Here is a 57,671-nt window from a genome sequence, read left to right on the forward strand (position 1 = left end):
GTATTTCCGACGACCGGCTGAAAAAGCTGCTGCCCCGTCTATCCGTCTCAAGCCTGCACGTTCTGGACGTCATCTATGCGCATGACGGCATTAAAGGGATCGATATCGCCCGCGAGATGGGTTTAACAAAAGGCGCCGTCTCCAAAATCACCCGCAAATTGCTGGAGCAGGACCTGATACGTAAAAACCAGCTGCCGGACAATCTGAAAGAAATTTATTACTCTGTGACACCGCTTGGCGCCGAACTGGCTGAGCTGCACCGGGTTTTTCACGAGGAGAAGGATCATAAAGCGGTGGAACTGCTGGCTAGTTTTGACGAGGCATCGCTGGAAATCGTGGCAGACTTTCTGGAGAAGCTGGCCCGTCTGCGGTAGCTTAAACTCTACAGATCTATCGGTAAGAATCGGTAAGAAAAATTGAAAATCGCCGTCGTTGACGGCGATTTTGGACATATTTTTTGGAATGGGTTGGGACTCCCCTCAAACGTACGCCTTGAGAACGAACACCTTTTTTCAATCCACTTCCTCCCTATGGGATCCACCTTAATTTGGACCAAAGGCTTCGCTCCGATAGTGTTTCGGCGAGGCCCCCTTCACCTTTTTAAACATTTTGGAGAAAAGGAGCGGGTCGGCATAGCCGACCGAGCGGGCAATATCTCCGATTGAAAGGTCTGTGCTTCCCAGCATTTTAGCCGCCATATCCATTCTGTAGCGAATCAGGTAATCCTGAATGCTTATGTTCATTTGTTGTTTGAATAACGAGCACAAATAGCTTCGATTAAGCCCAATCAAATGCGCGATGTCCTCGATAGTAATTTTTTGGGAAAAGTTCATTTCGATAAAATCGATCACTTGCTCCACGTAAACCTCAGCCCGGCTTTCCCTTTGAACGGTGGGTGTTTCCGGACCGGATTCCACCAGCAAAGATAACATCAAATACAGCAGCCCCGTTAGTCTGGTTTCCCGGGCTTTATGGCTTTGTCTCGACTGGGCCATTAACTGCAAATACTTATGGATCATATCATCTCGATCATAATGCAGAATGGGAGATGAAGGGGTTAGCCCTGCTTGCATAAGGAGGGGTTCGGCCAGCGTGCCGTTAAAACCAACCCAGCCGTATGACCAAGGGTTAACTTCGTCGGCTTGATAATAGGTAACGACATGGGGACAAATCAGAAACCCCTGTCCTTTTCGAAGATGGTGCCTCACTCCCCCTACCTCAAAAATTCCCTCCCCTTTGAATATATAATGGAGCAAATAGTGAGTCCTGACGGCGGGCCCAAAATAATGACCGGATATACAATCCTCCATGCCGAATTGCGTCAAATGCAGCTCGGTGTGCTGTTTACTTCGCGGCAGATACTCTAACACAAGCAAATCCCATCCCCTTAAAAATAGAATGCCTGTCAATTATCAATCATAATAACATAATGAGTGAGCACCATGCCATGTACGACCTATCGTATGATCATATATGATTTTTGTATATAAGCCTGTATTTCTGGAATCGTAGATCAATCCTAAAGCCATGTTTCAAAGATAGATTGAATACAAAGATGCCGGAGCATGGCCCCGGATGGCGGAGATGTAATGGTTCATAGATACGGATGTGGCACAAGCCATTTTCTAGACCATGTTACGATGCATGAAGTACCGATAGGCAGGAAAGAAGGGATGTTTACCAATGAGCGTAATCGTTCAAGAGCAAGCAGGGTTGTTTCATCTACAGTCGTCCGGCATGAGCTATTTGATTCAGATCGTGGGCGGTTATCCTGTACATGGATATTGGGGAGGGAGACTGAAGCATCGGGAAACGATGGGCGACCTCCTGATACACACTCCCGCGAGGGCTGGGCTTGACCGGCTGCCGCAGGAATACCCGCAGTACGGCAGCGGAGACTTCCGCAATCCGGCGTACCAGGCCGAGCTGGAGGATGGGACGAGGATTACGGAGCTCAAATACGACGGATACCGGATCCTGAAGGGAAAGCCGCCATTAAGCGGACTTCCGGCCGTTTATACGGAGGACGAGTCCGAAGCAGAGACGCTCGAGCTGGTATTAAAAGATGCCTACTCGGGACTTAAGGTCGTCCTGCTTTATTCCATCTTCACGGATCGCAACGTGATTATTCGGTCAGCTCATTTGATCAACGAAGGGGACAAGAAGCTTCGGCTTCGCCGTGCCCTTAGTGCCAGCGTCGATTTCTCCGGTCATAGCGATTTGGAGATGGTGTACCTTTCCGGGGCGTGGGCCCGGGAAGGAACTATGAAGCGAAGACCGCTTGAGCAAGGCGAAACCCGGATCGACAGCAAAAGGGGCATGAGCAGCCACCAGTTTAACCCTTTTGCCGCTCTGGTCTCGCCGGAAACGACGGAACGACATGGGGAAGCCTTTGGCTTTAGCCTGGTGTACAGCGGTGGATTTGAAGCAGGGGCGGAAGTAGATTCCTTCGGCTCCACAAGGTTTAGCATTGGCGTGAACTCTTTTGATTTCGCGTGGCAGCTGAATCCGGGGGAGAGCTTCCAAACGCCGGAAGCGGTCATGGTGTACTCCGCGCAAGGATTGGGGGAGATGTCGCGGACGTATCACCGCCTGTACCGGACCCGGCTGTGCCGGGGGAAATACCGGGACGAAGAACGGCCGATTCTGGTCAATAACTGGGAGGCCACGTATTTCGACTTCAATGCGGACAAGCTGGTTTCGATTGCAGAAGAGGGGGCCAGGCTGGGCATTGAGCTGTTTGTCTTGGATGACGGCTGGTTTGGCAAACGGGATGCGGACAATTCGTCGCTGGGGGATTGGTACGAGGACCGCCGGAAGCTGCCGGACGGACTGGCGGATGTCGCGGAGCGCATCAATCAGCTGGGCCTGAAATTCGGGCTTTGGTTCGAGCCTGAGATGATATCGCCGGACAGCGAGCTGTACCGGAAGCATCCGGACTGGTGCCTTCACGTCCCGGGGCGGAGACGCAGCGAAGCCAGGTGGCAGCTGGTGCTGGACTACACGCGCCAGGAAGTGCGAGATTACATCTATGACTCGCTCTCTGCGATTTTCTCCACCGTGCCGGTTGCCTACGTGAAATGGGACATGAACCGCGCTTTGACGGAAATCGGGTCTGCCGCCCTGCCGCCGGAGCGCCAAGCTGAGACTGCTCACCGCTATGTTCTTGGGTTGTACGAGCTGCTTGAGCGAATCACCACCGATTTTCCGCATATTTTGTTCGAGAGCTGCTCCAGCGGCGGTGGACGCTTTGATCCCGGCATGCTGTATTACATGCCTCAAACCTGGACCAGCGATAATACCGATGCGGTGGAACGGCTGAAGATTCAGTACGGGACCAGCCTGGTCTACCCCGTAAGCGCCATCGGAGCGCATGTGTCGGCGGTTCCGAACCATCAGGTCGGACGGATCACACCGCTTGATTTTCGCGGCAATGTCGCCATGTCCGGAAATTTCGGGTATGAGCTGGATCTCACGAAATTTACTGATGACGAAAAGGAAACGGTCAAACGCCAAGTCGCCGCCTACAAGCAGATTCGCGGGTTGGTGCAGCAAGGCGACTTGTACCGTCTGAAAAGTCCGTTCGAGGGGAACGAGTCGGCGTGGATGTTTGTTTCGGAAGATCAAGAGGATGCCTTGGTCTACGCTTTTCAAGTGATGGCCGTGCCGAACGCACCCCAGCGGACCTTGCGCCTGGACGGACTTGACCCAGAACTGGAATACGAAGTGGAACCCGGAACAGGCGGGGAGATTTCGGTCTTTGGGGGAGACCGGCTGATGCAGCTCGGTTTGCCCCTTGCCTACGAGCATAAAGATTATCAAAGCCGATGGTTTAGACTGCGGGCCCTCAAGCCCGGCAAGGCGTAACCATTGATCTAAGCCCGAAAGAGCATCAATGGATGGAGTTTAAGCCCCTTTTTTAAGCGAAAAAGGGGCTTTTTGCGCGCAGCAGAACAGATCACACGGGAGGTAGCGCCATGTTTTTTATCCGGATGATGAATGATATGAAAATAAGGAAGAAGCTGGCCGTTACGTTTATATCGGTGGCCGTTCTTCCCTTGCTGCTGTGCGGCCTTTTTTTGACCGGAAAGCTGCGCGAAATCGTTATTGAAAACGCTTTTGTGCAGGTCTCTACCAATGTGGAGCGTGTTCGGAAACGTACGGAAGAGCTGATCAAGGTTCCGCTGGACATTTCGAACCGGCTGATGAATGACGGTCGAATGAAAAGGGTAGCCGGCCAGAAATACAACAGCTACGTTGAGGTCATTCAGGCTTACCGTGACTATACGGATATCCGCGACTACCTCCAGCTGTACAAGGAGATATCGGGGATCCGCGTCTATGCCGAGAATCCGGGGGCACTCGATAACTGGGAGTTTATCCAGCCGGACCGAACGGTCACGGCCCAGGATTGGTACAAAGAAGCCTTGGCGCAGAAGGGGCTGGTCGGTTGGAATCTGATTCAAGATGAACGAAAAGGCTCCGATGATCTAAGTTTGATTCGTTCGTTTCCTTTGGATGCTTCCGGGCGAAAAGGGGTACTGGTCATCAATGTGGACAAGCGGCGGTTAAGCTCCATTCTGGAGCAGGAGTCGTTCCCAACCCTGATCGTGGATAACCGGAACCGGGTCGTCGCGTCCAATGAAGCCGGAGTGTTAGGCAAGGCTCTTTCGGATATTTATGCCGATCCCAATATACTTTCTCTTCAGGAGGGAAGCTACAATGCGTCCATCAACGGGAAAGCGTCCAAGGTAGTCATCGCCAGTCTGCAACCGCAGGACAGTTGGAATGGCCTTCGCACGATTTCGATTTTTTCCATTGCCGGGATCACCCGTGATGCCAATCAAGTCATCCGTCTCGGTGTGGTCGTCATTACGGCCAGTCTGATTGCTGCCGCCCTGCTCATTTATGCCTCCGCATCGTTATTATCCAGAAGGCTCCTCCGGTTAAGCAGGCATATGTCCAAAGTCCGGTCGGGTTCCTGGGAAACCTTTCTGCATATCGACGGGAAAGATGAAATTGGCCTGCTGTCCAAGCAATTTAACGCGCTGGTCAGAGAGGTGAACCACTTGTTCAATGAAGTCCAGGAAACGAACCGGCAGAAAAGCCTGGTGGAGAAAAGGCAAAACGAGATGAAATTTAAAATGCTGGCCAGCCAGATCAATCCCCATTTTCTCTTTAACTCGCTCGAATCGATCCGGATGGAGGCCCATATTCGAAAACAAGACGGCATCGCGGAGGCGGTGTGGCTGCTCAGCACACTGCTGCGCAGCAGTTTGGAAACCGGCAGCGGCAGGATTCCGCTGGGCCAGGAGCTTGAGCGGGTACGCTGCTATCTCGATATTCAAAAGTTCAGATATGAAGAACGCTTGCAGTATCAATTGACGGTTGATGCAGGCCGGGAAGGGATGCTGGTACCTCCATTGATTATCCAGCCTTTGGTAGAGAACGCCGTCGTTCATGGCCTGGATCACCACGCGGAGGGAGTGTTTATCAGCGTGGAAGTGAAGGCATTTCAGAGGGGGGTTCAAGTCAAGGTGAGTGACAACGGTGCCGGCCTTTCGGCGGATCGTCTCCATCTCGTGCGGCAGGAGCTTGCATCACCGGCTGAGGACGAGGGGGAGCAGCGGATCGGCCTGCGCAACGTAAACGAACGGCTGGTCTTGCTGTACGGGGAATCCAGTGCTTTACAGATCGATAGCGAGCCTGGAGCCGGGACTTTGATCACATTTTTCATTCCAGGAGGTGATTCTCAATGATGAAGGTCGTCATTGTGGATGATGAACCGAAGCTGCGCCAAGGCCTGCAAACCTTGATTCCGTGGGACAGTCTGGGTCTTACCGTGACAGCCACGGCGGCCAATGGTCAAGAAGCACTGGCAGTGATTGATCAGGAACGGCCGGATATCGCCATCGTCGATATTCGCATGCCGCTTATGGATGGATTGCAGCTGATGCAGTCCGTATCATCCAGCGGACTTGAGCTGCAAGTGATCATACTCAGCGGTTATGCCGACTTCGAGTATGCCAAACAAGCGATTAAATACGGGGTAGCCGGGTATCTCCTCAAGCCGGTGGATATCAAAGAGATGATCCATACCTTAACGCGGGTACGAGAGCGGATCGAAGAGGAACGCCTGAAGAAGGGGCCGCGTTCAATCGAGGGTATAAACCAAGAATGGCTGATCCAGAGCCTTCTCGTACCGCAGGATACTACCGAAGATCCCGCCAAGCTGCGAAGCATGGCACAAGCAGCCAGACTGATATGGAGCAGCTATGAAGTCGTGGCTGTATTCCTGCGCGGACCTGAAGCGACCCACCCCGACGCGCTGCAGCAGCTTGCGGATGCGCTGAAGCCTGACATCGAGCGCAGGGGTACCGGAGCGGTCACGGTTATACCCCCTTACGTCATCCTTCTTCTCCAAGAGCCGCTGCGCGGCATGCAGCGGCGGGAGCAGCTGTACCGGCTGCTGCGGAACACTTTGGGGAATTTCCGGTTCGTCGCAGCCACCGGGGGAGCAGTGCCGGTGCCGGAAGAGCTGAACATTTCCTTTATAAAAGCCCAGGAAGCGTTAAAACAGGCTTTCTTCAGCGAGAAGGGACGGCTGCTGGGTCCCTATCCTTCGCGCTATCCTTTACCGGAATTGCCGCGTCTTCCCGGCGGCAGTCCGGAAGAGATGATGGAGGAATTCATCTCCCGCCTATATTACAGCCTGGAGGCAGGCAATCAGACGATGATCCGGCCATTGCTGGACGAGGCGGCGGCCTTTTTTGTCATGCAGGAGGCGAGTGAAGGCTTTGTCAAAGAATCGTTTTTCTTTTTATCCAATGCCGTCATTCATAAGCTGACCGCAGGTTCCCGCAAGGAATGGAAAGGGACGGAGGAGGCTTCGCGTTTTTTGAAGGGGATTTTCGAATATGAGCATCTGGCGGATCTTTTGGAAGAAACACACTCTTTTCTTCTAGCATTAGCAGAGGATGCGGAGCCAGAGGGAAAGGAAAGAGAGCTGAAGATCATGATCAACATTATTCAGCGGCATTATGCCGACAACTTGAAACTGGACACGCTGGCCGGGATGCTGAACTACAGTACGGCCTATTTAGGCCAGCTCTTTAAGAACAAAACAGGGGAGTACTTCAACACCTACCTCGACAAGGTCCGGATCCGCAAGGCAAAGGAGCTGCTGGAGCAGGGCATGAAGGTATACGAAGTGGCGGAACGCGTCGGCTACACGAGTGTGAACTACTTTCACAGCAAATTTAAAAAATACGAGGGCCGTTCACCTTCCGACTTTAAAAATCCATAATTTGTGGATGATTTTTACCGAAATCCGTTGTATTTGCCGTTTCTCCCCGCTGATTTATGATGGAAGCCAGGAGAGGGGAGGAAACATGAAAACGATAACATTAAAGACGGAAAACGCATACAAACAGACGACGCGGACCCGAAAAAATGCGTGGAAGGTGCTGAAAAACCAGAAATATCTTTATTACATGTCCATTCCGTTCGTTCTTTGGGTCTTTGTTTTCCAGTACCTGCCTTTATGGGGCTGGACAATGGCCTTCCAAAAATATAGACCTGGCGTAAGCTTTTTTGAACAGAAGTGGGTAGGCTTGGAGCATTTCCGTACCTTGTTCCAGGATGACCATTTCTACCAGGTGCTTCGAAATACGCTGGCCATGAGCTTTATGGGCCTGATTGCAGGCTTCATTGTACCGGTCGTCTTCGCCTTAATGCTTAACGAGGTTCGCCTTCAGGTGATGAAACGGTTCGTGCAGACGGTGTCTTATCTGCCGCACTTTGTTTCGTGGGTCGTTGCTGCAGGCATTGTCACCAAAATGCTGTCAACAGACGGGGGCGTCGTGAACAGTATACTCCTCAGCCTGAACATCATCGATCAGCCGATTCAGTTTATGGCTCAAGGGCATTGGTTTTGGTGGATCGTCACCAGCGCGGACATCTGGAAGGAAACCGGGTGGAACGCCATTATTTATCTGGCGGCCATTTCCGGCATCGGCCCTGAGCTCTATGAAGCTGCCCGTGTTGACGGTGCGAGCCGGCTAAGGCAAATGTGGCATATCACGCTGCCCGGGATCCGGCCGACAATCATCGTGCTTCTGATTATGTCCATCGGCCACCTGCTCGGCACAGGCTTCGAGAAACAGTTTCTGTTAGGCAATCACTTGGTCATCGATTACTCCGAAGTGCTTGACTTGTATGCGCTTAACTATGGTTTGGCCATGGGACGCTACTCCTTCGGGACGGCGATCAATATTTTCAACTCGGTGATCAGCCTGATCCTGTTGTTTGCGGCTAACGGTATTTTTAAGCGCTTCACCAACGAAAGCATTATGTAAGGAGGAAGACATGGGAACTGCCAATAGTACTGCGCCGGCCGGTCGCATGAAGAGCAAACTGAAGTCAAAATCACCGCAGGACCGAATTTTGGAAGCGATCGTGTATCTGTCCATGATCGTGGTGACCGTCCTGACGATTTACCCGTTCTTAAACGTGCTTGCGATCTCCTTCAACGATTCGGTGGATACCGTCAGAGGGGGGATTACGATCTGGCCAAGGCAATTTACGCTGAAAAATTACGACTTGATCTTTACTTACAGCGGCCTCATCACCGGATTCAAAGTTTCCGTCCTGAGGACGGTCATTGGAACCATAGCGGGCCTGTTCAGCGGTTCAATGCTGGCTTACGCGCTGGCCCGCAGCGATTTTCAAGCAAGACGATGGATCTCCATGTTTCTGGCCATCACCATGTATGTCTCAGGCGGGATGATTCCGGGCTTTATCCTGTTGAAGGAACTGCATTTAATTAATACGTTTGCCGTTTACATTTTGCCGGGGCTCGTGAGCGCCTTTAACGTCTTCGTCATTCGTTCCTTCATCGACGGACTGCCCTATGCGCTGCAGGAATCGGCGAAACTGGATGGCGCCAACGATTTTACGATTTACTGGCGTGTGATTCTTCCCCTTTGCAAGCCGGCGCTTGCGACCGTGGCACTCTTTCTGGCGGTAGGGCAGTGGAATTCATGGTTTGACACCTATTTGTTCAATGGGTCCAACGAATCGTTGACGACCTTGCAGTATGAGCTGATGAAAATTTTGCAAAGCACGACAACGGGTGCAACCAATTCCCAGGACGCTGCGAATATGGCTCAGCGCATGGCACAGGTATCGCCGGAATCCGTCAAAATGGCGATTACCATTATCGTGACGGTACCGATTCTGGTCGTCTATCCTTTCTTGCAGAAATATTTTGTGAAGGGCATGACGCTTGGAGCGGTCAAAAGTTAAAGACAGATGCTGGTGTGTCCAGGCCTCATCGCCTGTTCCATACATATTCATCATTATTCATTATGACTTGGGGGGTAAGCTTCATGAAGTCAGGTAAAAAGAGATGGGCGGCGTCTGTACTGGCGCTGACTTTGACGGCAACGCTCGCAGCGTGCGGTGGAAACGGCGGCTCGTCTGCAGCCGAGACAGAGGGAAGTGCTGCATCCGGAACGAAAAGTGATGACCTGAAGCCCATCACATTCACTTATTTTTCGGAAGATTCCAGCACGAACTGGAACAACATGAAAGACGAGGTCGGTAAGGTGATCACGGAGAAAACCGGGGTCACCCTGGATGCGGAGTTCGCTGTCGGCGACCCGGTACAGAAAATTTCATTGATTGCGGCCACTGGCAACTATCCGGATTTGATCGCAGCCAAAGCGGATGTCGGCAAACTTGTCGACGCCGGCGCCGTCATCGACCTCACCGATTTGATCGACAAGTACGCGCCGAACATCAAGAAAATGCTCGGAGACAAGCTTGTTCGGACGAAGTACAGCTTGGATGACCAGGCGATCTACGCGATCCCGACCTGGTCGGCTGTCGAGGAGAAGAAGTTTAAAGCCGACGGAGGCTTTGAGCTACAGCATCGCGTCGTCAAAGAAGCGGGATATCCGGAAATTCGCACAGTGAAGGATTTTGAAAAGGTCATTCAGGACTACATCACTAAGCATCCGACGGACGAAAACGGCAATAAGAATATCGGCTTGTCCCTGAACGCGGACGATTGGCATATGTACCAGGTGACCAACTTGGGATTCCAGACGACCGGAGGGCCGGATGACGGCGAGTATTACATCGATCAGGAAACACACCAGGCCACATACCATTTCCGCCGTCCGGAAGAAAAGGAGTTCTTTCGCTGGTTGAACCACATGAATTCCATTGGACTGCTTGATCCGGAAAGCTTCGTGCAGAAAACCGACCAATTTAAGGCGAAAGTGGCTTCAGGGCGGGTACTTGGCCTTGCCGATCCGGAATGGGATTATGGCGACGGACAAAATGCGCTGAAGGCGGCCGGCAAATTCGACCAGACTTACGGTCATTATCCGGTCACGATAAGCACGGAATACAAGGATACGAGCTTCTGGCCTGCCGGCTTTGACGGAGGATACGGCATCTCGATCTCCAGCAAATGCAAGGATCCGGTACGTGCGATCAAGTTCCTCGACTTTTTAGCATCGGAAGAAGGACAGATCCTGAATAACTGGGGCATCGAAGGCAAGCATTACACGATGGAAAACGGCAAACGCACGCTGATACCCGAGGTGCAGGAGCGGGCGAACAATGACGGTGCGGCGTTCCAGAAAGAGGCAGGCCTTGGACTATACTGGAACTTGATGGTCCATTATGGTGACGGCATCAAGGATTCTACCGGCAACTACTTCACCCGCAATTACCCGGAACTGCTGACCGCGAACTACAGCGAACCTGAGAAGGAGACCCTGAAGGCTTATAAAGCGGAGCATTGGAAGGACCTCTTCCCTAAGGAAGAAGACTTTAAGCCGAGAGCCTACGGAGCGGCATACACGATGTCGCTGCCTAACGACGATCCGGCCGTGATTCTGGGAGCCAAGATGAAGGACATTACGTGGAAACGCATCCCGGAAGCGGTCATGTCCAAACCTGAAGACTTCGACAACATTTGGGACGCCTATATGGCGGAGCTGGAGAAGGCCGGAGTTAAAGAAATGGAAGAGGCTTATACCAAGCATATCAATGACCGGATCGAGCTCTGGTCGACCAATGAGTAGAGTAAGGCAAAGAATCACCCCGAAAATCGGGGTGATTCTAAGTGTACGTAAAAGTAGCCAGTATGTTAGTCGTCTGTTTCTTTTTTATTTCTTCGGAATATCGAACGCGTCTACAAATTTGTCCTGGTCAAAGCCGATCACCGGGACCGGACCGTATCATAGCCTTTAGCGAGGGCGACAAGCATCAACTGCGTGGATACCGGTTTTCATAGGTATTATTTCGTAATGACCTGCCAAATTTAGAGGAGACAATCCTGATAATTTTCATAGGGTGATTGATTTTTTATCGCTTTGGGATTTAGATTAAAGCAATCGCGAGCAGCGTGAACAGGCTTAACGTCAAAATGGAGTTGCGAGCCCTGAATCCGTAGGGGAGGAAAGCGGAGGTCGTTACAGGGCCATCTCTTCGATCTGTCTCCAAGTACACATGATCACGATCCACTTTTACGATTCTTCCTTCGTGCACATAACCGCCTCTTGTTATAATGCGGACTCTCTGGCTCATGAATCGCGTGCAGCTATAATAGGCATCCATCTCATCATTCCTTTCTTTGACAAAGCATCATATGAACGCGTTGGACAAGAGGTCACGGCAGTTATACCAATGAAAGAGGCCGATTTCGCTAGTTTACTAAATTCTGAGAAACGAACTTTAAAGTGCGACTTTAAACCTTTAAAAAAAGATTCAGAAATAAATTAAACCCTGCAGCACAAAGCTGTCAGGGTTTGAAAATGTTATTTGTTTAGAAAAAGAAAGATCTAATGCTTTCAGATCACAACGGCGCGTCCGCCCTGTCAATAGGTAGCCAGCAGGGTTTTCGTCAATCCTGATATTTGGTTTACCAACAAAATGCTGCCAAAATAATTACCAACAGAATGAACAACACAAGGATAGCACCAACATTGTTATGCAAGCCGTAACCGTACCCTGCGCCAACTCCTCCTACAACTCCACTCATCCCTTACTACCTCCTTGAGTTTAACGTACAATGTATCTTATGATTTAATTAGGATTGGGTATGGGCAAAGCGGTAAATAGATCATCATATCTTATGGATTATGGACATTTGGGGAAGGGCAAACCTCTCAAGGGCAAACACCTGCATCAATTGAAATAAAGCCAAAGGAACGACTCCCGGGAATATATTTTGAGTACAGTAAGTCAGAGAAGCACCCCGAATTTCTTTTCGGGGTGCTTTTTAGTTCCTGAAGAAAGCTATGAATAAGGCCAATAAATTCATGAAAATCCCCGGTATAAACTTAAAAATGCCCCTTTGATTCACGGGCCGGGTTCAAGTATGCTTTCGTGTAATCATGAAATACCGCCATTCTCCTCCCAGGATCCTTCCATAGCTTCGATCCTTCACGGGTTGTACAATAGCTAAAAAAGAACGTAACAAGGAAGGGCTGGGTATGGAGCGTAAGCATTGGATGCGAAAGGCCATCACTATGATCAGAAATATGAGATTTCAAAACAAGCTAATGGCAGGCTACCTTCTGGCCTGTGTCATTCCCCTGATTTGTGTAAGCGTATTCATATTTCGTCAATCGGCAGCGGGGCTTGAGGATTCGTCACAAGAATTCGCTTCGCTGTATACGTCGCAAATCAGGACGTCTTTGGACGAATTTATGGAGGAATACGATAAGGTCACGAAGTCGGTGCTAGTCGACAACGAATTGATTTACAAGCTGGGCGAAGAGGCGAGCTTACCGATGGCCGAGGTGGTCAACCAAAGGGTTGCCGTGCAGCGGCTGCTCATGCGGGTCGCTCTGCTCAAACCGGAGATCGGTACCGTAATGCTGGTCAGCCGGGAGAACAGCGTGTATCAGTATACGACGACAACCAGCCGGGTGAATGATAACATGCTGTTGTCCCAACCGTGGTTCAAAGGGATCCGCGCCTTGGATGAAACGTTTTTTATTACCGGACTGCATGACCGTGCTTATTATGAGGATCAGGGGGCAGGAGCGATGGTGACGGTGGGAAGGGTGCTGTTCAGCTCCGACGGGGCGTATGCGGGCATCCTTCTGATCGATTTGGATCCGTTTGCGCTGCTGGAGCTCGATCATGAATTCGTATCGGCGCGGGACAAATACGGCATGAGCGTGATCATCAGCAACCGTCACCATCAGATTGTGTACGATTCGGATGCGGCCAGCGGACGGTTATCCTGGAACGAGGTGCTCCAATCCGGTTCGGAAGATTTGAATGGTCAGGGAGACAAAGACCGGATCGTTTTAACAGGAAGTACATCGCAGGGGGAGCTGCTCATCAAAACGGAGATCCCGCGCTCGAAGCTGCTGCACAAAATCAATCGGATCAAAGGCATGACCGTGATCGTGATCCTCACGAGCTGTCTGATTATTACGCTGATCTCCTATGGTTTGAGCTATACGATTACAAAGCCGATCAAGGCGCTCCGCAGAAGCATGAAGCAGGCGGAAGTAGGCCAGTATCTCCCTATTGAGAAGTCGCAGGCAGGCGACGAGATCGGCAGTCTGGTGCACAGCTACAACAAAATGATCATTACGATCCGAACCTTAATCGAAGACGTGTATATCGCAGAGATCAAGCAGCGTGAAGCCAAATTCACCGCGCTTCAGAATCAAATTAACCCCCACATGCTCTACAATACGCTGGAGTCCATCCGCATGAAGGCGTTGGTTAAGGATGACGATGAGACGGCCGACATGATCAAAATTTTGGCGCGGATGTTTCGGCTGGCCTTGGGCAAGGAAGGAAAACTCCATTCAGTGCGGCATGAATTGGAGTATACGGTCAACTATTTGCAGCTGCAAAACATTCGTTTTGATAATACGTTCCAACTGCATATTAACATCCCTGAGGAGATGATGAGCTGCAGCATCATTCCTCTGGTATTCCAGCCTATTGTCGAAAACAGCATAAACCACGGCTTTGTGGACTACGGACAGACGATGAATATCCGGATTGAGGGTGTTTGGACGGAAGAGGGGGACATCCGGATCCGGATTTCGGATGATGGAGTCGGAATGACCTCAGACAAGCTAGCGGAGCTGCAATCTCTCCTGGAGGAAGCGGGATCGGATAAATTCAAGCTGGATAAGAAGGATGAGCAGGCGGGCAAAGGGCTGGGCCTGAAAAATATCGCAGAGCGTATCAAACTTCAATATGGGGATCGGTTCTATTTGAAGATCCTTCCTGCAGTCGCAGGCGGAACGACGATTGAAGTTTTAATTCCTAAGGTTTGAAACTACAGGCGGTTACGTTAAACGGGAAGGGACGGTGCTTGGTATGAAGCTTATCGTGGTGGATGACGAGAAGGGTATTGTGGAAGGGCTGCAAAAAATGATAGGACGCTATCTTCCGGAATGTGAAGTCATCGGTACGGCCCACAATGGGTTGGAGGGGCGCAATCTCATTCAGAGGCGGCAGCCGGACATTGTCATTACAGACATTCGGATGCCGCAGGCCGATGGCCTGGATATGATCAGCATGCTGAAAGAGACGGACTGTGCTGCCAAATTTATTTTGTTAAGCGGATATGCCGACTTCGAATACGCCCGGCGGGGCATACAGCTCGGGGTAAAGTTCTATATCAACAAACCGGTTGAAGAAGAGGAGCTGAGCGGCTGCGTGAGGCAGGTCATGGAGGAGATCCGTGCGGACAGGGCCAAGCAGCAGGAAATGATTGAATTGAAGCAGGAGGTTCACAGCCGTAATCAGGAAGAGGCACTGCGGAGCATCCTCGAACTTGGCGTTGACCACACAGATCTAGTGGAAGAGCTGCTTCGGTCCGCCCACATTCCAACAACAAACACCCGGTTCGCGTCGATCATGATTGAACTCGAGGGTACGATGGATGCCTTGAAGGAAATCGGCTTTGAGCCGTTATTGCGACAGATCGACCTGGCTTTGAAGCCGTACCGGGGAGTATACCGGTTTCGGTATTCGGGTCCCCAGGTTGCGGTCCTCATTGCCCATGGCAGCACGATTGCTTATGGGGAACTCATCCGCGTAATACGCCGTCTCAAAGAAGCGGTATCCCGGGAACTGAATCTCTCCATAGCGGCCGGCATTGGGACCGTGCAGGAACAGGCAGCGGGAATCAGCCGGTCTTTTGAAGAAGCACGAATGGCATTAAGCTACAAAGTCGTGAAGGGAGCGGGCGCCGTGATCCCCTTTCCTGAGACTATGAATCGAGAGGGCCAAATTCGCCCCGTGTCAGAAGAGACCATAGCCAAGCTGGAATCGGCTCTCGATAATATGGATGAGGCGGAATGCGTGGGCATTATCCGCGGCATTTTTCGGGGGATGGAAACCGCACCCGGGATCAGCCCGGCAGATCTCCAGCAGCAGTGCTTAAACATTCTTTTATCCAGCATTCGAAATATGTCCTTTCAGCAGCTGCAGCAAAACGGATTTTTGGGCAGGCATATTTTGTCGTTGGAGGGCATTTCGCGGTTTCGGACACTGGAACATCTGGAGGAATGGATGGTTCAGGTTATCCGGGGGATGATCGCATTCAAGGTGGAGCATCATGTTCCCAAGAAGAAGGACATGATCACGGAGATCAAGGAATACGTAACGACGCATTACAACGAGCCTATCAGCCTTGCCGATCTGGCGTCCCGTTTTTTTATTAGTCCCTATTATTTAAGCCAGTTTTTCAAGCAAAAGACAGGAGACACCTATTTGAATTTCCTGACGCAGATTCGTATGAACAAAGCGAAGGAGCTGCTGGAGAGAACCGATTTGAAGGTGTATGAAGTTTGCCAAAGGGTCGGGTACTCCGATCCGCAGCATTTTGCCCGGATGTTCGAGAAGGTGGCCGGGTGTAAACCAAGGGACTACCGAAAAAATCTGCCGGACATGTGAACGTATCTTCGCCACTCCACAGCGGAGTGGTTTTTCATTTCACTTAAAAATGGCTTGTTTTCACTTAAAAATGCCCAATTGAGCGCGTGTTCCCCGGACTGTATAGTAACAATGAAAGCGAATACAACAACTGGGAACTGGGGGGAATACGTTGAAAGCTGTGGCATTTCATCGCATGAAGGTGTATTGGCCGCTGTATGTAATGGCGATTCCGGGAATCGTTTTTCTCATCGTTTTTAAATACATTCCGCTCGCCGGCGCTGTCATCGCCTTTAAGGACTATTCGGTATTTCAAGGATTCATCGACAGCCCCTGGGTAGGTCTCAAGCATTTTAAGACCCTGTTTCATCATCCGGACTTCATCCGGGTGTTCAGCAACACGCTGTTGCTGGGATTTCTGAAGCTCGTCGTCGTGTTCCCGGTGCCCGTTCTGCTGGCGCTAATGATCAACGAAATTCGCAAATCCCTGCTGAAAAAAGGCATCCAGACGGCGCTGTACATTCCGCACTTTTTGTCCTGGGTCATCGTAGGCGGCATCCTCTTTGATTTCTTTTCGTTAAGCGGACTGTTCAACATCATCCTCGGATGGTTTGGCAAGGAGCCTGTGCTGGCCATGCAGGAAAGCGCCTATTTCCGCCCGATTTATGTGCTTGCTTCCATATGGAAGGACGCCGGATGGGGGACCGTGGTATATATGGCCGCCATCAGCGCGATCGACCCACAGCTCTATGAAGCGGCGATGATCGACGGCGCAACGAGGTTCAGGCAAATCCGCCATGTTACGTTTCCGATCCTTTTGCCTACCGTGCTGGTTCTTTTCCTGCTGGAAATCGGCAACTTCCTGGACCTCGGGTTTGACCAGGTGTTTAATCTGCTCACCCCGATGACGTACAGCGTAGGGGACATTCTGGATACGTATGTATTCCGTACCGGCATTCAACAGGCGCAGTACAGCTTCGCGACGGCGGTTGGCCTGTTCCAGTCGGTGATTGGATTTATCCTCGTGTTCATCTTCAACAAGCTGTCGAAAAAAGTTTCGGATGGGGGGCTCTGGTAAACATGGCTGAATCGAGAGGGGAAAAAGTATTCACTACGGCCATCACGGTCTTTCTCATCCTGTTTTCGCTTATAGCGCTTATTCCGCTCCTGTCCGTGATATCCACATCGCTCAGTTCGAAAAGCGCTGTAGATATGAACCTGGTCACCTTATGGCCGAAGCAGGTTACATTGGATTCCTGGAAATACATCATCGACCGTCCCGATCTATGGAGATCGTTCTTCCTGACGCTGGGCACGACGGTCATCGGCACGGTATTGGCCCTGCTGATGACGGCTTTGATCGCCTATCCGCTCTCCAAACCCGAGTTTCGCTGGGGCCCAGTCATTATGGTGGGCGTAGTCATCGCGATGATCTTTAAGGCGCCGATTGTGCCTTACTTCCTGACGGTCCGCGGGATTGGCCTGTATGATAATCCGTTGGTGTTGATCATCCCGCATATTTTGAATCCGTTCAATCTGATCATCATGAGAACCTTCTTCAAGCAATTTTCCAAGGAGTTGGAGGAGGCGGCTTTTCTTGAGGGCTGCGGATACTTCCGCATGCTGTTCCAGTTCGTGCTGCCGTTATCCAAGGCGGTGCTTGCAACGCTTGCCCTGTTTTACGGCGTGGTGTTGTGGAATCAGTTTCAGCATCCGTTGTTCTTTCTGCAGGATCCCAATTGGTTTCCGCTGCAGATCAAAATCCGGCAGTTTATTACCGACGACAGCGTCATTATGGCGGGGGCCGCATCAACAGCGGATCTGAACTATAACGAGCGGACCTTAAGGGCAGCGACCGTGATCTTTGCGATCGTTCCGATCATCGTGGTGTATCCTTTCCTGCAGAAGTATTTCGTCAAAGGCGCCATGATCGGCTCCGTAAAAGGGTGAAGCGAACCGGCTTAATGCAAGGCCTGCCTAAATCTAATATGAATTAAAGGGGGAGCAAGCATGAAATTTAAAAAGATGAGCTTATTATTCGCGGCTGGCGTCCTTGCCATGACTACAGTGGCTGGCTGCGGCGGAAGCAAAAACGCTTCCGATGGTACTTCATCATCGACCCAAAACCAGGCTGCGAGCGGAGATGGCACCGTCGATATTGAAGTATGGGGAACGAACATCGGTTATAAACCGGTGACCAAAGGCAGCAAGCTGTACGAATTTTATAAGGAAAAGCTTGGCGTGGGCGTCATCAATCCGTATGTGGAATGGAACGGAGGCACTAACTACCTTAACCAGTTAAATTTGAAGATCGCCGCGAACGAAATGCCGGATCTGTTCGTGCCCCAGCAGGGCATCGAGGACAATTTGGCCAAAAACGGCGCGGTTGCCGACCTGACGGACCTGCTGCCTAAATATGCGCCGAATGTATTGAAGGCGATCCCGGAAGATATGTGGAATGTGGTCAAGGCGAACGATCCGACGGGTCAAGGGAGAATCTTCTATATCCCTAATGTCGTCGAATACGGAAGATACGCCAGCATGATCCGCCAGGACTGGCTTGACAAGCTGGGTCTGGCGATGCCGAAGACGCAGGACGAATACGTGAAGGTGCTGGAGGCATTCCGGGACAAGGATCCGAACGGCAACGGCCAGAAGGATGAGCTTCCGACCGGCGGCCGGGAACAGGCCCGTTGGATGGATCATTTGTTTGCCATGTACGGCGTAGCCATGTTTGAGGGATATCCGGAATGGGACATTTACGACGGCGAGCTGACCTATTCGGCCGTAACTCCAAACATGAAAGCAGCTTTGGAGTTCATCGCCAAGCTGTACAAGGAAGGCCTCATCGATAAGGAGTCTCTATTGAACACAAAGGATAAGTGGGAGGGCAAAATCCAGTCGGATAAGGTCGGGAACTATTTTCACTGGGTAGAGCAAGGAAACCTGGTATTTGAAAATCTATATAAGAACACCGGTGTGAAGGCTGAATATTCCGTACTTCCTTTACCGCAGGTCGAGGGCTATCAAGGCTTCTACACGATGAAAAAATTTGCAAACCCGGGTTGGGTCGTCAAAAACAATAAGGATGAGAAGAAGCTGATGGCCACCCTAAAGCTGCTTAACAATATGTACGATAAGAACAATTGGAAGGATCTGTACCTCGGTGTCGAAGGCATGCACTACACCATGAAGGACGGTAAAGCCGTCAAGCTTCCCGATGACAAGAGCACGCAGGAGAATCAAATTCTGAATCCAGCCACGGGTGTAGCGACTCTGGATATGACGACGGATCTTTTCAACAGCACGGCATCGGAGGACAATAAGTGGGCCATTGATCAGGTAACCCGGAATATGCAGGAGGCTCAGAAGTACGCCAAAGACATAGCTGGCGACGGGATGCCGACCAGTATCTATGACGGCTTCCCGGACATTAACAACCGCACACTGTACGTGGAATACGCGACGAAAATTATTCTTGGGCAGTACCCGATCAGCAAATTCGATGAGTTCGTGGACAAGTGGAATAAATCGGGCGGTGAAGAAGTGACGAAGCGCGCCAGGGAATGGTATGCAAAAGTGCAGAAACAAAATTAATGTGAATGATCATCCGCCCGGCATTCTTTTGAAGTCGGGCGGATATACAGGGGGCTATCATGGGAAATCGTCTTTTGGAAGTGCTTGAAGGCCGGGGGCAAAATTATATCCTTCCCTTTCTGTGGCAGCATGGCGAAGAGGAGAAGGTGATTCGGGAGGAAATGGCCCGCGTAGATGAAGCTGGCATCCGGGCAGTGTGCGTTGAGGCCAGGCCCCATCCCGATTTTCTTGGACCAAAGTGGTGGGCCGACATGGACATCATTATGGATGAAGCCCGAAAGCGCGGCATGAAGGTATGGCTGCTGGACGACGATCATTTTCCGACGGGGCATGCGGCAGGCGGGGTGAAGGAGGCTCCGGGAGAGCTTCATCGCTTGTTTTTGGGTGAACGGTATATCGACACCATCGGTCCGGCCCAAGGCGCATCTCTGCTGCTGGACACCTTATTAATGAGCGGGCTGCGGCCTACGATCTCAACACCCCAGAACGCGAGCGGCATGAATCAACTCGTTTCCGTGGTCGCGGTCCGACGAAATCCGTTCGATGGAGCATTGCTAAGTGACTGCGTTGACATCACCGATCGAGTGCATGACGGCATCCTTTATTGGGATATCCCTGAAGGGTATTGGCGGGTGTTTGTGATTTCAGAAAATAAGGATGGCGGCAGCAAGCCACAGGAAGATTACCTGAACCCGTTAGACCGGGATTCCGTCCGAATCCTGCTCGATACAGTGTATGAGGCTGTTTACGCAAGGTACAAGGCGGACTTCGGAAAGACGTTTGCCGGTTTTTTTTCGGATGAGCCCGGATTTTATAATGATCAGACAACCTTTGACTTTCAATCGAAGCCTGGGAAACCGGGCGTGCTGCTCCCTTGGAGCCGTGAAATGCCGGCTTTGCTTGAGCAGGCGCTCGGTGAGAATTACCGTAAGCAACTGTATCTTCTGTGGCAGGATGAAGGAGAGCAATCCCATACCGTGCAGTATGCGTACATGAATATCGTCAGCAAGCTCTATGCAGACAACTTTTGCAATCAAATCGGAGCATGGTGCAGAGCCCACGGCGTCGAGTATATCGGACACGTGCTCGAAGACAACAACGTGCATGCCAGACTCGGTCCCGGCGCGGGACACTTCTTCCGCTCCCTCTGGGGGCAGGACATGTCGGGGCTCGACGTGGTGTTATGGCAGATCGTCCCCGGCTTCGACGAATTAAGCTTCCGCAGCACTTCGGGAGAGACGGACAGTGAATTCTTCCACTATGGTTTGGCTAAGCTTGGCGTGTCGCTCGGGCACATCGATCCGAAGAAACAGGGCCGGACCATGTGCGAAGTATACGGAGCCTATGGCTGGACGGAAGGGTTAAAGCTGATGAAGTGGCTGACAGACCATATGCTGGTCCGGGGCGTGAACTATTATGTGCCGCATGCTTTTACGCAAAAGGCTTTCCCGGATCCGGACTGTCCGCCGCATATGTATGCCGATGGGAAAAACCCGCAGTACCGGTATTACAAACACTTGAATCACTATATCAATCGGATCAGCCACCTGATTTCAGGCGGCAGGCATATGGCATCGGCGGCTGTTCTATACCACGCAGAGGCGGAATGGTCCGGGGAATCAATGTATTTTCATAAGCCCGTGAAAACATTGATGCAGCATCAAATCGACTGCGATGTTCTTCCTATCGATGTTCTTGTGGAAAACGCCAGCGTGATTGACGGCAGGCTGCATGTTCATCAAGAGGATTACGGATGCCTGATTGTGCCTTATGCCGAGGCGCTTCCGGCCGCGATGATTCAGCGTTTGGTCCAGTTTGCGGATCAAGGATTACCTGTTCGATGGGTTGGGGGGCTTCCGCTGCGCTCGAGCGAAGGTACGGATGTGATGGCCGAACTGTCGTGTCTTGCCACTCATGGGAGCGTGAAGCTTACAGATCTGGACACACTGGCGCAGGACCTGATGGCAGAGGGGCATGTTGAGATTAGCGTCGACTCCTACGAACCGTATCTCCGAAGCTATCATTATGTTCATGACGATCTGGATGTATTTATGTTTTTTAACGAGGACCCTCATCGAACCATTTGCACGAATGCCGTTCTGCCCGTCCAAGGTGAGATTTATGCCTATGATGCCTTCCTTAATCGGTTGAGCCGTTATAAAGATCATAGTGCAGGGGCGGTGCAGCTTGTCCTTCATCCTTACGAATCTATCATTCTGCTTCAAGGGGCCGGTCTTAAAGGTTACGCCGCCGAGCCGCCGGCGCAAACGACAGGTTCGAGCTATGAGCTCAAAGGCGAATGGATGATATCCCTTGCGAAAGCCGAACAATACCCTCATTTTGAGGAATGGGGGAGCGTGACAGATTTAATAAATATGAGTGGTCCTGATGGCTTACCGCGATTTAGCGGTACGTTCCGTTATGAAATCGAATTTGAATGGAACGAGTCGACGAAACAAGTCCTGCTGGATCTTGGTGAAGTCTATGAAACGGCGGAAGTATGGCTGAATGGCGAGCAGGCAGGAGTGCGCATTTGCCCTCCCTACACCTTCGAGATCCATGGCATGATCAGAAAGGGTACGAATAAGCTTGTCGTTGAAGTGACCAATACGCTGGTGAAGGAACAGCGCGACTTCTTGTCGTCCTTTGCGCAGCAGGAGCCAAGCGGGCTGATCGGGCCGGTGCGGTTTTGCTATTAAACGGCGGGTCTTCAGATAAGTCTCCTTGATAGGAGGCTTTTTTGTTTTGTAAAAATATTTTTCACCCGTACAACTCTTTATGCCAAGTCATACTTTTTAGGGACACACAAAAACTGTTTCTCTGGACCCACACGGTATTTGTACGCTACTATTAAAACCTATCGTTTCAACACGGATGCTACTGAATGTGTAAGGAGTTAAAAACGTGAACCATGAAGACAGACAATCGACATTGGCCATTTGGCTCAGCTTCATAAGTAATATCGTGTTAACCGCTATTAAACTCGGTGTTGGATTCTTATCCAATAGTCCGGTACTCATTGCCGATGGCGTTCATAATGCAGGAGATGTCGTCGCTACAGGCGCAGCCCTCAGTTCTATGCGGATTTCCAAGCAGCCTCCGGATGAGGATCATCCCTATGGTCATGGGAAGGCAGAGGTGCTGGGGGCAGGGGGCGTGGCCATCATTTTAGCGCTGGCGGCTCTATATATGGCCTATCACTCCGTCATGGTGCTGTTCGAACCCCCGCACAAAACGACCGTCGTCGCGCTGGCAGCAGCGGCTTTTTCTTTGATTTTGAAGCAAGTTCTGTATGTTTATACCATGGCTATCGGAAAACGTCATCGCAGCAGCGGGCTCATTGCTACAGCTTATGATCATCTGGCAGATGTCTATGCTTCCATTGCCGCGGTCATCGGCATCGCATTGGGCATGCTCGGCGATCATTACGATATCGCGATTCTCTCCTATGGCGATCCCATTGCCGGAATCGTTGTCGCTTATTTGGTGTTAAAGCTGGCGATTCATATGGGAAAATCCTCGGTCGATGTTTTGATGGAGAAAAACGTGGATTTGGAGAAAATGAACGAGCTTACGGAGTTAGTCAAAACGGTTCCGGAAGTAAAGCGTCTGGATCGCCTTCGTGCGAGAGACCACGGCCATTATATTATTGTTGATATTCGGGTCGGGGTGGCGGCTGAGCTTAGTGTTCAGGAAGGGCATGATATTTCCCGAAATATTAAACAAACGATTATGAAGCATTGCTCCGATGTCGGAGAGGTTATGGTTCATTTAAATCCATGGTATGAAGAGTAATCCGCAAATAGCTAAACCCCGCTCATTGAGCGGGGTTTAGCGCATCCTCATCCTCATCCTTATCCGTAACTTCCTCCACCATGCTGTACCGTTCCAGCGCCTTCACCGAAGCCTCCAGCATGCGTCTCTTCACATAGTCTCCTTCAAGCACCCGCACCCGTTTGCCCAGGAAGCGCAGCTTGGACAGCAGAAATTCCCTCTCATCGCCCATAACGCATACCTTCACCGTATAGGTATCGATTTGCGCGTCATACTGCACCTCCTTGTCAAAACAGCACAGCGCATACAGAATGCGCGAAAGCTCCTGGTTATACTGCGGCATGATTTGGACGAGCACTTCGGCTTTGCGGTTCTCCAGCGTCTCGCTGATCCGCGACAAAATATCGCTCACCCGCTCAAGCGGCAGCTCCTGCTCGGTGACAGAGAGGATGTTATCCAGCTTGGTGGCCATGAAGGCGCGATTGCGGATATGATGCCACAGCAGGTACCATTCCCGCTTCACCATCGAATACTCCAGCCGATACGGCACGCCCAGTTGGTTGGAGTAGACCTGCCCGCTTTTCAGGGCGTGGGTGACACGGATCCCACTCCGGTTCATGATCAGGCGGCGCAGCGGGCGCAGGAGGGGGTGGTACACCTGCTTTTCCCGGCTCCGCGCTTTCTCGATCAGGTGAGCGCCGGTGTCCATCGCTTCATCTTCGGCCAGCAGCGCCGCCAGCTTCGCCAGCGTTTCGGGCGTAAATGCTTCGGAAGCGGCGGGGTGCTCCAGCACGGTTTTCAGCCAAGCGCGTTCGTGGGCGGTGACCATGAAGGTGCCGGAGTCGTCGAGGCGCGAGATGATCTGGTAGTTAAAAATCTTTTCAAACAGATTCATAATAGGCGCGTATCTCCTTCCATTCCGCGATCATTTCGCGGCGCAGCCGGATCGGCTCAAGCACCTCGCAGCTGGAACCGAAGCTCCGCAGCCACGGCTTGATTTCCGTCGTGCCGTTTACGGTAATCTCGTAAATAAAGGCTTCGCCATCTTCTTCGACGATTTGCCCCCACTGACCCTGCAGCAGCACCCGCTCTTTGATGAAGTTCGGTCCGTCGCCGGGATTGTAAAATTTAACCCGGACCGTGACCGGTGCGCCGGTGTCGATCAGCCAGCTGTAGCGCAGCTTCTCCAGCAGCTCCTGCTGCTTCTCCGCAAACCAGACGGGATCCGCCTCTTCCGCTTCCTCAAACTGCGTGATGCCTTCCATCCGGTACTTCCGGATGCCTTCCCGGCCATAGGACAGCAGATACCAGCGGCCGTATTGATGGTCGTACACGACCTTTAACGGCAGCGTCTGTTCCAGCTTGCCCTGCGTTTTCCGTTCAAACAGCGGGTTGGTGTTCTGGGAGGCGTAGCTTTTTTCCGCTTTGGGCGAGAAGTACAGAAACCGGACCTTCCGGTGCTTGCGGATCGCATCCAGAATGGAGAACAAATGGGCTTCGTCCAAAATCCGCGAGTGGTAGTGATATTTATATAAAAAGGGCTCGACCGCATGCTTCTCCGAATGGCTTCGCATCAGCTGCTTCTTCAGTCCGTCCCGCAGCAGGTAGCCCTGCACGGAAGGAATTTGGGTACCCGCCATGACGTCCACAAAATCGTACAAATCCAGCAGCTCATCCTCGGTCAGCTCCTGAACGAGCTCGCCGCGAATGGCGTATCGGTAAGGGCGCGCTCCGCCTATTTTGCGGATCACCCCTACTTCTTCCAGGTACTTCAGGTCCTTGCGGATCGTCTTCTCATCCGGGAGCGGGAGATGGGCGGCCATCGCGTTCGTGCAGCAGTCGAGCAGCTCCAGCGCCGTAAGGGACTGCGTACCAAGCGCCCCAAGCAGCAGGGACAGCCGTTCGCTTTCCGATTCTTTCAGCGACTTGGCGCGGAACAGGAACAGCAGCATCGGGTCGGCCGAATCGTAGTAGTTGTAACGCAGCCCTTCGCTGAACTCCTTACCCTGTTCCTCCGGCAGCTGCTGGTATGTGGCCTGGACAATCTCCTTGAGGCGGCGGATCGTCTTATCGAACGTGTTCACCGAAATCCCCAGCCTCTTGGCGAACTGCTGCCGGTTATACGCCCCGCTCGTCAGCACCAGCAAGCGCAAAAACTGGATTTCTTTATCAAAGCTCTCTTTGGCCATCTGACGGTTCTCCTTTTCCGTATCGATCTCATTCTATTGTAGCAGGCGAACCGGGTGGTTAACACGTGAACCTTACCATGAGCGTGCCTTGATCGTGTGAGCGGAAACGCGAATGACGCCTGTTACACCAGATTTCTATGCCGGGTCGTAATACTTGCGCCATGTTCGTGCGCACGAAAATAAGCGATGATGACAGCAAGGAAGTTGAAACCCGCAAGCAAGGAGAGTGCAGTATGGCGATCGTGCAAATCAAGTCCACGAACCCGCAGTTTTCATTTTTGATCAAAAAGAACCCGCATTCCGGCATGATTCTCCGCAGCATCCGCAAAGGGATGGCCTACGGCTGGTATTCGGATGAGCAGACGTTCAACGTCTATTTCAAAGACGCCGATAATGAAATTTCCTATAAGCAGCATGCCGACGAGCAGTTCGAATATTTGAACGTGTCGCGTTACAACACGCCGTTATTTCCGCTCAACGCGATCAGCGAGTTTTTCGCTCACCCGCTCAAGCACCATGACGAACGTGATACGGAGGGGTATGAACATACGTTGATGATCGGCATGATTCATATCGAGCTCACGCGCTACATCGATTTTTTTGAAAAGCATCTCAAGGACTTCACGTTTCAGATTACGCATCAGGCGCATAAGAGCTACTCGCTCACGGTGACGACGCAGCGCAGCCTTTATGAGCTCCTTCACGTCGTAAGCGTGCTGTGCCTGTTCCTGTCCATGTTCGGCAACGAATATATCGATATTTCCGAGCATGTACTGGACAAATACATCCGCAGCATCAACGTGATCGACGCACCGTTTTACATTCGCAGCCTGTTCGTCCGCAATTTCCTGGCTTCCCGGGAGCGGTATAACAAGTACAAGGCGGAGCTAGAAGCATCGACCCGTTACCGAATCCAATTTGCTTACGGGGGTACAGCGCTGCAGCGCCGAAATTACATCGGCGGCGTGCTGCCTTTCGATAAGTCCATTCTCGACATCGGGTGCGGTGAAGGCTTTTATGCGCTGCCGTTTGCCGGCAAAATCGAAGGAAGCTACTACGCGGTCGATATCGACGAAGAGAGCCTGGCGGCCCTGACCCGCAAAGCGGAGTCTCGGCAAATCGATAACATTGCACCCTTCCACTCGCTGGACCATTTTCTCGAGGACTATAACGGCGAACGGGTCGACGTGATCCTGACGGAAGTTATCGAGCATATGAGCAGAGAGGAGGCGGCGCAGCTGATTCGGCAGATCGCGGCCGGGGTCGATTTTGAGCATTTGGTGATCACGACGCCGAACGCGGACTTTAACCGTTATTACGAGCTGTCCGACTTCCGCCATGACGACCATAAGTGGGAGATGGGGCAGGAGGAGTTCCAGACGTGGATGCTGGATGTGATTCAGGGGCTCGGACTGTCGCATGAATTCGCGGCGATCGGGGATGAGGTCGACCAGATCCGGACGACGCAGGGCGTTATTTTGAAGAAAGAGGGGGCTTAAAGCTCATGGAAATCCGCACAAAAATGCATACCATCTTCATGCTCGTCGGTTCCACGGAATGCGGAAAAACGACGTTTGCCCAAGACGTGCTGATTCCGGGGCTGCGGTTTGAGGATGAGACATCGAAATTAAAAGCAAACATACAATACCTGTCCTCCGACCGGATCCGCCAGGAGGTGCTCGGATATGATTATGATAAATACGATCAAGTGATGCTGGAGGCGAGCGAGCAGGCTTTTCACCTGCTGTTTGAGCGGCTGAAGATGGTTACGTCGTTTCCGGTCAATGCCGATTTCGTGGTGGTGGATACGACGGGGCTGGCGGAGGATTTTCGCGAAAAGGTACGGGAGATCGCCCGCAGCAATCACTACAACCTTGAGGTCATCGTTTTCGATTACCGGAAAAGGGAAGACTACTACGCGTCGGAGCGCTCTAAACGGCTCATCACGAATCATATCAACCGCCTGAAAAAAGACGTGCTCGGCGCGCTGCCGCGAGAAGGCTATGAGAAGATCCATAAGGTGCGGGCCAAGGACTTTTACCGGCCTGAAGAAAGCAAGGCCAATCCCGACTACCGCGTGATGATCGAGGATTTGGAGGCTTACCGGGAGACGGTTCTCCCGCATGGCCCGCAGTACATCATCGTGGGGGATGTTCATGAGTGCGTGGAAGAGCTGAAGGGCCTGCTGCTGAGCTACGGCTTCCGGATCGAGGCAGGCAAGCTGCTCGCAGGGGAGAAGCTAAGGTCTACGAAGGTCATCCTGGCTGGCGACTGGATCGATAAAGGCAAGCAGACACGTGAAATCATCGAATTTCTGTATGAGAATCGGGAACATTTCCTGTTCGTGCTGGGGAATCACGAAAATTTCGTCTACAAATACCTGCGGGGCGAGATCCAGGGCGTGGATCGGGAGCTGCTGCAGACGTATTTTGATTCCACCGAAACATTGGCAAACGATGATAAGCTGCTTGTGATGTTTAACGAACTGGTGGAAAAGGCAAAGCCCTTTTACCGCTATGTAGGAACGGACGGCCCTTCTTATTATGTAACGCATGCACCCTGCATGAAAAAGTATATCGGCAAGCTGGACGCCCAATCGGCCCGCCATCAGCGCAATTTCCGCATCGACCGGGAGGCGCCGCTGGAGGAACAGCTGTCCTTCCTGAAGGATGAGGCGGTCGGAAACCACCCGTATCATATCTTCGGTCATGTGGCCGCCAAGCAGGCTTTCCGGATCCGCAACAAAATCCATCTCGATACCGGCGCCGTGCATGGAAACGGGCTGACGTCCGTGACGGTCTCGTTCAAACCGTTCATGAAGTCGCATAAGTCGCGTACGTCCGTGCTGACCGAGGAACTACCGGCGCTGTTCCAAGAAAAACGGAAGGTGTCCGTGCAGGATTTGGGGGAAGACGATATCCGCAGGCTGCATTACTGTTCACGGCATAAAATCAACTTCATTTCCGGCACGATGTCCCCGGCGGATAAAGATATGGAGAGAAGTGAGCTGGAGTCGCTGAAGCGGGGCTTGGACTACTTCAAGGAGAACGGCGTCCTGAAGGTGGCGCTGCAGCCCAAATATATGGGATCGCGCTGCAATATTTATTTGCATCTCGACATAGAGCAGTGCTTCGCGGTAAGCCGCAACGGTTACAAGGTGAAGCAGGTGGATCTGACGGAAGTCTATCATCGGCTGCTGGCCAAGTTCGGCCCTTATATGCAGGAGCGGGGAATCCGCATGCTCATCCTGGACGGCGAGCTGATGCCGTGGAACGCCCTTGGTGAAGGGCTGATCCAGCGGCAGTTCAAGCCGATCGAGAAGGCGCTTGAGGGCGAGCTTTCCTTTTTGCAGCAACATGGTTTCGAATCCGCTCTGCAGTCATTGACCGAGCAGTATCAGGCCAGCGGCTTCGAGCAGGATCAATACCGCATGCCTAAAAAAGACCTAAGCGACAAATACGGCGCCAGCGTGTACCAGAACTATAAGCATATACACGAAATTGTGGAGACGTCCGTATCGTTGGCAGAGCATGTCGTAGCTTACGAAACGTACAAAAGACAGCTGGAGCTGTATGCCGAAGCAGGGGAGATGGAGTATAAACCGTTCGCCATCTTGAAAATCGTCTTTGAAAACGGCGGGGAAGAATTGCCGCAGTGGACGACATCGGAGATGTACGGCTTCTTGTCGGATGATGAATCGGTCTCGCTTGATTTGTCCGAACCGGAGAGTTATGCAGAGGCGGAGCGGTTCTTTGCCAAGCTGACGACGGAGAAGCACATGGAAGGCGTCGTTATCAAGCCCGAGGCTTGGGACGGCCGGACGGTACCGTACATGAAAGTGCGCAACCCGGACTACCTGTCCATTATTTACGGCTACGACTACCGGTTCCCGCATAAGTACCGGAAGCTGCTGAAGCAGAAAAGCATCGCCCGCAAGCTGCGGACCTCGCAGAACGAATACCGGCTTGGCCTCCGGATGCTTGGCGTGAAATACGACGAGATCGAACCGATGCATGCGGCGTACCAGGAAGCGGCGGCCAATCTGCTGTTTGAGGTCGCCCAGGAGCAGGAGATCGATCCACGGCTGTAGCGTTCGATTCTCCCCCATGTAGATCCAATGAGAAAGACCACCTCTATGGGTGGTCTTTTTAAAGACTCATTCTTCTTCCTCCTCTAAAAGCTGCTTCAAGCGCAGCATATTTGTACTCCAGAATTGGGTATAATAAGCCACCCAATCTTGAATTTCCTGGAGCGGGGAGGCGTTCAGCCTGAATCGTGTTTCTCTGCCGACTTTCCGGTCAACGACCAGTCCGGCCTCTTTCAGAATGCTCAAATGCTTGGATACCGCTGTCCGGCCCATCTGGAAATGTGGCGTCAGTTCATGAAGCGGGAGCTCCTCCGCCTCGGATAACAGACGAATCAGTCGGCGTCTGGTTGGATCTGCAACGGCGTCAAATACATCCCGGTTCTCATTGTTCTCGCTCACAGCACTCTCTCCTAAGCCTTATTGTCGTCTCATGATGTGACACCTTTTGGTGACAATTTAATTGTATGACACCATTTGGTGTCGTGTCAACGTTTTTGCCGTGTGAAATGGGACCGCCGCCGGGGTATCCCGTGCATAACCATCCGTTGGTTCCCAATAACTTCTTGCGTCACTTTACGGTCACTTTACAAACCGAATGTATACTAGAAATACAGCAGTATATCAACCATTTTACACAAAGAAAGGGTGCAGCTATGGGAATTCATACGTACTTTCAATCGCTGAACGACCTCGAACGCATCATTCGTTGTCCCGGCAAGTTCAAATTTGAAGAGCACAGCGTTTCCGCCCATTCCTGGAAGGTTGTCCAGTACGCCAAAACGCTGGCTGATATTGAGGAAACCAACGGAGTCACGGTGGACTGGAAGAAGCTGTACGAAATTACCAGCAGTCATGATTACGGCGAGATTTTTATCGGGGATATCAAAACGCCCGTGAAGCACCACTCCCTCGAACTGCGTGCAATGCTTCAGCAAGTGGAGGAAGGCATGGTCGCTCATTTCATTGATGAGCATATTCCGTCTGAGTTTCAGCCGATTTTCCGCAGACAACTGCGTGAAGGCAAGGACGACTCCGTTGAAGGCAGAATCCTAGAAGTAGCCGATAAACTGGATCAAATCTACGAGGCCTTTACAGAACTGCAGCGCGGAAACACGGAAAAAGAGTTCGTCGTCATGTACAGAGATGCTCTTATCAAAATTAAAGGTATCAAGCTTCATTGCGTTGACTACTTTTTGCAGCATATTCTCCCCGATTTAGTCAGCGAAGGGTCCAGATCCCCGATCGATATCGAGAAAATTACGAAAGAAGCCTTAGCCACATAATTCATGATTTGCATCATTGTTTGTATCCTCCTGCCTTTCAATCTTTTTGAACCTCAGTTCATCCTCTCAAGCTTTACAGCTTCAATAGATTTCTCCTCTTTTTTCAAAAAATATTTCCCTACATATACGCTTCGAACCAAGATGAGGCCATGCGGCTCTATGGCTACCTTCGTCAGATCCCCGCTTTTTGCACCATTCCATCAGCTTCATATCCCATTTAAGTTCCATTTAAATATTCGGGTTTACTCTAGGGCTATCCCATTATAGCCACAAGGAGTAATCATCCATGAACAATAAGAAAAAGAAGTCCAAGCGCATTCTGCTCATCAGTCTCACGCTGTCCGTTGCCACGGTCGGCAGTATCCTGTACGGACTGGCCGACCGGTATTTGATCCCGCATGTGGAGGAGGTCGTTGCCCAGCCCAGCACGGCAGCAGCCATATCGTCGTCCGCTTCCGGTAGGCAGTCGGCGAGTACAACGAAAACAGCTGCTACGAATACATCGACGAATACAGAATCTGCGACATCCACGGCCTCAGCGGCAAACGTAACCTCTGACGACTGGAACTACAAGAGCGATAACGTCGATATTTCGATCAAGCAAGTGGAGACCGGTACAGGCGCGGATAAAATTACGTATTACGTCGCCGATGTTCAGCTGAAGGACGCGTCCAATCTTCGGACAGCCTTCGCGGACAATTCCTTCGGCCGCAACATTACCGAGCACACCTCGGAGATCGCATCCGCCAACAACGCCATTTTTGCCATCAACGGGGACTATTACGGGTTCCGAAATGACGGCGTCGTCATCCGTAACGGCACCTTGTACCGTGATGAGCCTGCGCGTGACGGGCTGGCGCTGTTCGGTGACGGCACGATGAAATCGTATAACGAGGAGGAGGTTTCCGCCGACGATTTGCTTGCCGAAGGGGTAACGAATACCTTTTCGTTTGGACCGGTACTGGTGAAAGGCGGCACCGCGGTGCAGAACTTCGATAACGTCAAAATCGATACCAACTTCGGCAACCGCACGATCGACGAGGCGAATCCGCGGACGGGGATCGGCATTATTTCGCCGAATCACTACGTGTTTGTTGTGGTGGACGGGCGGCAGCAGAATTACAGCCGGGGCATGACGCTGAACGAGTTTGCGAATCTGTTTGAGGACCTGGGAGCGACCGAGGCCTACAACCTCGACGGCGGCGGTTCATCGACCATGTACTTTATGGGCCGGGTCGTCAACAGTCCTGGGGGCAAAGGCCAGGAGCGCGGCGTCAGCGACATTATTTATGTTGGCGAATAACGGACCGACGAAGCTGAAGGAGGCTACCGACATGACAACCGTATTGATTCCGGCCTATGAGCCTGACGAGAGACTGCTGCAGCTGATTGCTGCCTTGAAAGCGGCTTGCCGCTGCAGGATCGTCGTGGTCGATGACGGCAGCGGGGAGGCCTATGGGGAGCTGTTTGATTCGGCTCGCCAGGCCGGCTGCATCGTACTGACCCACGACCATAACTTTGGCAAAGGGCGGGCCTTGAAGACCGGCTTCGCCTTCCTGAAGAAGGCGGGTGAAGTGGGAGGGATTGTCTGCGCGGACAGCGACGGACAGCACCTTCCGGCCGATATCGTCCGGATTGCCGCGGCGGTCGATGAGCATCCGGACCAAATCGTGCTCGGCTGCCGGCATTTTACCGGAAGGGTACCGCTGCGAAGCCGGTTCGGCAACCAAGCGACACGCTTGGTGTACGCCTTGACGACCGGCCGCTCCGTCACGGATACGCAGACGGGCCTTCGCGGCTTCTCGCCGGCGATGCTGGACTGGCTGTGCAGCATTCCGGGCGACCGTTTTGAGTATGAAATGAACATGCTGCTGCAGGCACGCGGAGACGGATACCCGATCCATGAGGTGCCTATTGATACCGTCTATTTGGAAAAAAACAAGTCTTCCCATTTCCGTCCGGTGGCGGACTCCATCCGGATCTATGCCCCTATCCTGAAGTTTTGCTCTTCGTCCGTACTCTCGGCGGGGCTGGATTTCCTGCTGCTGTTCGTGCTTCAGTTCGTTACCGGCAGCCTGCTGGCTGCCGTAGTCGGTTCACGGTTGTGCAGCGCCATATTCAACTATGCTATGAACCGGCGCTATGTATTTGTGAAAAAGGACACCCCCCGGCTGATCGAATCGGCTCCGAAATATTTTGCACTAGTCGCGCTTGTTATGGTATTAAATTACGGGCTGTTAGTATTGTTCCACGAAATGGTGGGGATTCCGCTTTTCATCGCCAAGCTGCTCACCGAAGGCGCCTTGTTCGTGTTCAGCTACTGGTGCCAGCGCAAATTCGTGTTCCGTTCCCGGGCGCGAGCCGGGGGAAGGCCGCCCAAAGCTTATTTTAAGAGATATAAGAAAGTGTGAGCCTTGCAAGGTCGTGGTCCTTATATCGCAAAAGAAAGTTTCGCTAAATGCGGGCCGGATTTCTATAAAAAGAGCGATCCTATGCGGAACGCTCTTTTTCGTCTATTTATGCTTTTTGAACAGGGTTAGCTTCTATTAAATTCCTCGTTTAAACGGCTCACGTAATGTTCCAACACGTAGTCCCTCACAAATTTTTCCTTAGCCTCGCTGTCCTCTTTCCTTTGAAACAACACGTTCCTTTTCGTTCGTTCCGGTGCAGGCTTGTTAAGCCAGAGCTCCAAGGCCTCGCTCTCCAGCTGACGCTTCACCCTTCGTTCCGTTAGGTGATCCGCCTGTTTCCGGCTCTGGGTTTGAACCGCCGGGGACAAGGACGCCGCCGCTTCGGTCTGCTTCATAAGGAGCTCGGTAAGACGTTCGACTTTTTCCTGCTCACGCTGCAGCAGTTCGAGAAGATGCTGATTAAATTGCTCCTGGTTGTTAAAGCGATCGCTCACGGATTTCTCCAGTTCGGACAAGGCTTCGGCAAGATTATCGCTCACGCGCTCATCCTTATGGACGCTGGTATCGCTCACGGTCGTGATCGTGGATGGCTGGCCCAACAGCACCTCCTCAACCTGCTCCCCGTTCAGCCCCTTGGAGTATTCGTCACGGATCCGGGCCAGTGTGGGAATAGACGCGGAAGATATCAGATAGCTTTTATGCTGCTTTTTCGTATGCAAGTGATGTCCGTGCCGGTCCATGTATCGCCTGATTGTTGGCTGAGGGATTTCAAGCTGTCCCGCCAAATCGGAAACTTTCAGCCATTGCTCATCGCTCATGTGCGCTCACTCTCCCATCATCATACGCTCATAGCTGATATATTCTGGACGCGGGGGGCTTTTTCCTTCGAGTGTGGAGCAATTAGGTTCACTCAATCGTTCACGGCTGGGGTGGCTGGACTTCAAGAGCCGGATTATTCAGTCCTCGGCATTCCCGGGGCGTTACTTCTCACGATTAGCAGCGTTTATAGATAAGAGGTTACGATATTTTCAAATCATAACAACCATTTCTTAAATGATATGGAAAATAGAACGTATATAATGATGTGCATCAACTAGCGAAAGTGAGAGGATGGTCATTAACAAGCTCGCATTATTTTCGGCTTCGATTTTAATGTTCGGTTTTCTTGTGGGTTGCAGCAAAGATCAGACGATAAACAGTCCCTCAACAGGTACGGAAGCAACAACAGAATCTCGGATAACAACGAATTCACAACTAGAGAATCATATGAATACGGCGGATCAGTCACCGGATGCGAAATCTTGGTCTTCGGAGAACAAGGAGGTAAAGCTGACGCCGGTTAAGGAAGGGCAATATTCGTATGAATCCGTAGCCGTTGACGTGAATGGTGTGAACAAGGCTTTCGACTGGAGCTTTTCGACGACTGAGGACCCGCGGATTTACTACACGGATGTTACCGGCGACGGGAAGGGAGAAGCGGTGATCATCCTTAATAAGGGAAAAGGGACTGGACTGAATATTGATGAATTGCATGTGCTGAACGGGACGGATCTCTCCGAAATCAAAGTGCAAAGCTACCAGGACATTGTCGCCGGCCAGATCGAAACGGGGGTTACCCGGAAAAATGATCAGACTTTAGCCATTAAAGTTAAGTCACAGGGAAAAGAACATCAATTTGATTATCAGGTTGCCGGTATAAACTTTAAACAGGACAAGCTTAGTTTTGGCGGCGTCATCTATTATTGGATGAAGAATCAACAAATCGTCACCACGTTAGGCGCGAGCGTTGGCATTTCTCCGCAATACGTAGGCGATTTTCAGATCACTTATAAATTCGATCCTGCAGAAAATGAATTGATTGCTGATCAAATCAGATTTGAGCCCGTTCACAGATAAGATGATCAGTGGTTAAAAAGGAGGCACCGGTCAACTAACCTGCGTCTCCTTTCCGTTTCAAAGTATGACTCCCCAATGCTACAACTTCCAAATCCGATACAAAATGACCGCCGCCTCAGCCCGGGTAAGCGGACCTTGCGGCGCGATCTTACCGTTGCTGCCGGTGACGATGCCGGCTTTCACGAGCGCAGCCGCACTATCCTTAGCGTAGTTTGCAATGCTTGCGGCGTCGGCGTATGCGCTCAGGCTCCCGCTGCCCCCAATTGTTTTTCCGGCAGCGGCTAAAGCACGTGCAGTGAGCACCATCATCTCCTGGCGGGTGATCGGGCTGTTTGGCTTGAATGTACGGTCTGGCAAACCAACCGCAATGCCCAGCTCATTGGCTGTGTTCAACTCGCTACGATTATAAGCGATTGGATCGACATCGCTGAATGCGGTTTTCGGGCTGCCTGTACCTTGGAGCTCCAGCGCCCGAACCAGAAAGACCACGAAGTCGGCCCTCTTGATTAACGCTTCAGGAGAGAAGCGGCTCTCGGACATTCCATCGATGACTCCGCGGGCGGCCATGGCGTCAATGGCTGGCTTGGCCCAAGGGATGTTTTGCAGGTCTGTGAAGGCAGTGGACGCGTAGGTGACCGCATAAGTACTGAAATGGGTGGTGTGGAATACCACTATTCCAGTGGCGGCATCATAGCGGCCGTTAGGAATAGGGGGCGCCTGGCCTTGGCCGTCGACATACCAAACTACAATCTGATCCGGATGGCTTAATTCCTTAGCAGTCGGCTTGTATGGGATTTCCACCGTCACAGGCGCTGCAGGATTGTTCCATTCCAAGGTTCTGCCGCCTGCTGCAAGGCTCAGCTCGATCACCGGACGGCTGCCGATCCGTTCACGATCGGCTGCATTTAGGTTCAAATGGTCCGTCGATGCGGTTCCGATGCGAACCGATACCTGCCCGGATAGATCTGTCTGATTGGACAGCATGCCGCTTGGAATTCGAAGAACAGCGGAATCCGTCTTCAGCAGCAGCTCGAAGGATTCTTTTCCACTAAGGGTTTGAGCCGGGAGCTGGACTTCAACGGAACCGGTGCCGGGCAGCTTTGCCGCCTCGATCACGATTTGCTTCTTCCCATTGCTGGGTACTGCCGCTTGCTCCAGCGCCTTTTTCAGGTTGTCGGCAGAAATGGTACTCACGGCACGTCCGTCTTGGATTTTCGCTTCCGGCTTGATTGTAATGACACCATCGGCGCTCACGGTAATCCCGGTTTGCGGGCTGCCGCCGCCGTTGCTGTTATTGCCGTTGCTGTTGCCGCCATTACCGCTTCCGCTATTACTGCCGTTTCCGTTATTGCCTCCGTTACCTCCGTTGTTTCCGCCACCGCCCTCATTGCCTGAGCCATTGTCGCCCGGATTGGCGGGTTTGCCGGTGAGGGTCAGTACGCCGAACACGGATGGATCCTGGTAGCCGTTGCCGGTCGTGTCGTTCCAGGCGGCGACGCTTTGACGGGTGCCGTCTTTCGCGTCATTGACCTGGGCGTCGAAACCAAGCTTCAGCTGATTGGCTGGCGTTACCGTCTTGAGCGGAATTTTCATTTCTACCGTGTAGTTTGTGCCGGCTGCTTTGGTCGCCGACTCGAAGCCATCTGCGATCTTGGGCGGATTAAAGGAAGTTTCGTTATCAAAATTAATGCGGAACTGCCCGTCGTCATCTTGGTAGAACGTAGTTTTTGCGTTGTTCTCGTCCAGGAAGATTTCGACGGAGTCCTGCTCCCATGCGTTCGCGCTGGATTTGTCCAGCTGAGCGTCGCTAACCTGGATTAGCACGTACAGGTTGTGGTCGTCCCAGAGTGCTTTGGCTGTGCCCGTCGCGCCCTGCCATGCCATCTGATAGCGGTTGACCGGCATGGTGGCCGCTTGGTTCCATACCGCGTCGACCGTCCCGTCAATCACCGGCGTGCCGTATGCCGCGGTGGATTGGTTGGCATTGCCCGACTCGGGCGGATGCTCCATGATAAATTTGTCCGAATCAATGACGCCGTAGTATGCCGGCTTGGCTTGAAGATTTTTATCAAACAACAACGGGTTGGAAGAGGCCCTCCAGCTTGTACCGTCGTCCATCCCCCAGAAGGTGACCCGGCTGATGTCGGCGGCATGGTCCTTGAATATCTTCATCAATTGCGCGTACAAGTAGCCCTGGGCGTTGGCCAGCTTCTCGGGGAGCTCGTAGTTGCTGCCGGCCTGGATGTCCAGCTCGCTGATGCTGACCTCGACCCCTAAGGAGATGAACTTCTCCAGGGAAAGCTTCACATTTTCCGGATTCGTGTTCACATTGTAGTGCCCCTGCATGCCGACACCGTCGACAAGCTTCTTGCCGGGATGCGTTTCGGCATATCTGTCGTTCATGGCTTTGACCATGTTATAAATGGCCTGGGCCTTATTCTGGTTGTCCTCGTTATAATCGTTGTAATACAGCTTGATATCCCAATCCGGATGGTCGTCCAGCACTTCCCTGGCCGCAAGGAACGCCTGCTCAACGTAGTCCGGCCCGATCGCGTTATACCAAGGGGATTTGCGCAGCGACGCTTCCCAATCCGCCGGATTTGGCGGGTTGTCGTTCATCGCTTCGTTGACGACGTCCCAGGAGATCACCTTGTCTCCGAAATGCTCCATGACGGTTTGAATATGGGTCCGCAGGTTGTTCAGCGCTTCCTCGCGGCTCAGAGGGACCGTGTTACCCTGCGCGTCCTGAGCCGTATTCATCCACGCCGGCGACTGCTGATGCCATACCAGCACATGCCCGTGCATCTGCATGCCTGCAGCCCGAACTTTATCGACCATTGCATCGGCTGCGGTGAACGTGAAGCTGCCCTTCGTCGGCTGCAGCGCATCCGGCTTCATGGCGTTCCCCGCCGTGGCGACGTTGTGATGCATGGTTAACAGCTCCAGCCGTACGCCTTCCAGATCCTCCGCTGAGATGGCGTTTCCGATCAGAAAATCGCTCTGGTACGCTTTCTTGACCGGAATCAGATCTTTCTGGATTTCGACTGGCGTCGAGCCGGTTTTTTCGAAGCTGATATCGTCGATATAAAAGGAGGCTTCCGCGTTATTTGAACTTTCCACATAGAGGGTTAAGTATTCGCCGCCCACGCTGTTGTAACGGTAGGTTCCTTCAAATTGGACCCAGCCGTCATCGGTGCTGATCGTTTTCGGGGCCAGGGTTACATAACTTGCGCTGCCACCGCTGCCGATCTGGGTGGACAGTTGAATCTGCGAGCTGGCGGGGCTGATTAGCTTGACCCAGGCCGATATTTTATACTCGGCGCCCTTATCCACGTATTTCTCCACGTGTAATGACGGCCCATGCCAGGTGGCTGTCCTGTTTTCCACTTTAAGGGCATATGCACCGCCCGGTGTATGGTTGGCTTCATCGGTGACGGTCAGCTTCTCCGTGCCGGATCGGCCTTCAAAGCCACCGGGGGTCTGATCCTCAAAAGTAATTGTGCTGAAAGGCAAGGCCGGATCTCTAGGCGGTTCTTCGTTTCCGCCCCCGCCGGAGGCAGCTTTTTCGGTGATGAGGATGTCGCCGAGGTAGAAGGGGACTGTGGCACCGGAGGTGTTGGATTGAACACGCAGTCGAGTATCGCCGCTGCTGGTATCCAAGGTGAATTCTTTGGTCAACGTAAAAGCTTCCCCAGCTCTAAAAGCTGCGCCGGCCAGCCAGCCGTAGCTTTTGTCAACGGTTTGAAGATACGCTTGGGCGTCGTCAGGAACGGTGGCTTCAGCGTCCACATATCCTTTAACGGTGATCGTGTAAGTTTTGCCGTTTTGGATTCCTAAGTCGGTGTAGTTGAAATCAGCCGCATCGTAATCGTGGGTACGATTGCTTACATAAAGAGCACCTCCGTCCTCATTCCCGTCAAACACTTTGCCAGAGACCTGCGCGAGGTTGGCGCCTCCCGATTGAACGGCTTTGCCAATCCCGTCCGCAAAGGTTTCATGGTATACCACCGTTACCGTATCTGCATCCGCGCTTACATCCGTGGCCAGCCAGCCCGATGGCATGATCAGAGCCGCGGCAATTACGGCTGAAAAGGCTTGTTTCATCCATTTATTCATTCATTGCACTCCCCCTGCACCAATGGTTTGTTGATTAAGCGCTTACATTTATACTCAGCGAATCCTCCTTTCCCGCCAAGATGATACCATTCGCCTGAAACGTGCGTCTTACAGCAAATGAAAGGAAATACCGTGCTTTTTTTATATATTTCTGAGAGCAGAAGAAAAGGGGAATCAAACGAAGTTCGGTCGGCCGGGCCGCAGGAAGTTCGCTGCATCTATGGAATGGATGATGTAGAATATGCATAGGCAATGAAGATTCGGGCAGAGGTGGGGAATGATTGAGGATTTTCTATTCGCCTTATCCCACTAGCCTGCACTTGCTATAATCATAACTAATAGAACAGACTTCTTTTCAAATATCTCATTAGAACGCGGAGTGATGGCATGCAGGACCAAATGCTCGACCGCTTGAAGGGCGGCCTCTATGGCGTGGCTGTGGGCGACGCGCTTGGCGGAACGACGGAGTTTATGAGTGTCCGGGAAGTAAAAGCCCAGTACGGCTATTTGACGGAGATCATCGGCGGAGGGGTATGGCAGCTCGAACCGGGGGAAGTAACCGACGATACGATGATGACGCTCTGCGTGGCGGAAGGGATTCTGGAAAATCCCGCGGAGCCGATGGAGGCGATCGGGCGTTATTTTCTCGAATGGTATCAATCACGGCCCAAGGACATCGGGAACATCATCCGGCATGTGTTTGAAAAATATGAGGGTGATTGGCTCGAATCTGCTTTTATTGCTCATGCAGACATGGGTCAAAGCGGCGGGAACGGCTCCTTGATGCGATGCCTGCCGGCTGCGCTGGCTTACAACGACCCGGCTGAGGTTGAGCGGGTGACGATCACGCAATCACGCATGACGCATTACGATCCAAGGTGCGCGGAAGCCTGCGTTATTTATAATCGCATTGCCGATCGTCTATTGCGGGGTGAGGAGCTGAGCGAAGCCATCCTGACTGAGATCAAGGGTAGCGAGTATGAAGGAATCATCGAAGACGAACCGGACTGTCCTCCCAGCGGGTTCGTGGTCCATACGTTCCGATGGGTACTGCATATCCTGCTTCACGCGACCGACTTCAGCGATGCGGTGCAGCGGGCGGCCAACCTGGGCGGCGATTCCGATACGATTGGAGCGATCGCCGGCGGGTTGGCGGGCATCTATTACGGCTATGAGGGGATTCCGGCGAAGTATGCGGAGGCCATCCTGATCAAGGATCGGCTCGACCGGGTCGTCTCGCTGCTGTATGCGTTGAGGACTTCATCGTCAGCGTAAAAAGAAGCCGCAGCAATAAAAGGGAAAAGGGTACCCCAAAGGTACCCACCCTACCTCTATCCACTTTAACGGTTACAGCACATTCCGAAAAAACGTACGGATGTCCTTGATCATCAGATCCGGTGCGTCGATCGCGGCAAAATGCGTACCCCGCTCGAACTCGCTCCAATGTACGATGCGGTTACCCTGCTCGGCGAAGCGGCGGATCGCCACATCGGATAACTGGAATACCGCGACACCAACAGGAGTTGGCGACATGTCTTTCGGAGCCCAGGCACCCGGGTCGTGTGTGCCTTCGTAATACATGCGCGTAGAGGAGTTAGCCGTTCCCGTCAGCCAGTACAGCATAAGGTTGGTGAGGAACGTATCGCGGTCCACGGCATCGACCGTATCGCCAAAACCGTTAAACAATTCGCAGGTCCAGGCCAGAAGTCCGGCCGGGGAGTCGTGAAGCCCGTAAGCGAGCGTCTGCGGTCTGGTGGATTGGATCATGTTAAACCCGAATCTTTCCTTCATAAAATGCCCCAACCGACCGACCCGCACCTTCTCAGCATCGGTCAGCGATGCAAATACATCGTCTTCGATAGCCCCGAACGGCACAAAGCCCATGGTCGCCGCGTTGACATGCACCCCGATGACGCGGCCGGCGGCGATGCGGCCGATTTCCGGTCGATCATGGCGCCCATATCCCCGCCCTGCACGCCGTACTGCTCATAGCCGAGGAGCGTCATGAGCGCATCCAGCGCTTGGGCTGCCCGGGATGGGCTCCAGCCCGTATCGGTTGTCGGGCCTGACAGGCCAAAACCCGGCAGCGAAGGGATGACGAGGTGAAAGGCATCTGCGGCATCGCCGCCATACGATGTCGGATCGGTCAGCGGACCGACCAGCTCCAGGAATTCCACAGGGGAGCTGGGCCATCCGTGAATGAGCATGAGCGGCACCGCACCCGGCTCGGAGGAACGAATATGGAAGAAGTGGATGTTCGCACCGTCAATCGTCGTCGTGCATTGAGGATAGCTATTGAGGCGCTGTTCCTGCTTGGTCCAATCAAAGGATTGCTCCCAATAAGCCGCCATGTCCTTCACAAAAGAGAGCGGTGCTCCGTAATTCCAGCCTGCCCCCGGAAGCTCATCCGGCCAGCGGGTCATGCTCAAGCGCTGCTTGAGGTCCTGGAGCTCTGCCGGCGTCGTTTCCAAGCGGAAGGGGCGGATCGTACCTGGATTGGTTGGGCTACTAGCGAACATTTTCATTTTTAACATCCTCCTTGGGGGTTCTTATGTCTTTATTGTAGGCGCCCCACCTTGACAACAGGATGTCAGCGAGAAATGCAGTGGATATAAATAGTGATCTTTTTTTGTGAATCGCCATTTCTTTGACAAAGGAGAGGGGTAGCTTGAAAGTAGAACGGCTGCTTGGCATTACGATGATCCTGCTGAGCCGGCGCAGGGTGAACGCCCAGACCCTTGCCGATAAGTATGAGGTGTCGCTGCGCACGATCTACCGCGATCTTGAGACGATTAACGCTGCGGGCATCCCCATCGTGTCGTACGCGGGAACAGACGGCGGATATGAAATTATGGAGAAGTACCGGATCGAGCGGCAGATTGTCACCCTGGAAGACCTGAAATCGATCCTCGTCGCCTTAAAAGGCGTACAAGCTTCGCTGGATGACCGGGAAATGGAAGATCTGCTGACCAAGATCAAGGCGCTTGTCGCCAAATCCGAGCAGGACCAAATGGAGGAAGAGGGCGAAACGCTCGTGTTTGACACCAACCTGTGGCATGGAGGAGGAATCAAGGACAAGTCGGTCCTTGTTTCGCTAAGGCAGGCGTCCAAGCACCGGTCGGTGGTATCCTTCCTATACACCAATACGGAAGGGACGGCCGAGCAGCGCGAAGTCGAGCCCATCGGCCTGGCTTGGAAGGGGTACGCCTGGTACTTATACGCCTACTGCCGAACCCGTCAGGATTATCGGACGTTTCGGGTTTCCCGATTGAGCGGCTTGAAGGTGCATCTGGAACAATTTCCGTCCCGCGGCGTGCGCATGGAAGAACTCGATGCAAGGTGGGGCAACCAGGAGACCGGACCGGCGGTTTCCCTTCTGCTGCGTTTTAAGCCGCGGCTGAGAGTACGGGTGGAGGAGGCTTTTGGCGTTGAGAACGTGGAGACGGAAGCGGACGGATCGCTGCTGGTCCGGGCGAGTTACCCGGATAATCATTGGATGTACGGCATGCTGCTGAGCTACGGGCCGGATTTGCGGGTGCTTGAGCCAGCTTATGTAGCCGAGAGGATCCGGCATATGGCGGTGCAAACGGTGGGGAATTACGAGGATTAAGGCAGAAAATTTACATACGATGATCCGAAGGTCAAATAAGGTCAAAATAATAATTTTTACGATAAATCCACCATAAAACGAGTCAAATCAGGCTATAATTGCGTGTAATCAGCTGTAATCGTTTTTGTCTTTTCACATCCTCGGGCATATAATAAAGGCGTAAGGTCAAACAAGGTCAAATCGAAAGGGGAAATGAAGCATGTTTGACTTGATTCCTTTTGGAAAACGCAGAGAAGATGCCTTTGGACCATTGGTGAAATCCTTTAACGACGTGTTCAGCGACGATTGGTTTACATCTTTCAAAGGATCGTTGACGTCCTTCAAGACCGATATCCGGGAAACGGGGCAATCGTATCTGGTGGAGGCGGAGCTGCCCGGTTTTCAAAAAGAAGATATCGAGATCAGCTACGCTGAGCCTTACCTGACGATCAAAGCCGTTCGCAAGGAAGACCATAGCGTGGACAACCAAGACGAACAAGTCGTCCGCAGAGAACGCCGCTATGGTGAATACACACGCAGCTTCTACGTTCCCGATATTCATGCAGACGGAATTAACGCATCCCTGAAAGACGGCGTACTGAACATGGAAATTCCAAAACAACCTAACCAACGCACCAAACGCATTCAAATTCGCGAAGACATCTAATCATATAGTAAAATGATATGAAGCACCCCGGACGGGGTGCTTTTTGTTAAGATTATAATTTTGAGATTTTTTTCACAAACCCCTTGCAAAGGTGAAAGGGAAGGTGTATGATTAAGCCATAAAGAGGTTGTGATATAAATCACAAATAGATCAAGGCAGATAAATCATCGGAAATATTTTTTTTAGGTATATTGTGCATTATTTCACAAATGAGCAGTGTTCTCCATTCCGCTGCTTATCCATTAAGTTATCCATTCCGTTTCACATTATCCATTTCATTCCCTATAAGGAGGAATTACCATGAAAGTCGCAGTCATTGGATGTACCCATGCCGGAACCGCCGCTGTGAAAAGCATTGCCGCACAGCACCCGGAAGCCCGAATTACGGTGTACGAACGCAACGATAACATTTCGTTCCTGTCGTGCGGCATCGCCCTTCACGTCGGAGGCGTCGTTAAGGACGCTGGCGGATTGTTCTACAGCAATCCGGAAGAGCTGGCCGGACTCGGCGCTGTGACCCGGATGCGGCACGAAGTGCTGGCCGTCGATACCAACGCCAAGACGCTGAATGTCCGTAACCTGGTGACCGGCGAAGAATTTACGGACAGCTATGATAAGCTGGTGGTCACCACAGGCTCGTGGCCGGTTATTCCGAAGATGGAAGGAATCGATCTGGACAATGTCCAGCTGTGCAAAAACTACGCTCACGCGCAGGAAATCATTGCCCGCGCTGCGGATGCAGAACGCATCACCGTCATCGGCGCCGGGTATATCGGCATCGAGCTCGTCGAAGCGTTCCACGAGCTTGGCAAGCAGGTCACTCTGATCGATAACATGGACCGTGTCATGGCCAAGTACCTTGACCGCGATCTGACCGACTTGGCCGAGCAGGCGCTGAAGGCTCGCGGTGTGCAGCTGGCGCTGGGCCGGACGGTGGAAGGCTTCCGCGGCAGCGAAGGCAAAGTCCGCGAGGTCGTCACCACAGACGGCACGTTTGAAGCCGATATGGTTGTGCTGTGCATCGGCTTCCGCCCCGGCACAGATCTGCTGAAGGGCCAAGTTGATATGCTGCCGAACGGCGCGATTATCGTTGACGACTATATGCGCACAAGTAACCCCGATGTGCTGGCCGCTGGCGACAGCTGCGCCGTACGCTACAATCCGACGGGAACGGCGATGTACATTCCGCTGGCCACCAATGCGGTGCGGATGGGTACGCTGGCAGGTATGAATTTAGTGCAGCCGACCGTGCGCTACCAAGGTACCCAGGGAACGTCGGCCATCCGGCTGTTTGACTGGAACATCGCTTCGACGGGCATGACTGAGGCCGCCGCGCTTGCTGCAGACTTGAATGTGAAAACTGTAACAATCCATGAAAACAACCGTCCGGAGTTTATGCCGACCTACGATGATGTCATGCTGAAGCTGGTCTTCGAAGCGGACGGCGGCCGGATCGTCGGAGCCCAGGTAATGTCGAAGGCGGATATGACCCAAGCGGCCAATACGCTGTCGGTGTGCATCCAGAACCGGATGACGGTGCAGGAGCTGGGGTTTGTAGACTTCTTCTTCCAGCCGCATTACAACAAGCCATGGAACGTGCTGAATACGGCCGGACTGGCCGCCATGGAGGAAATGAAGAAGGAGCAGACGGCTCCGGAAGCTGCGGTCCAAACGAAATTAGCCGTGTAATGTAATCACGAGTCATTAATGAATCATTCCAACCACGAGGAATTCCATTCCGGCGAGAAGCGGGATTGCCAGCCTGCTTCTTGCCAACACCATAACCATGCTTGATTCCGGCCCGAAGGGGCCGGGATTTTTTTTGCTTTTTCGCTGACGGGGCGGGATGTGCTTCATTATTTTTTTGAAAAAACTTAAGGGATCTATTGACAAATCACCTCCGTCCGCATATTATCTTAATTAATCAAGATATTATATAAATCAAGATAATTAATTGGTCCAGTTAATGTCAGCGAACCGTTTCTTGAATATCAAAGAAATCCGCGTAATCAGGCGGCCATTCTATCAAAGGAGATGAAGGAAGATGAACATGAATACAAATCAGGCGCAAGACCGGAAGGAAATTGAGCAGCTGTTTGAAAAGCTGAAATGGGCTTGGGGAAAAGGGGATGGCAAGGCTTACGGGGCATGCTTTACCGACAAGGCCGACTACGTTACTTTTCAAGGCGAGCATCTGAAAGGAAGAAAGGCGATCGCCGATGTGCATCAGGAGCTGTGGAACGGCGTATTGAGAGGGTCTACGCTGGACGGGGAGATTGTCAAAATCGATTTTATTACGCCGGAGCTGGCGATCTTTCACGGACTGGGCGCTGTCAAAATGAGATGGCAGAAGCAGGCGCCAAAGAAACGCGACTCCATTAACACCAATGTGGTTGTAAAGCAAAACGGCGAATGGCGCATCGCCGCGTTTCAGAACAGCCGGATTTCCGGACCGGGTTTGATGCAAAAAATATTCACGAAGATGAGCTCGCGGCGGGCTGTTCAGCAGCAGCTTCGTTGAGAAAGGTACAGGAGGATGGCCTGATCGGCGCATCAGCCTGGGAACGATTGAAGCATTACCCGATAGAGCAGCAGAGCAGCCGGTCTTCTCACTCCTCACCAAAGAACCCCTTTCGTCCGCCGGCTGCCGCTGCATCTAACCGAAAAAACGAAAGGGGAAACTATTGTGATGATCACCTTAATACCAAACCCGACGGTTCCTAATTAAAGTCACGAGGTAGTAGCGGTTGAAGAACGCATCAGGCCTTCTTTTTCCGCGACCAGACAATAACCGGAATTAGAAGCAAGGACAGGAATCCTCCGGCCAAAGAAAGTGCGGAGTAGCTGGATTGGGCCACAACCATGCCGGATAAAGCTCCTCCCGAAGCCCCGGCTAAGGCAATGAGCACATCCACCGTGCCTTGGGTCTTCGCCCGAGTATGCGGAGGCGTCGCGTCGACAATGGCTGCCGTTCCGCTAATCAGGCCAAAGTTCCAGCCCAGCCCAAGGAGCGCAAGCGCAAGAACGAGAAATACCATCGATTCTCCGGGCGCGAGCCCAGCCAACAAGCCTGCCGCAAGCAAGGTGATTCCGGAAGCATAGGACATCAGAGTGTGTCCGTACTTATCGACCAGAACGCCGGTAATCAGCGAAGGGAGAAACATCGCAGCCACATGGATGCCGATGACGAGGCCGACCTCGCCCAGCCCGTGTCCGTGATGCTTCATGTGGACCGGTGTCATGGTCATAATGGCCACCATCACGATTTGGGTCAGCACCATCACCGTCGCACCGATCATGATCCCCATTTTATTCATGGCTGCGTCCTTTACGCCGGTGTTCTGCGTGCCATTCAGGCTTTCATCTGCCCGCTGTGCCTCCGCCATGGCCTTGGCCACGATCAGCGGGTCTGGCCGAAGGAAGATGAGGAGGACGACGCCGGCTATAATAAATGCTGCAGCAGCCAGCATGAATGGACCCGAAAGCGCTGGGAAACCTATGGAAGTGGCAAACCGTCCCGTGATATTGACCAGATTCGGTCCGGCCACTGCACCGAATGTGGTGAAGACCATAGCTGCACTAATCGCCTTAGCCCGCTGCGTTGGCAAGGCCAAATCCGTTCCGGCATATCGAGCCTGTAAGTTTGTAGCCGTACCGGCGCCGTATACCAGCAAAGAAATAAAGAGAAGTGCCAGATTGCTTATGAGGGCTGCCAAAACGACGCCTAGCGCACCAAGCCCACCCGCCAGGAAGCCCGCTGCCAGCCCCGTCCGGCGCCCTAACCGCTGGGACAGACGGCCGACGATCAGGGCTGACGCTGCGGATCCTAACGTAATTAAGGCGGAAGGAACCCCGGCATAGCTGTCGGATCCAAGCATGTCTTGGGCAAGCAGCGCTCCTACCGTAACCCCTGCAGCAAAACCGGCCCCGCCGAAAATTTGCGAAATGATGACGATCAACATCGTCCTTTTATGGAGCTGCCGCTGCCTCTCAGGCGATTCAACGTACTGCCTTAGAGGTGCAGGGAGGGGATTCACCCTTTCTACAACCGTGGTCTCTGACATCTATTGATCCTCCCTATATTAGACGAACCGATTCGTAAATGATTTGCTGTTCCCCTCACTACAGACGATCCTGGAATAAAGAAATGACGGTCTCCACTTCTTTTGTGGTGGTGTATCGGCCCAAGCTGAACCGGATCGCTCCCAGCCCTTCGTAATCGCTAAGGCCCATGGCCCGCAGCACCGGTGAAAGGGTTGTGCTTCCGGAGTGGCAGGCGGATCCGGTGGAAGCGGCGATTTCCGGAAAACGACCCAAAATCTCCTGCCCGCTCAGTCCGAGGAAGCTTACATTGAGCGTGTTGGGCAGATGGTTGCCGGGATCGCCATTAAACCGGACCCGGTCTCCAAAGGCTTCCTTGAGCCCTTCCTTCAATGCCTCCCGGAGGTTTCGGATTTCACGGGAACCGACCTTCTGCGCTGCAAGTGCTGCGGCTTTGCCCAATCCGACGATATATGGCACATTTTCCGTTCCTGCCCTCCGGCCGGATTCATGGCCTGCCCCATGCACAAACGGGGCGAGCGCCGTGCCTTCACGCACATACAGTGCGCCGATGCCCTTGGGCGCGTACAACTTATGGCCGGCGATGGATAACAAATCGACGCCCAAGGCATCGACGTTCACCGGGATCTTGCCAAAAGACTGTGCAGCATCTGTATGCATCAGGATACCGTAGCGTTTGGCGATACTGGCCACCTCTTCAATGGGCTGAATCGTTCCGACCTCGCTGTTGGCGTGCATGACCGAAATAAGGATGGTATCCTCGCGGATGGCACGCTCGATATCTGCCGGTGACACCCGGCCCCAGTGATCAACGGGAACGTAGGTCACTTCAGCGCCCAGCGTCTCGAGGAAGGCACAGGGATTGAGAATCGCCGGATGCTCAATGGTTGTCGTGATGATATGTCTGCGAGGCTGATTGGATGCAAAGTAAACCCCTTTTAAAGCATGATTGTTGGCCTCGGTTCCTCCACTGGTAAAAATCACCTCACTGGATTTTGCCCCGATCGCTGCGGCGATCCTGCTTCTGGCGTGCTCGATCGTTTCTTTGAGTGAAGCCGCCGCCCAATGCGACGAAGAAGGATTGCCATAGGGCTGCTCGAAAAACGGCAGCATTTCCTGGAGCACTTCCAGATCTAACGGGGTGCTGGCGTTATAGTCCAGATAAATGCGTTTCGTTACCTCTGTGCTTGAAATTCCCGCCATTCGTAAACTCCTTCCTCCACCCGGAATGCTGAAAAGCCCTCACGCTGCAATTTCCCAACCGCCTCGGCCGCTGCAACGCAGTAAGGTCCGCGGCAATAAGCAGCAATTGGAGTTTCCTTGGGCAGACTTTGCATATATTGATGAAGCTCCTCCATCGGAACAGAGATTGCCCCGGGAATGTGTCCTGCCTCAAATTCATCGGCCGGGCGTACATCCAGTAAAATCATGCTGCCTTCGTCCATTTTGTGCAATACTTCATTTAAAGACAGGGTTTGTACATCCTCGCACTGACTCAGAAAGTCGTTTTTCACCCGGGTGATGTCGGCCAGCTGCGCTTCGCTCATTCGCCATAGAGCATTCAAAAAGCCCTCAATATGGGGACCAGCCAAGCAGTAGATGACATACGTCCCCCGCTTGCTATACTTCACCAGGTTGGCATCCAGTAAAATTTGGAGATGCCGCGATACGTTGGCTACACTCATTTCTGTGGCCTCGGCCAATTTTTCAACAGACTTGGGTCCTTGGGATAACAAATGCATGAGCTCGAGCCGTTTATCGCTGGACAAGCATTTCCCGATTCGGGCGAACTGCCGGTACAAGTCGTCTTTGAAAGCACGAACGGGAAAATCGTGGTCCATCTCTATTCCCACCTTGCTATAATATTCAATTAATTGATTGAATTATAGTCGCGGTTATCTTTGACCGTCAAGATCATAATGAGCTCATAGCTTGACTATATTTTACGAAAGTTCTATTGATGGTTAGGCAAACTTGTCTTGAATGGGTAATGAATGATAGCTAACTTGCTTCCTTTATCTGCAGACTGTGTTAGTCTTAGTAGTAAATTTCTTGGTTAATGGTTAGATGGAACTAAAGTAAATGGTTGAAAATGTATTTTTAGGAATGATTGGTTTTTTGGTAAAATAGGATATTAGGTGGGAGAATACCTGCCACCAAAAAAGAAAAAGTATGAAGGGGACAACATTCGGCGTTGACCGAGAAGGGGAGGACACATGAAATCATCCAAAAAGGTATCATTATTTTCATTAGCGCTGCTGCTCCTCGTGGTGACCGGATGGTCCGGTTGGACGGGAAGCGCCGCAGCTGCGCCGGATTCCGGCAAAACCTATGTCATCGGTACCGACATTACGTTTGCTCCGTTTGAGTTTCAGGACGTCAGCGGCAAGTTTGTCGGGATTGACATGGATCTGATGGAGGCCATCGCCAAGGATCAGAATTTTAAGTATGAGATCAAGCCGCTGGGCTTTAACGCAGCCGTCCAGGCGCTGGAGTCGAACCAGGTGGACGGCGTCATCGCGGGGATGAGCATTACTGACGAACGGAAGCAGAAATTCGACTTTTCCGAGCCCTATTTCCAATCCGGCGTGGTGATGGCCATCAGCGAAAACAATAACAATGTTAAGAGCTACGAGGATTTAAAAGGGAAGAAAGTAGCCGTAAAGACAGGTACAGAAGGCTACAGCTTCGCCGAATCCATCGCCTCAAAATACGGGTTCACCATCGTCCCGTTCGACGATTCCTCGCAAATGTACGACGATGTCAAAACTGGAAACTCTGTGGCCTGCTTTGACGATTATCCCGTGCTGGCTTATGGCGTGAACCAGAACAATGGACTCAAAATCGTAACCGAGAAGGAAGCAGGCGGCTCCTACGGCTTTGCGGTCAGCAAAGGCAAGAACCAGGAGCTGATGCAAAAGTTCAATACCGGCCTGACCAATCTCAAAGCCAGCGGGGAATATGACCAGATTCTCGAGAAATATCTGGGTGAAAATGCGTCCGGACCGGCGAACCAAAGCCGCTGGGGACTGATTAAGGATTCATTGCCGCCGCTGATGACAGGTCTGGGCAATACGCTGCTGTACACAATCGTATCGCTATTCATTGCCTTTATCCTGGGGTTGATCTTCGGCTTTATGAAGGTGAGTCGCAATAAGTTCCTTCGCGGTTTGGCGACGGTATTCGTCGACGTCTTCCGCGGCATTCCGCTGATCGTCCTTGCTTTCTTTATTTACTTTGGTATTCCGCAGGCCTTCGGCTTCACGATGCCGCTGTTCCTGGCGGCCATTCTGACGCTGAGTCTGAATGCAGGCGCTTATGTAACGGAAATCATCCGGGGCGGTATTCAGTCGATCGACCGCGGCCAAATGGAAGCGGCCCGTTCGCTCGGTCTGCCGTACCGCAAGGCGATGATGAAGATCATCATCCCGCAGGCGATCCGCGTCATGATTCCGGCGTTTATCAACCAGCTGGTCATTACGCTGAAAGATACATCGATTCTGTCGGCGATCGGTCTGGTCGAGCTGACGCAGTCCGGCAAAATTATTATCGCAAGAACGTTCTCGTCATTTGATATTTGGCTGGCTGTAGCCATCATGTATTTGATTGTGATCACGATCTTAACGAAACTTTCAGGCTTCTTGGAAGGGAGATTGCGCCGTGGGTAAAATCAGGGTTGAAGGATTAAAGAAGAGCTTCGGCGCCAATCAGGTGCTGAAGGGGATCGATATGCAGGTCAAGGAAGGCGAGGTCGTGTGCGTGATCGGTCCTTCCGGATCGGGAAAAAGTACGTTTCTCCGCTGCATCAATCGGCTTGAGGATATCACTGCAGGCCGTGTCATCGTTGATGACCAGGATCTGAACGATTCGAAGACGGACATTAACAAAGCGCGTGAGAACATCGGCATGGTGTTCCAGCATTTTAACCTGTTTCCGCATTTCAGCGTCCTCAAGAACATCATGTTCGCTCCGATGGAGCTGGGCAAAATGAACGCGAAGCAGGCGCGCGAAACGGCGATGCGCCTCCTGGAGCGCGTCGGACTCGCCGACAAGGCGGACGCGTTCCCGAGCCAGCTGTCGGGCGGGCAGAAGCAGCGGGTGGCGATCGCCCGCGCGCTCGCGATGAATCCCGACGTCATGCTGTTCGACGAGCCGACGTCGGCGCTCGACCCCGAGATGGTCGGCGAAGTGCTGGGCGTCATGAAGGATCTGGCCCGCGAAGGCATGACGATGATGATCGTCACGCACGAGATGGGCTTCGCCCGCGAGGTGGCGGACCGGGTCATCTTCATGGACGGCGGCTACATCGTTGAGGAAGGACCGCCGGAGGAAGTGTTCGGCCGGCCGAAAAACGAGCGTACGATCAGCTTCCTGGAGAAGGTGCTGTAAGCACGTTATAAGCATGAGTGAAGCCGCGTACGTGATGAACCGTTACCCGGTGATCACAGCGGTTTGAATGAAAGCCCGGACGGGCAGCGTTGGCTGCTTGACCGGGCTTTTTTGCATTCGTCCCTGCACATATGTTGGCCGAACCGCTGAAAACGAACCCGAAAGGTACGGCGTTGCGATGAAACATTTTCGCCAGTTACTGCGTAGAAATGTTCCAGGAAAATCCACTTACGTACAGGAGGACGATGATGGTAGAGCTTCGTGAGGAAGGCCAACTGAAATATTCCAACCAGCCGTCCCGGACGGCTAAAACGTTGAATTGGGGACTCGTCGGATTGATGGGAGCCCTCGTTCTAGGATTTCTGGGGTACGGTGTCTTTTGGCTTATCAAGGGAGATTGGGTGGTGGGCAGCTTTATCACGGTGATTGGACTATTCTTGGCGGGCATGCTGTGGCTGATCTTCCGAATCGTCCGGATGCCGCAAAAGGTGCTGCTCCGGTACGAACTCCGGGAGGAAGGATATTATACATACGTTAAGCAAATCAAGACCGGCGAAGAGTCAGAGCATCTGGTGCCGTTCACTCAAATGCAGGAGGTGCTGATCGGCCGGACGACAAGGTACCAGCCCAAGGGGGAAGGCAGCATCGGGTTTTATGTGATCGGTGCCAACATCGTCATGAAATGGGTTGATGAAGAAGGTCATATCCAATATTCCGTCTTCGGATTAGAGAATCCGATGAATTGGAGGCCTGGGTAACGGAGTTCCGAAAGCACGAGATTCCGGTGTACGGGACAGAGGCGAATGTGAAGTTCGTTAGGGTGGAGAACTACCAGACAGCGTATGCCGAGCTGCCGAAGGCCGAGTATGAGCCGGGTGCCAACCCGCTGCATATCGGAAGCCGCGAGCGTAGAGACATCCCTGCGTGGATCAGCCCGGACATGAAGGCAAGAATGGAAGCAGAAGAAAAACGGAGGGATCAGCGGCTGTTCCGGCCAGTTTTTCTTGGCGTTGCCGTGGTTAACCTGATTTTGGCTGTAGCGTGGATGCCTTCCTGGCCCATTTCAGACGGCGCATTCGCGGACAATTCCGCGTCGACGGCCGTTACGCTGGGAAATGTCGTGCTGTTGGTGCTGACCGGCGCATACTGGCGCCAACGCGTCCGGTGGTACCGTTCATTGCTGGATTCGGTAGTGGTGATTGCAGCGCAGTTCGCGGGTGCGGGCATCGCTACGCTTATTGGAAATGCGTCCGCCGGGCTGCTTGACTCCATCGTGGTGGAGGGGCTGCTTTTAGTGGGCATCGGTGCTGTTTTGTTTGTGATTTTTAGAGTGGTGCGGTGGATAGTAAAATAACGAAGCCTCACCTTCGTTTGGATTGGAGCGACAGGAAGGCTTGGGTACGGGGGTAGAACTTGGATTATTTAAAAAAGAAGGCCAAGCCCGATACTTTCGGGTTTTGGTCTTTTTGCTATTGCAATATACAGTGAAACTGTATATAGTGTAAATATACAGTTGAACGATATAAAGTGTGACTGAGCAAAAGGGAGGCACTTCATTGAGCAGAGATAAACATTTACCGCTGACCGAAACGGTATATTATATTTTGTTGGCACTGCTGGAACCGGCGCATGGTTACCTGATTATGCAGAAGGTGGAGGAGCTCAGCGCGGGGCAGGTCCGGATGGCGGCCGGTACGCTGTACGGGGCGGTGGACAATCTGCTGAAGCAGAAATTCATCCAGCCGACTGCGAGCGAGGACAGCCGCCGCAAGGTGTATGTCATCACGGATCTGGGACGGGAAATGCTGAGACAGGATTACGAGCGGATGCGCCATATGATCGAAGTAACCAATATGCAGTGGGGCAAGGAGGAGTTGCTGCATGAAAAAATATAAATTTTTCACGAATCTGGACCAGGAAGAACAGTGGCTGAACGACATGGCCCGGCAGGGCTATATGCTTGTCCGGAAGTCCTTCGGCTATCAATTCGAGCGAAGCGTACCGGAGGAAGCCAACTACCGGATCGACTTCCGCACGTTTAAGAATCAGCGGGACTTTGAGGATTATGTTGCCCTGTTTGAGGACAGCGGCTGGACGCATGTCGCCGGCACGAAGGGGTCGGGGGCTCAATATTTCAAGCAGAACGGTGACCAGGGGAACGAAGATATTTTCTCCGATGCTGACTCCAAGGCGGCCCGATATAAGCGGATTTCCGACATGTGGATGACGCTGTGCTGCTGCTTTATCCCGATTTTCGCGGCGCTGATTTCGACCGATGCCATTGACGCATCTGTCATTCTGAAGCCCCAAGCGCTGTATTACACGCCGGGATTGTGGGAGATGAGCGGCCCAAGATTTTGGCAGGCGTTCCTGTTCGAGACGCCGTTTGCGCTGTTCCGCGGGATCGTCTGGATGGTCATTCCGGTTATGATTATCGTCTACTCGTTTTTCGCTTACAAAGCCAAAAAGGAATACGACAAATCCCAGCAGCAGTAATCATGCCGATAGGGAGCCAATAGGGAGGATGCTGCGCTTGCCGGTATCGTCCTTTTTTTAGGCAGACGGCCCGGTGTATTTCTCCGGCTCCAGAAAAGCGCGAAGCGCGCTGCTCAGCGGTACATCCCGTCGATAGATAAAATAGACCACGACCTCGCGGTAGGACTCCGGCAGGGTCAAGGCTTCAATGTTCTTCTCGTTGGGGATCCGAACGGTGTTGGACCTTGGGAGAAGCGCTACGCCGAGGCCCGAAGCCACACCCCCAAGCACGGCTTCAAGCGAACCGAACTCCATAATTTGCGGATGCTGAACTCCAGCTTCGGCCAGCAGGCGCTCCACTCTGGAGCGGTGGGTGCAGCCTGTCGATAAAATGAGCATCGGCTTCTGCAGCTGTTCCTGCAGGCTGGCCGTTCCGGCCTCGGAGAGCAGCACGAGCTCTTCATCGTAGGAAGGAATCTGCTCCAGCTGGGAATGCGGGACAGGGCCGTACACAAAAGCGCCGTCCAGCTCGCGGTCCAGCACCTGCTGCATGAGCACGCGGGAATTGCCCGTGGCGAGGGACAGGCTGACATGAGGGTAGCGGGCGTAGTAAGCGGCCAGACGGCCTGGCAGATGAGCTGCCGCAGCCGATTCAATTGCCCCGATCCGCAGCGGTCCCCGCGGCGCATCCTCCGCCTGCACGGATTTCTCCGCTTCATCGAGCAAGTTCAGAATTTGACGCGCGTATCCAAGAAGGCGCTCGCCGGCCGGGGTCAGCTCCATCCCCCGGTTGCTCCGGATAAACAGCGGAGTCTGCAAACCTTCCTCCAGCTGGCGAATCCGGCCGGTGACGTTGGAGGGAACATATTGCAGCCTTTGAGCCGCCCGCGTAATGCTTCCTTCCTCCGCTACCGCACGGAATATCCGCAAATCACCACTTTCCATTCGGCTCACCATCCTGACTTCATTTTGACTGAACACCATATTCACTACTAATCATTTTACATGCTCTAAAGCGGCCTATACAATGAATCCCAAAACGGCTTCACAGAGGCCGGAAAAAGGGAGAGATTCATTTGAAAGCAGCTATTCATCATGGCCGGAGCGGTCTGGACGGACTGCGGGTCGGCGACGCAGAGACGAAACAGCCGGGCCCCGGGGAGATCAGGGTCCGTGTAAAGACGGCCGGACTCAATCACCGTGATCTGTTTCTGATGAAGGGACGCCGTGCGGCGGATGCACCGCTCATCCTGGGCTCTGACGGCGCAGGCGTCATCGATGCCGTAGGCGAGGGAGTAGCCGGTCTAACCGCCGGTACGGAGGTCATCATCCATCCGACGATCGGTTGGGATCGAACCGAAGAGGTACCGGTGGTGCCGCAAATCCTGGGCGGTCCTACGGACGGGACGTTTGCCGAGACGGTTGTCATCCCCGCGGACAATGCCTTCCGGAACCCGGCATACCTGACCTGGGAGGAAGCGGGAGTATTGCCCTTATCCGCGCTCACGGCCTACCGGGCGCTGTTTACGAGGGCGCAAATCAAGGCTGGCGAGCACGTGCTTATCCCGGGCATTGGAGGCGGGGTTGCAACCTGCGCCATGCTCATGGCCCAAGCTGCGGGGGCTGTCGTCAGCGTCACTTCCCGAAGCGAGGCCAAGCTTGAAGAAGCGCGGCGTTATGCTGTGCGGGGAGCTTTTTCCAGCAGTGGAGACTGGAACGAAGGGCTGCAAGGGGAGAAGGTGGACGTGATCCTAGATAGCATCGGTCCAGCTACCTTTTCCAAATACTTGGAGGTGATCAAGCCGAACGGCCGGATCGTGAGCTTCGGGGCCAGCTCCGGTGACATGGTGGAGGTCCCGCTAAGGGCGTTGTTTTTTCCGCAGCTGTCATGGATCGGTACGTCGATGGGGAGCCGCGAGGAGTTCGGAGAGATGCTTCGGTTCATGGAGGAGCACGCCATTCGGCCTCTGATCGACCGGATGTATCCGCTGGACGAAGCGCCGGCTGCGTTCCGGAGAATGACTGCTGGCGAGCAGTTTGGCAACATCGGGCTCTGCATCGGTTGAGCCTGGATGCCCGTTCGTGCCAGCGGGACCGGTTCTTTAATCTTTCTTTAGATTTCCTTTAATATTAATTTCTGTTTGCTTAACATCCTCTCCCTATAATCAAAAGCATCTTAGGTTCACGCTCAGGCGCTCACGCGGAGTGGGCACCGGACCGGAAATGGGGAGAAAGAGATGCAGAAAAAAACGATCGCCGTGCTGTTTGGCGGCTGCTCAACAGAATATGAAGTCTCGCTGCAATCGGCGGCTTCCGTCATAGATCATTTGGACAAGGCTAAATATGAGCTGGTGCTCATCGGCATTACCCGGGAGGGAGCCTGGCTGAGGTACCACGGGGATCCCGAGGAGATCCGCAGGGACCGCTGGCATCAGCATCCGGGGTGCATCCCTGCATTTCTGCCGCCAAGCAGGGATACGGGCGGAATCGTGGAGCTGGTCGGGACGGAATACCGTTTGACGCCGGTAGACGTCGTATTCCCGGTTCTTCACGGCAAAAATGGGGAAGACGGCACGCTGCAGGGGCTGCTGGAGCTGTCGGGCATTCCTTTTGTCGGCTGCGGCACGCTGTCCTCTGCCCTTTGTATGGACAAGGAGGTTGCCAGCAAGCTGGTCAAGGCGGCTGGAGTGGAAGTGGCGGGTTCGATCACGGTCCTCGCAGGAGACGACTTGTATGCGGCCGCCAAATCGGCTGAGACGCTGGGCTACCCCGTCTATATTAAACCGGCCAAGTCCGGTTCCTCTTTCGGTATTACGAAGGCGTACGACAGGCTGGCGCTCATGGACGGCATCCGTGAGGCACTGCAGCATGACGACAAGGTGGTGGTCGAGCAGAACATTACCGGATTTGAAGTGGGCTGCGCGGTTCTGGGTCATCGGGAACCGTTTATCGGAGAAATCGACGAGATCGAGCTGCAGGGTGAGTTTTTTGACTATACGGAAAAATACCAGCTGATTTCGTCTAAGATCCATCTGCCAGCGCGGATTTCGGAAGAAACGGCGAACCGGGTCAAAGAGACCGCGCGCCGCGTCTATCGGACGCTCGGCTGCCGCGGCCTGGCCCGGGTGGACATGTTTATTACCGAAGGGGAACGGATTGTGTTCAATGAGGTGAACACAATGCCCGGCTTCACGGCCGCC

47 protein-coding genes (2 of these 47 cut by a window edge) are annotated in these 57,671 nt (G+C 52.8%); 33 read left to right on the forward strand and 14 right to left on the reverse strand.

Annotated elements, in window-relative coordinates; genetic code table 11:
- Window positions 1-374 carry the 3' portion of a MarR family transcriptional regulator gene (locus tag ABID47_RS18260; protein ID WP_354498872.1) on the forward strand. 115 nt of this gene lie to the left of the window's left edge, so only the last 374 of its 489 coding nucleotides appear in the window; its start codon lies beyond the left edge, outside the window; its stop codon occupies window positions 372-374.
- Window positions 375-542: 168 nt separating this feature from the next.
- On the opposite strand, the gene ABID47_RS18265 is transcribed toward ABID47_RS18260, so the two are convergent.
- Window positions 543-1,370 carry an AraC family transcriptional regulator gene (locus ABID47_RS18265; RefSeq protein WP_354499687.1) on the reverse strand — a complete coding sequence of 276 codons (828 nt, stop codon included), beginning with the start codon at window positions 1,368-1,370 and terminating at the stop codon, window positions 543-545.
- Window positions 1,371-1,683: 313 nt separating this feature from the next.
- Here ABID47_RS18265 and ABID47_RS18270 point away from each other — a divergent pair, with 313 nt between their 5' ends.
- The 6 genes from ABID47_RS18270 (at window position 1,684) to ABID47_RS18295 (ending at window position 11,099) form a co-directional block, all read left to right on the forward strand.
- Window positions 1,684-3,867: an alpha-galactosidase gene (locus ABID47_RS18270; protein ID WP_354498874.1), complete on the forward strand. Its 2,184-nt coding sequence runs from the start codon at window positions 1,684-1,686 to the stop codon at window positions 3,865-3,867.
- A gap of 110 nt (window positions 3,868-3,977) precedes the next feature.
- Window positions 3,978-5,759 (forward strand): cache domain-containing sensor histidine kinase, encoded by a 1,782-nt coding sequence (locus ABID47_RS18275; protein WP_354498876.1) that lies wholly within the window; start codon window positions 3,978-3,980, stop codon window positions 5,757-5,759.
- Window positions 5,756-7,306 carry a response regulator transcription factor gene (locus tag ABID47_RS18280; RefSeq protein WP_354498878.1) on the forward strand — a complete coding sequence of 517 codons (1,551 nt, stop codon included), beginning with the start codon at window positions 5,756-5,758 and terminating at the stop codon, window positions 7,304-7,306. The genes ABID47_RS18275 and ABID47_RS18280 overlap by 4 nt, the downstream gene beginning before the upstream one ends.
- Window positions 7,307-7,391: 85 nt before the next feature.
- Window positions 7,392-8,357, forward strand: coding sequence for an ABC transporter permease (locus ABID47_RS18285; RefSeq protein WP_354498880.1), 966 nt, complete (start codon window positions 7,392-7,394; stop codon window positions 8,355-8,357).
- Window positions 8,358-8,367: 10 nt separating this feature from the next.
- Entirely contained in the window at window positions 8,368-9,306 is a 939-nt protein-coding gene (locus tag ABID47_RS18290) for a carbohydrate ABC transporter permease (protein WP_116233078.1), read from the forward strand.
- 83 nt (window positions 9,307-9,389) lie between these two features.
- Window positions 9,390-11,099: an ABC transporter substrate-binding protein gene (locus ABID47_RS18295; RefSeq protein WP_354498882.1), complete on the forward strand. Its 1,710-nt coding sequence runs from the start codon at window positions 9,390-9,392 to the stop codon at window positions 11,097-11,099.
- A 298-nt stretch (window positions 11,100-11,397) separates the two neighbouring features.
- Here the strand turns inward: ABID47_RS18295 and ABID47_RS18300 are convergent, their stop codons facing one another.
- Window positions 11,398-11,634, reverse strand: coding sequence for a hypothetical protein (locus tag ABID47_RS18300; protein ID WP_116233076.1), 237 nt, complete (start codon window positions 11,632-11,634; stop codon window positions 11,398-11,400).
- A 304-nt stretch (window positions 11,635-11,938) separates the two neighbouring features.
- Window positions 11,939-12,058, reverse strand: coding sequence for a YjcZ family sporulation protein (locus tag ABID47_RS18305; RefSeq protein WP_208629353.1), 120 nt, complete (start codon window positions 12,056-12,058; stop codon window positions 11,939-11,941).
- Window positions 12,059-12,512: 454 nt separating this feature from the next.
- Here ABID47_RS18305 and ABID47_RS18310 point away from each other — a divergent pair, with 454 nt between their 5' ends.
- From ABID47_RS18310 to ABID47_RS18340, 7 genes are all read left to right on the forward strand, one after another.
- Entirely contained in the window at window positions 12,513-14,330 is a 1,818-nt protein-coding gene (locus tag ABID47_RS18310) for a sensor histidine kinase (RefSeq protein WP_354498885.1), read from the forward strand.
- A 43-nt stretch (window positions 14,331-14,373) separates the two neighbouring features.
- Window positions 14,374-15,957 carry a helix-turn-helix domain-containing protein gene (locus ABID47_RS18315; RefSeq protein ID WP_354498886.1) on the forward strand — a complete coding sequence of 528 codons (1,584 nt, stop codon included), beginning with the start codon at window positions 14,374-14,376 and terminating at the stop codon, window positions 15,955-15,957.
- A gap of 151 nt (window positions 15,958-16,108) precedes the next feature.
- Window positions 16,109-17,014 carry an ABC transporter permease gene (locus ABID47_RS18320; RefSeq protein ID WP_435530644.1) on the forward strand — a complete coding sequence of 302 codons (906 nt, stop codon included), beginning with the start codon at window positions 16,109-16,111 and terminating at the stop codon, window positions 17,012-17,014.
- Between the two features lie 2 nt (window positions 17,015-17,016).
- On the forward strand, window positions 17,017-17,886 hold the full coding sequence (locus tag ABID47_RS18325) for a carbohydrate ABC transporter permease (RefSeq protein WP_354498887.1): 870 nt from the start codon (window positions 17,017-17,019) through the stop codon (window positions 17,884-17,886).
- A 60-nt stretch (window positions 17,887-17,946) separates the two neighbouring features.
- Window positions 17,947-19,533 (forward strand): type 2 periplasmic-binding domain-containing protein, encoded by a 1,587-nt coding sequence (locus ABID47_RS18330; protein ID WP_354498889.1) that lies wholly within the window; start codon window positions 17,947-17,949, stop codon window positions 19,531-19,533.
- Between the two features lie 59 nt (window positions 19,534-19,592).
- Complete coding sequence (locus tag ABID47_RS18335) at window positions 19,593-22,232, forward strand: glycosylhydrolase-like jelly roll fold domain-containing protein (RefSeq protein WP_354498891.1); 2,640 nt, start codon at window positions 19,593-19,595, stop codon at window positions 22,230-22,232.
- A gap of 205 nt (window positions 22,233-22,437) precedes the next feature.
- Window positions 22,438-23,328: a cation diffusion facilitator family transporter gene (locus ABID47_RS18340; protein WP_354498893.1), complete on the forward strand. Its 891-nt coding sequence runs from the start codon at window positions 22,438-22,440 to the stop codon at window positions 23,326-23,328.
- A 22-nt stretch (window positions 23,329-23,350) separates the two neighbouring features.
- Here the strand turns inward: ABID47_RS18340 and ABID47_RS18345 are convergent, their stop codons facing one another.
- Window positions 23,351-24,202: a WYL domain-containing protein gene (locus ABID47_RS18345; protein ID WP_354498895.1), complete on the reverse strand. Its 852-nt coding sequence runs from the start codon at window positions 24,200-24,202 to the stop codon at window positions 23,351-23,353.
- Complete coding sequence (locus ABID47_RS18350) at window positions 24,189-25,496, reverse strand: helix-turn-helix transcriptional regulator (protein ID WP_354498897.1); 1,308 nt, start codon at window positions 25,494-25,496, stop codon at window positions 24,189-24,191. Before ABID47_RS18350 ends, ABID47_RS18345 begins: the two co-directional genes overlap by 14 nt.
- Before the next feature lie 233 nt (window positions 25,497-25,729).
- Between ABID47_RS18350 and ABID47_RS18355 the strand changes: the two genes are divergently transcribed.
- Window positions 25,730-26,995, forward strand: coding sequence for a class I SAM-dependent methyltransferase (locus ABID47_RS18355; RefSeq protein WP_354498899.1), 1,266 nt, complete (start codon window positions 25,730-25,732; stop codon window positions 26,993-26,995).
- Window positions 26,996-27,000: 5 nt separating this feature from the next.
- Complete coding sequence (locus ABID47_RS18360) at window positions 27,001-29,586, forward strand: metallophosphoesterase (RefSeq protein WP_354498901.1); 2,586 nt, start codon at window positions 27,001-27,003, stop codon at window positions 29,584-29,586.
- A gap of 66 nt (window positions 29,587-29,652) precedes the next feature.
- Here the strand turns inward: ABID47_RS18360 and ABID47_RS18365 are convergent, their stop codons facing one another.
- Window positions 29,653-29,982, reverse strand: coding sequence for an ArsR/SmtB family transcription factor (locus ABID47_RS18365; protein WP_192716147.1), 330 nt, complete (start codon window positions 29,980-29,982; stop codon window positions 29,653-29,655).
- A 254-nt stretch (window positions 29,983-30,236) separates the two neighbouring features.
- Here ABID47_RS18365 and ABID47_RS18370 point away from each other — a divergent pair, with 254 nt between their 5' ends.
- The 3 genes from ABID47_RS18370 (at window position 30,237) to ABID47_RS18380 (ending at window position 33,277) form a co-directional block, all read left to right on the forward strand.
- Window positions 30,237-30,866 (forward strand): HD domain-containing protein, encoded by a 630-nt coding sequence (locus ABID47_RS18370; RefSeq protein ID WP_089549375.1) that lies wholly within the window; start codon window positions 30,237-30,239, stop codon window positions 30,864-30,866.
- A gap of 286 nt (window positions 30,867-31,152) precedes the next feature.
- Complete coding sequence (locus tag ABID47_RS18375) at window positions 31,153-32,169, forward strand: phosphodiester glycosidase family protein (protein WP_354498904.1); 1,017 nt, start codon at window positions 31,153-31,155, stop codon at window positions 32,167-32,169.
- Between the two features lie 31 nt (window positions 32,170-32,200).
- A complete protein-coding gene (locus tag ABID47_RS18380; protein WP_354498906.1) occupies window positions 32,201-33,277 on the forward strand; it encodes a bifunctional glycosyltransferase family 2/GtrA family protein in 1,077 nt (358 codons plus the stop codon).
- A gap of 125 nt (window positions 33,278-33,402) precedes the next feature.
- On the opposite strand, the gene ABID47_RS18385 is transcribed toward ABID47_RS18380, so the two are convergent.
- Window positions 33,403-34,095, reverse strand: a complete 693-nt coding sequence (locus tag ABID47_RS18385; RefSeq protein ID WP_354498908.1) for a hypothetical protein — start codon at window positions 34,093-34,095, stop codon at window positions 33,403-33,405.
- 292 nt (window positions 34,096-34,387) lie between these two features.
- Here ABID47_RS18385 and ABID47_RS18390 point away from each other — a divergent pair, with 292 nt between their 5' ends.
- Window positions 34,388-35,173: a hypothetical protein gene (locus tag ABID47_RS18390; RefSeq protein WP_354498910.1), complete on the forward strand. Its 786-nt coding sequence runs from the start codon at window positions 34,388-34,390 to the stop codon at window positions 35,171-35,173.
- A 78-nt stretch (window positions 35,174-35,251) separates the two neighbouring features.
- On the opposite strand, the gene ABID47_RS18395 is transcribed toward ABID47_RS18390, so the two are convergent.
- Window positions 35,252-39,289: an endo-1,4-beta-xylanase gene (locus ABID47_RS18395; RefSeq protein WP_354498912.1), complete on the reverse strand. Its 4,038-nt coding sequence runs from the start codon at window positions 39,287-39,289 to the stop codon at window positions 35,252-35,254.
- A gap of 387 nt (window positions 39,290-39,676) precedes the next feature.
- Here ABID47_RS18395 and ABID47_RS18400 point away from each other — a divergent pair, with 387 nt between their 5' ends.
- Window positions 39,677-40,564 (forward strand): ADP-ribosylglycohydrolase family protein, encoded by an 888-nt coding sequence (locus tag ABID47_RS18400; protein WP_354498914.1) that lies wholly within the window; start codon window positions 39,677-39,679, stop codon window positions 40,562-40,564.
- Window positions 40,565-40,636: 72 nt separating this feature from the next.
- On the opposite strand, the gene ABID47_RS18405 is transcribed toward ABID47_RS18400, so the two are convergent.
- Together ABID47_RS18405 and ABID47_RS18410 are read right to left on the reverse strand one after the other, a co-directional pair.
- Complete coding sequence (locus ABID47_RS18405) at window positions 40,637-41,173, reverse strand: hypothetical protein (protein ID WP_354499738.1); 537 nt, start codon at window positions 41,171-41,173, stop codon at window positions 40,637-40,639.
- The gene (locus ABID47_RS18410; RefSeq protein WP_354498916.1) at window positions 41,122-41,814 is read right to left on the reverse strand and encodes an epoxide hydrolase family protein; all 693 of its coding nucleotides are present in this window, start codon (window positions 41,812-41,814) and stop codon (window positions 41,122-41,124) included. Before ABID47_RS18410 ends, ABID47_RS18405 begins: the two co-directional genes overlap by 52 nt.
- 143 nt (window positions 41,815-41,957) lie before the next feature.
- Here ABID47_RS18410 and ABID47_RS18415 point away from each other — a divergent pair, with 143 nt between their 5' ends.
- The 4 genes from ABID47_RS18415 (at window position 41,958) to ABID47_RS18430 (ending at window position 46,066) form a co-directional block, all read left to right on the forward strand.
- The gene (locus ABID47_RS18415) at window positions 41,958-42,899 is read left to right on the forward strand and encodes a helix-turn-helix transcriptional regulator (protein ID WP_354498918.1); all 942 of its coding nucleotides are present in this window, start codon (window positions 41,958-41,960) and stop codon (window positions 42,897-42,899) included.
- Between the two features lie 199 nt (window positions 42,900-43,098).
- Complete coding sequence (locus ABID47_RS18420; protein ID WP_354498920.1) at window positions 43,099-43,545, forward strand: Hsp20/alpha crystallin family protein; 447 nt, start codon at window positions 43,099-43,101, stop codon at window positions 43,543-43,545.
- A 300-nt stretch (window positions 43,546-43,845) separates the two neighbouring features.
- Window positions 43,846-45,234 (forward strand): FAD-dependent oxidoreductase, encoded by a 1,389-nt coding sequence (locus ABID47_RS18425; protein ID WP_354498922.1) that lies wholly within the window; start codon window positions 43,846-43,848, stop codon window positions 45,232-45,234.
- 355 nt (window positions 45,235-45,589) lie between these two features.
- A complete protein-coding gene (locus tag ABID47_RS18430; protein ID WP_354498924.1) occupies window positions 45,590-46,066 on the forward strand; it encodes an SgcJ/EcaC family oxidoreductase in 477 nt (158 codons plus the stop codon).
- A gap of 238 nt (window positions 46,067-46,304) precedes the next feature.
- Here the strand turns inward: ABID47_RS18430 and ABID47_RS18435 are convergent, their stop codons facing one another.
- From ABID47_RS18435 to ABID47_RS18445, 3 genes are read right to left on the reverse strand one after another with little or no spacing between them, the layout of a single operon-like run.
- The gene (locus tag ABID47_RS18435) at window positions 46,305-47,609 is read right to left on the reverse strand and encodes an MFS transporter (RefSeq protein ID WP_251677816.1); all 1,305 of its coding nucleotides are present in this window, start codon (window positions 47,607-47,609) and stop codon (window positions 46,305-46,307) included.
- Between the two features lie 58 nt (window positions 47,610-47,667).
- The gene (locus ABID47_RS18440; protein ID WP_354498926.1) at window positions 47,668-48,810 is read right to left on the reverse strand and encodes a cysteine desulfurase family protein; all 1,143 of its coding nucleotides are present in this window, start codon (window positions 48,808-48,810) and stop codon (window positions 47,668-47,670) included.
- Window positions 48,783-49,448: an ArsR/SmtB family transcription factor gene (locus tag ABID47_RS18445; protein ID WP_354498928.1), complete on the reverse strand. Its 666-nt coding sequence runs from the start codon at window positions 49,446-49,448 to the stop codon at window positions 48,783-48,785. Before ABID47_RS18445 ends, ABID47_RS18440 begins: the two co-directional genes overlap by 28 nt.
- Window positions 49,449-49,823: 375 nt before the next feature.
- Between ABID47_RS18445 and ABID47_RS18450 the strand changes: the two genes are divergently transcribed.
- The 6 genes from ABID47_RS18450 (at window position 49,824) to ABID47_RS18475 (ending at window position 54,492) form a co-directional block, all read left to right on the forward strand.
- Window positions 49,824-51,275, forward strand: coding sequence for an amino acid ABC transporter substrate-binding protein/permease (locus tag ABID47_RS18450; protein ID WP_354498930.1), 1,452 nt, complete (start codon window positions 49,824-49,826; stop codon window positions 51,273-51,275).
- Window positions 51,268-51,996 carry an amino acid ABC transporter ATP-binding protein gene (locus tag ABID47_RS18455; protein WP_076173114.1) on the forward strand — a complete coding sequence of 243 codons (729 nt, stop codon included), beginning with the start codon at window positions 51,268-51,270 and terminating at the stop codon, window positions 51,994-51,996. The genes ABID47_RS18450 and ABID47_RS18455 overlap by 8 nt, the downstream gene beginning before the upstream one ends.
- A 245-nt stretch (window positions 51,997-52,241) precedes the next feature.
- Window positions 52,242-52,754: a hypothetical protein gene (locus tag ABID47_RS18460; RefSeq protein ID WP_354498932.1), complete on the forward strand. Its 513-nt coding sequence runs from the start codon at window positions 52,242-52,244 to the stop codon at window positions 52,752-52,754.
- Window positions 52,739-53,350 carry a hypothetical protein gene (locus tag ABID47_RS18465; RefSeq protein ID WP_354498934.1) on the forward strand — a complete coding sequence of 204 codons (612 nt, stop codon included), beginning with the start codon at window positions 52,739-52,741 and terminating at the stop codon, window positions 53,348-53,350. The genes ABID47_RS18460 and ABID47_RS18465 overlap by 16 nt, the downstream gene beginning before the upstream one ends.
- A 202-nt stretch (window positions 53,351-53,552) precedes the next feature.
- Entirely contained in the window at window positions 53,553-53,891 is a 339-nt protein-coding gene (locus ABID47_RS18470; RefSeq protein ID WP_116233052.1) for a PadR family transcriptional regulator, read from the forward strand.
- A complete protein-coding gene (locus tag ABID47_RS18475; RefSeq protein WP_354498937.1) occupies window positions 53,878-54,492 on the forward strand; it encodes a DUF2812 domain-containing protein in 615 nt (204 codons plus the stop codon). The genes ABID47_RS18470 and ABID47_RS18475 overlap by 14 nt, the downstream gene beginning before the upstream one ends.
- 57 nt (window positions 54,493-54,549) lie before the next feature.
- On the opposite strand, the gene ABID47_RS18480 is transcribed toward ABID47_RS18475, so the two are convergent.
- On the reverse strand, window positions 54,550-55,416 hold the full coding sequence (locus ABID47_RS18480) for a LysR family transcriptional regulator (RefSeq protein WP_354498939.1): 867 nt from the start codon (window positions 55,414-55,416) through the stop codon (window positions 54,550-54,552).
- Between the two features lie 131 nt (window positions 55,417-55,547).
- Between ABID47_RS18480 and ABID47_RS18485 the strand changes: the two genes are divergently transcribed.
- Together ABID47_RS18485 and vanG are read left to right on the forward strand one after the other, a co-directional pair.
- Window positions 55,548-56,537 (forward strand): zinc-binding dehydrogenase, encoded by a 990-nt coding sequence (locus tag ABID47_RS18485; RefSeq protein WP_354498941.1) that lies wholly within the window; start codon window positions 55,548-55,550, stop codon window positions 56,535-56,537.
- A gap of 171 nt (window positions 56,538-56,708) precedes the next feature.
- Window positions 56,709-57,671 carry the 5' portion of a D-alanine--D-serine ligase VanG gene (gene vanG, locus ABID47_RS18490; RefSeq protein WP_354498943.1) on the forward strand. The gene runs 99 nt beyond the window's last position, so 963 of the gene's 1,062 nt are visible here — the first part of the coding sequence; it begins with the start codon at window positions 56,709-56,711; its stop codon lies beyond the right edge, outside the window.

The organism is Paenibacillus favisporus, from assembly GCF_040545415.1.
GTDB lineage: Bacteria > Bacillota > Bacilli > Paenibacillales > Paenibacillaceae > Paenibacillus_AQ > Paenibacillus_AQ favisporus.

Excerpts from the sequence above, each read along its gene's own strand:
- ABID47_RS18270 (WP_354498874.1), top strand. The coding sequence starts at position 1,684 with ATGAGCGTAATCGTTCAAGAGCAAGCAGGGTTGTTTCATCTACAGTCG.
- ABID47_RS18275 (WP_354498876.1), top strand. The coding sequence starts at position 3,978 with ATGTTTTTTATCCGGATGATGAATGATATGAAAATAAGGAAGAAGCTG.
- ABID47_RS18280 (WP_354498878.1), top strand. The coding sequence starts at position 5,756 with ATGATGAAGGTCGTCATTGTGGATGATGAACCGAAGCTGCGCCAAGGC.
- ABID47_RS18285 (WP_354498880.1), top strand. The coding sequence starts at position 7,392 with ATGAAAACGATAACATTAAAGACGGAAAACGCATACAAACAGACGACG.
- ABID47_RS18290 (WP_116233078.1), top strand. The coding sequence starts at position 8,368 with ATGGGAACTGCCAATAGTACTGCGCCGGCCGGTCGCATGAAGAGCAAA.
- ABID47_RS18295 (WP_354498882.1), top strand. The coding sequence starts at position 9,390 with ATGAAGTCAGGTAAAAAGAGATGGGCGGCGTCTGTACTGGCGCTGACT.
- ABID47_RS18300 (WP_116233076.1), bottom strand. The coding sequence starts at position 11,634 with ATGGATGCCTATTATAGCTGCACGCGATTCATGAGCCAGAGAGTCCGC.
- ABID47_RS18305 (WP_208629353.1), bottom strand. The coding sequence starts at position 12,058 with ATGAGTGGAGTTGTAGGAGGAGTTGGCGCAGGGTACGGTTACGGCTTG.
- ABID47_RS18310 (WP_354498885.1), top strand. The coding sequence starts at position 12,513 with ATGGAGCGTAAGCATTGGATGCGAAAGGCCATCACTATGATCAGAAAT.
- ABID47_RS18315 (WP_354498886.1), top strand. The coding sequence starts at position 14,374 with ATGAAGCTTATCGTGGTGGATGACGAGAAGGGTATTGTGGAAGGGCTG.
- ABID47_RS18325 (WP_354498887.1), top strand. The coding sequence starts at position 17,017 with ATGGCTGAATCGAGAGGGGAAAAAGTATTCACTACGGCCATCACGGTC.
- ABID47_RS18330 (WP_354498889.1), top strand. The coding sequence starts at position 17,947 with ATGAAATTTAAAAAGATGAGCTTATTATTCGCGGCTGGCGTCCTTGCC.
- ABID47_RS18335 (WP_354498891.1), top strand. The coding sequence starts at position 19,593 with ATGGGAAATCGTCTTTTGGAAGTGCTTGAAGGCCGGGGGCAAAATTAT.
- ABID47_RS18345 (WP_354498895.1), bottom strand. The coding sequence starts at position 24,202 with ATGAATCTGTTTGAAAAGATTTTTAACTACCAGATCATCTCGCGCCTC.
- ABID47_RS18350 (WP_354498897.1), bottom strand. The coding sequence starts at position 25,496 with ATGGCCAAAGAGAGCTTTGATAAAGAAATCCAGTTTTTGCGCTTGCTG.
- ABID47_RS18355 (WP_354498899.1), top strand. The coding sequence starts at position 25,730 with ATGGCGATCGTGCAAATCAAGTCCACGAACCCGCAGTTTTCATTTTTG.
- ABID47_RS18360 (WP_354498901.1), top strand. The coding sequence starts at position 27,001 with ATGGAAATCCGCACAAAAATGCATACCATCTTCATGCTCGTCGGTTCC.
- ABID47_RS18370 (WP_089549375.1), top strand. The coding sequence starts at position 30,237 with ATGGGAATTCATACGTACTTTCAATCGCTGAACGACCTCGAACGCATC.
- ABID47_RS18375 (WP_354498904.1), top strand. The coding sequence starts at position 31,153 with ATGAACAATAAGAAAAAGAAGTCCAAGCGCATTCTGCTCATCAGTCTC.
- ABID47_RS18380 (WP_354498906.1), top strand. The coding sequence starts at position 32,201 with ATGACAACCGTATTGATTCCGGCCTATGAGCCTGACGAGAGACTGCTG.
- ABID47_RS18385 (WP_354498908.1), bottom strand. The coding sequence starts at position 34,095 with ATGAGCGATGAGCAATGGCTGAAAGTTTCCGATTTGGCGGGACAGCTT.
- ABID47_RS18390 (WP_354498910.1), top strand. The coding sequence starts at position 34,388 with ATGGTCATTAACAAGCTCGCATTATTTTCGGCTTCGATTTTAATGTTC.
- ABID47_RS18395 (WP_354498912.1), bottom strand. The coding sequence starts at position 39,289 with ATGAATAAATGGATGAAACAAGCCTTTTCAGCCGTAATTGCCGCGGCT.
- ABID47_RS18400 (WP_354498914.1), top strand. The coding sequence starts at position 39,677 with ATGCAGGACCAAATGCTCGACCGCTTGAAGGGCGGCCTCTATGGCGTG.
- ABID47_RS18405 (WP_354499738.1), bottom strand. The coding sequence starts at position 41,173 with ATGGGCTTTGTGCCGTTCGGGGCTATCGAAGACGATGTATTTGCATCG.
- ABID47_RS18410 (WP_354498916.1), bottom strand. The coding sequence starts at position 41,814 with ATGAAAATGTTCGCTAGTAGCCCAACCAATCCAGGTACGATCCGCCCC.
- ABID47_RS18420 (WP_354498920.1), top strand. The coding sequence starts at position 43,099 with ATGTTTGACTTGATTCCTTTTGGAAAACGCAGAGAAGATGCCTTTGGA.
- ABID47_RS18425 (WP_354498922.1), top strand. The coding sequence starts at position 43,846 with ATGAAAGTCGCAGTCATTGGATGTACCCATGCCGGAACCGCCGCTGTG.
- ABID47_RS18430 (WP_354498924.1), top strand. The coding sequence starts at position 45,590 with ATGAACATGAATACAAATCAGGCGCAAGACCGGAAGGAAATTGAGCAG.
- ABID47_RS18435 (WP_251677816.1), bottom strand. The coding sequence starts at position 47,609 with ATGTCAGAGACCACGGTTGTAGAAAGGGTGAATCCCCTCCCTGCACCT.
- ABID47_RS18440 (WP_354498926.1), bottom strand. The coding sequence starts at position 48,810 with ATGGCGGGAATTTCAAGCACAGAGGTAACGAAACGCATTTATCTGGAC.
- ABID47_RS18445 (WP_354498928.1), bottom strand. The coding sequence starts at position 49,448 with ATGGACCACGATTTTCCCGTTCGTGCTTTCAAAGACGACTTGTACCGG.
- ABID47_RS18450 (WP_354498930.1), top strand. The coding sequence starts at position 49,824 with ATGAAATCATCCAAAAAGGTATCATTATTTTCATTAGCGCTGCTGCTC.
- ABID47_RS18460 (WP_354498932.1), top strand. The coding sequence starts at position 52,242 with ATGATGGTAGAGCTTCGTGAGGAAGGCCAACTGAAATATTCCAACCAG.
- ABID47_RS18475 (WP_354498937.1), top strand. The coding sequence starts at position 53,878 with ATGAAAAAATATAAATTTTTCACGAATCTGGACCAGGAAGAACAGTGG.
- ABID47_RS18480 (WP_354498939.1), bottom strand. The coding sequence starts at position 55,416 with ATGGAAAGTGGTGATTTGCGGATATTCCGTGCGGTAGCGGAGGAAGGA.